Annotated in this window: 50 protein-coding genes, 1 pseudogene and 1 other annotated feature (2 of these 52 running past the window's edge); of the genes and pseudogenes, 31 read left to right on the forward strand and 20 right to left on the reverse strand. The window is 55.2% G+C overall.

All coding sequences use genetic code 11. From position 1 onward, the window contains the following. The 7 genes from yjjY to L462_RS01150 form a co-directional block, all read left to right on the forward strand. Nucleotides 1–130 carry the 3' portion of a YjjY family protein gene (yjjY, locus tag L462_RS25265; protein WP_001541509.1) on the forward strand. 11 nt of this gene lie to the left of the window's left edge, so 130 of the gene's 141 nt are visible here — the last part of the coding sequence; the start codon falls outside the window, past its left edge; its stop codon occupies nt 128–130. A gap of 399 nt (nt 131–529) precedes the next feature. Beyond that, a complete protein-coding gene (locus L462_RS01170) occupies nt 530–1,216 on the forward strand; it encodes a tRNA/rRNA methyltransferase (protein WP_032679596.1) in 687 nt (228 codons plus the stop codon). A gap of 211 nt (nt 1,217–1,427) precedes the next feature. Continuing rightward, nucleotides 1,428–1,496: a thr operon leader peptide gene (thrL, locus tag L462_RS24790; protein ID WP_015572623.1), complete on the forward strand. Its 69-nt coding sequence runs from the start codon at nt 1,428–1,430 to the stop codon at nt 1,494–1,496. Continuing rightward, nucleotides 1,435–1,552, forward strand: a sequence feature (Thr leader region). (Overlaps the previous gene by 62 nt.) A gap of 24 nt (nt 1,553–1,576) precedes the next feature. Continuing rightward, nucleotides 1,577–4,039, forward strand: coding sequence for a bifunctional aspartate kinase/homoserine dehydrogenase I (gene thrA, locus L462_RS01165; protein ID WP_032679597.1), 2,463 nt, complete (start codon nt 1,577–1,579; stop codon nt 4,037–4,039). Nucleotide 4,040: 1 nt separating this feature from the next. Continuing rightward, the gene (gene thrB / locus L462_RS01160; protein ID WP_014168558.1) at nt 4,041–4,970 is read left to right on the forward strand and encodes a homoserine kinase; all 930 of its coding nucleotides are present in this window, start codon (nt 4,041–4,043) and stop codon (nt 4,968–4,970) included. Between the two features lie 3 nt (nt 4,971–4,973). Beyond that, complete coding sequence (thrC, locus tag L462_RS01155; RefSeq protein WP_032679598.1) at nt 4,974–6,260, forward strand: threonine synthase; 1,287 nt, start codon at nt 4,974–4,976, stop codon at nt 6,258–6,260. 211 nt (nt 6,261–6,471) lie between these two features. Then, a complete protein-coding gene (locus L462_RS01150; RefSeq protein ID WP_020882537.1) occupies nt 6,472–6,771 on the forward strand; it encodes a DUF2502 domain-containing protein in 300 nt (99 codons plus the stop codon). 31 nt (nt 6,772–6,802) lie between these two features. Here L462_RS01150 and yaaA read toward each other — a convergent pair whose 3' ends face one another. After that, nucleotides 6,803–7,576, reverse strand: coding sequence for a peroxide stress protein YaaA (gene yaaA, locus L462_RS01145; protein ID WP_032679599.1), 774 nt, complete (start codon nt 7,574–7,576; stop codon nt 6,803–6,805). 66 nt (nt 7,577–7,642) lie between these two features. Then, complete coding sequence (locus L462_RS01140) at nt 7,643–9,073, reverse strand: alanine/glycine:cation symporter family protein (protein ID WP_032679600.1); 1,431 nt, start codon at nt 9,071–9,073, stop codon at nt 7,643–7,645. Nucleotides 9,074–9,335: 262 nt separating this feature from the next. Here L462_RS01140 and tal point away from each other — a divergent pair, with 262 nt between their 5' ends. The 3 genes from tal (at nt 9,336) to L462_RS01125 (ending at nt 12,433) form a co-directional block, all read left to right on the forward strand. After that, nucleotides 9,336–10,289, forward strand: coding sequence for a transaldolase (tal, locus tag L462_RS01135; RefSeq protein WP_014168563.1), 954 nt, complete (start codon nt 9,336–9,338; stop codon nt 10,287–10,289). Nucleotides 10,290–10,400: 111 nt separating this feature from the next. Next, nucleotides 10,401–10,988, forward strand: coding sequence for a molybdopterin adenylyltransferase (mog, locus tag L462_RS01130; RefSeq protein ID WP_020882540.1), 588 nt, complete (start codon nt 10,401–10,403; stop codon nt 10,986–10,988). 122 nt (nt 10,989–11,110) lie between these two features. Continuing rightward, nucleotides 11,111–12,433, forward strand: a complete 1,323-nt coding sequence (locus L462_RS01125; protein WP_032679601.1) for an MFS transporter — start codon at nt 11,111–11,113, stop codon at nt 12,431–12,433. On the opposite strand, the gene satP is transcribed toward L462_RS01125, so the two are convergent. Further along, nucleotides 12,410–12,976 carry an acetate uptake transporter gene (satP, locus tag L462_RS01120; RefSeq protein WP_020882542.1) on the reverse strand — a complete coding sequence of 189 codons (567 nt, stop codon included), beginning with the start codon at nt 12,974–12,976 and terminating at the stop codon, nt 12,410–12,412. The two genes, L462_RS01125 and satP, sit on opposite strands and share 24 nt — an antisense overlap. Nucleotides 12,977–13,273: 297 nt before the next feature. Between satP and dnaK the strand changes: the two genes are divergently transcribed. The 4 genes from dnaK (at nt 13,274) to nhaR (ending at nt 18,735) form a co-directional block, all read left to right on the forward strand. Next, entirely contained in the window at nt 13,274–15,187 is a 1,914-nt protein-coding gene (gene dnaK, locus L462_RS01115) for a molecular chaperone DnaK (protein WP_014168568.1), read from the forward strand. An 87-nt stretch (nt 15,188–15,274) separates the two neighbouring features. Further along, a complete protein-coding gene (gene dnaJ, locus L462_RS01110; RefSeq protein ID WP_020882543.1) occupies nt 15,275–16,420 on the forward strand; it encodes a molecular chaperone DnaJ in 1,146 nt (381 codons plus the stop codon). A gap of 182 nt (nt 16,421–16,602) precedes the next feature. Then, nucleotides 16,603–17,778 carry a Na+/H+ antiporter NhaA gene (gene nhaA / locus L462_RS01105; protein WP_014168571.1) on the forward strand — a complete coding sequence of 392 codons (1,176 nt, stop codon included), beginning with the start codon at nt 16,603–16,605 and terminating at the stop codon, nt 17,776–17,778. Between the two features lie 57 nt (nt 17,779–17,835). Next, a complete protein-coding gene (gene nhaR / locus L462_RS01100) occupies nt 17,836–18,735 on the forward strand; it encodes a transcriptional activator NhaR (RefSeq protein WP_014168572.1) in 900 nt (299 codons plus the stop codon). Between the two features lie 59 nt (nt 18,736–18,794). Here the strand turns inward: nhaR and rpsT are convergent, their stop codons facing one another. After that, nucleotides 18,795–19,058, reverse strand: coding sequence for a 30S ribosomal protein S20 (gene rpsT / locus L462_RS01095; RefSeq protein ID WP_008502037.1), 264 nt, complete (start codon nt 19,056–19,058; stop codon nt 18,795–18,797). A gap of 102 nt (nt 19,059–19,160) precedes the next feature. Between rpsT and L462_RS25680 the strand changes: the two are divergent. The 8 genes and pseudogenes from L462_RS25680 to L462_RS01060 all read left to right on the forward strand — a co-directional run bounded on the left by L462_RS25680 (nt 19,161) and on the right by L462_RS01060 (nt 26,646). Continuing rightward, a pseudogene (locus tag L462_RS25680) lies at nt 19,161–19,379 on the forward strand (DUF2575 domain-containing protein). 7 nt (nt 19,380–19,386) lie between these two features. Beyond that, complete coding sequence (ribF, locus tag L462_RS01090) at nt 19,387–20,325, forward strand: bifunctional riboflavin kinase/FAD synthetase (protein ID WP_014168574.1); 939 nt, start codon at nt 19,387–19,389, stop codon at nt 20,323–20,325. Between the two features lie 34 nt (nt 20,326–20,359). Beyond that, nucleotides 20,360–23,176: an isoleucine--tRNA ligase gene (gene ileS / locus L462_RS01085; protein WP_032679602.1), complete on the forward strand. Its 2,817-nt coding sequence runs from the start codon at nt 20,360–20,362 to the stop codon at nt 23,174–23,176. Beyond that, nucleotides 23,176–23,676: a signal peptidase II gene (gene lspA / locus L462_RS01080; protein WP_032679603.1), complete on the forward strand. Its 501-nt coding sequence runs from the start codon at nt 23,176–23,178 to the stop codon at nt 23,674–23,676. The genes ileS and lspA overlap by 1 nt, the downstream gene beginning before the upstream one ends. Nucleotides 23,677–23,768: 92 nt before the next feature. Beyond that, entirely contained in the window at nt 23,769–24,218 is a 450-nt protein-coding gene (gene fkpB, locus L462_RS01075; RefSeq protein WP_020882546.1) for an FKBP-type peptidyl-prolyl cis-trans isomerase, read from the forward strand. Between the two features lies 1 nt (nt 24,219). Continuing rightward, entirely contained in the window at nt 24,220–25,170 is a 951-nt protein-coding gene (gene ispH / locus L462_RS01070) for a 4-hydroxy-3-methylbut-2-enyl diphosphate reductase (protein ID WP_020882547.1), read from the forward strand. A 158-nt stretch (nt 25,171–25,328) separates the two neighbouring features. Next, nucleotides 25,329–25,883, forward strand: a complete 555-nt coding sequence (locus L462_RS01065) for a glucose-6-phosphate isomerase family protein (protein WP_020882548.1) — start codon at nt 25,329–25,331, stop codon at nt 25,881–25,883. After that, entirely contained in the window at nt 25,876–26,646 is a 771-nt protein-coding gene (locus L462_RS01060; protein WP_032679604.1) for a glucose-6-phosphate isomerase family protein, read from the forward strand. The genes L462_RS01065 and L462_RS01060 overlap by 8 nt, the downstream gene beginning before the upstream one ends. Before the next feature lie 27 nt (nt 26,647–26,673). On the opposite strand, the gene L462_RS01055 is transcribed toward L462_RS01060, so the two are convergent. Genes L462_RS01055 through L462_RS01035 form a run of 5 tightly spaced genes read right to left on the reverse strand, consistent with a single transcriptional unit; the run spans nt 26,674 to nt 30,977 of the window. Further along, nucleotides 26,674–27,492 (reverse strand): PTS system mannose/fructose/sorbose family transporter subunit IID, encoded by an 819-nt coding sequence (locus tag L462_RS01055; protein ID WP_032679605.1) that lies wholly within the window; start codon nt 27,490–27,492, stop codon nt 26,674–26,676. After that, a complete protein-coding gene (locus L462_RS01050) occupies nt 27,492–28,289 on the reverse strand; it encodes a PTS mannose/fructose/sorbose/N-acetylgalactosamine transporter subunit IIC (RefSeq protein WP_155964489.1) in 798 nt (265 codons plus the stop codon). The genes L462_RS01055 and L462_RS01050 overlap by 1 nt, the downstream gene beginning before the upstream one ends. A 10-nt stretch (nt 28,290–28,299) precedes the next feature. Beyond that, nucleotides 28,300–28,794 (reverse strand): PTS sugar transporter subunit IIB, encoded by a 495-nt coding sequence (locus tag L462_RS01045; RefSeq protein WP_032679607.1) that lies wholly within the window; start codon nt 28,792–28,794, stop codon nt 28,300–28,302. Between the two features lie 9 nt (nt 28,795–28,803). Continuing rightward, the gene (locus tag L462_RS01040) at nt 28,804–29,232 is read right to left on the reverse strand and encodes a PTS sugar transporter subunit IIA (RefSeq protein ID WP_025205457.1); all 429 of its coding nucleotides are present in this window, start codon (nt 29,230–29,232) and stop codon (nt 28,804–28,806) included. A gap of 2 nt (nt 29,233–29,234) precedes the next feature. Next, on the reverse strand, nt 29,235–30,977 hold the full coding sequence (locus tag L462_RS01035; RefSeq protein WP_032679608.1) for a class I mannose-6-phosphate isomerase: 1,743 nt from the start codon (nt 30,975–30,977) through the stop codon (nt 29,235–29,237). 188 nt (nt 30,978–31,165) lie between these two features. Between L462_RS01035 and L462_RS01030 the strand changes: the two genes are divergently transcribed. The 8 genes from L462_RS01030 to folA all read left to right on the forward strand — a co-directional run bounded on the left by L462_RS01030 (nt 31,166) and on the right by folA (nt 41,434). Continuing rightward, entirely contained in the window at nt 31,166–32,173 is a 1,008-nt protein-coding gene (locus tag L462_RS01030; RefSeq protein WP_020882554.1) for a LacI family DNA-binding transcriptional regulator, read from the forward strand. A gap of 133 nt (nt 32,174–32,306) precedes the next feature. After that, entirely contained in the window at nt 32,307–33,128 is an 822-nt protein-coding gene (dapB, locus tag L462_RS01025) for a 4-hydroxy-tetrahydrodipicolinate reductase (protein WP_032679609.1), read from the forward strand. Nucleotides 33,129–33,582: 454 nt separating this feature from the next. After that, nucleotides 33,583–34,731: a glutamine-hydrolyzing carbamoyl-phosphate synthase small subunit gene (gene carA, locus L462_RS01020; protein WP_020882556.1), complete on the forward strand. Its 1,149-nt coding sequence runs from the start codon at nt 33,583–33,585 to the stop codon at nt 34,729–34,731. 18 nt (nt 34,732–34,749) lie between these two features. After that, nucleotides 34,750–37,974, forward strand: a complete 3,225-nt coding sequence (carB, locus tag L462_RS01015) for a carbamoyl-phosphate synthase large subunit (protein ID WP_014168589.1) — start codon at nt 34,750–34,752, stop codon at nt 37,972–37,974. Nucleotides 37,975–38,112: 138 nt separating this feature from the next. Then, entirely contained in the window at nt 38,113–38,346 is a 234-nt protein-coding gene (locus tag L462_RS01010; RefSeq protein ID WP_010427047.1) for a YgdI/YgdR family lipoprotein, read from the forward strand. A gap of 105 nt (nt 38,347–38,451) precedes the next feature. After that, entirely contained in the window at nt 38,452–38,982 is a 531-nt protein-coding gene (gene kefF / locus L462_RS01005; RefSeq protein ID WP_020882557.1) for a glutathione-regulated potassium-efflux system oxidoreductase KefF, read from the forward strand. Then, nucleotides 38,975–40,840 carry a glutathione-regulated potassium-efflux system protein KefC gene (gene kefC / locus L462_RS01000; protein ID WP_032679610.1) on the forward strand — a complete coding sequence of 622 codons (1,866 nt, stop codon included), beginning with the start codon at nt 38,975–38,977 and terminating at the stop codon, nt 40,838–40,840. The genes kefF and kefC overlap by 8 nt, the downstream gene beginning before the upstream one ends. Before the next feature lie 114 nt (nt 40,841–40,954). After that, nucleotides 40,955–41,434 (forward strand): type 3 dihydrofolate reductase, encoded by a 480-nt coding sequence (folA, locus tag L462_RS00995; RefSeq protein WP_008502023.1) that lies wholly within the window; start codon nt 40,955–40,957, stop codon nt 41,432–41,434. A 39-nt stretch (nt 41,435–41,473) separates the two neighbouring features. Here the strand turns inward: folA and apaH are convergent, their stop codons facing one another. From apaH to lptD, 6 genes are read right to left on the reverse strand one after another with little or no spacing between them, the layout of a single operon-like run. Beyond that, nucleotides 41,474–42,322: a bis(5'-nucleosyl)-tetraphosphatase (symmetrical) ApaH gene (apaH, locus tag L462_RS00990; RefSeq protein WP_014168593.1), complete on the reverse strand. Its 849-nt coding sequence runs from the start codon at nt 42,320–42,322 to the stop codon at nt 41,474–41,476. Between the two features lie 4 nt (nt 42,323–42,326). Then, the gene (gene apaG / locus L462_RS00985; RefSeq protein WP_014168594.1) at nt 42,327–42,704 is read right to left on the reverse strand and encodes a Co2+/Mg2+ efflux protein ApaG; all 378 of its coding nucleotides are present in this window, start codon (nt 42,702–42,704) and stop codon (nt 42,327–42,329) included. Nucleotides 42,705–42,707: 3 nt separating this feature from the next. Next, a complete protein-coding gene (gene rsmA / locus L462_RS00980; RefSeq protein WP_014168595.1) occupies nt 42,708–43,529 on the reverse strand; it encodes a 16S rRNA (adenine(1518)-N(6)/adenine(1519)-N(6))-dimethyltransferase RsmA in 822 nt (273 codons plus the stop codon). Further along, nucleotides 43,526–44,512, reverse strand: a complete 987-nt coding sequence (gene pdxA / locus L462_RS00975) for a 4-hydroxythreonine-4-phosphate dehydrogenase PdxA (RefSeq protein WP_032679611.1) — start codon at nt 44,510–44,512, stop codon at nt 43,526–43,528. Before pdxA ends, rsmA begins: the two co-directional genes overlap by 4 nt. Next, a complete protein-coding gene (gene surA, locus L462_RS00970; RefSeq protein ID WP_014168597.1) occupies nt 44,512–45,798 on the reverse strand; it encodes a peptidylprolyl isomerase SurA in 1,287 nt (428 codons plus the stop codon). The genes pdxA and surA overlap by 1 nt, the downstream gene beginning before the upstream one ends. A 53-nt stretch (nt 45,799–45,851) precedes the next feature. Then, nucleotides 45,852–48,203, reverse strand: coding sequence for an LPS assembly protein LptD (lptD, locus tag L462_RS00965; protein WP_032679612.1), 2,352 nt, complete (start codon nt 48,201–48,203; stop codon nt 45,852–45,854). A gap of 239 nt (nt 48,204–48,442) precedes the next feature. On the opposite strand from lptD, the gene djlA reads away from it, so the two are divergent. Beyond that, nucleotides 48,443–49,258, forward strand: coding sequence for a co-chaperone DjlA (gene djlA / locus L462_RS00960; RefSeq protein WP_014168599.1), 816 nt, complete (start codon nt 48,443–48,445; stop codon nt 49,256–49,258). A gap of 30 nt (nt 49,259–49,288) precedes the next feature. On the opposite strand, the gene rluA is transcribed toward djlA, so the two are convergent. The 5 genes from rluA to araA all read right to left on the reverse strand — a co-directional run. Beyond that, the gene (gene rluA, locus L462_RS00955) at nt 49,289–49,948 is read right to left on the reverse strand and encodes a bifunctional tRNA pseudouridine(32) synthase/23S rRNA pseudouridine(746) synthase RluA (protein ID WP_014168600.1); all 660 of its coding nucleotides are present in this window, start codon (nt 49,946–49,948) and stop codon (nt 49,289–49,291) included. A 12-nt stretch (nt 49,949–49,960) separates the two neighbouring features. Further along, entirely contained in the window at nt 49,961–52,867 is a 2,907-nt protein-coding gene (rapA, locus tag L462_RS00950) for an RNA polymerase-associated protein RapA (protein WP_032679613.1), read from the reverse strand. Between the two features lie 128 nt (nt 52,868–52,995). Beyond that, the gene (gene polB / locus L462_RS00945; protein WP_032679614.1) at nt 52,996–55,353 is read right to left on the reverse strand and encodes a DNA polymerase II; all 2,358 of its coding nucleotides are present in this window, start codon (nt 55,351–55,353) and stop codon (nt 52,996–52,998) included. 74 nt (nt 55,354–55,427) lie between these two features. Continuing rightward, the gene (gene araD, locus L462_RS00940; protein WP_032679615.1) at nt 55,428–56,123 is read right to left on the reverse strand and encodes an L-ribulose-5-phosphate 4-epimerase; all 696 of its coding nucleotides are present in this window, start codon (nt 56,121–56,123) and stop codon (nt 55,428–55,430) included. A 52-nt stretch (nt 56,124–56,175) separates the two neighbouring features. Then, nucleotides 56,176–57,671 carry the 3' portion of an L-arabinose isomerase gene (gene araA, locus L462_RS00935; protein ID WP_014168604.1) on the reverse strand. 7 nt of this gene lie beyond the right edge of the window, so the window shows 1,496 of its 1,503 coding nt (coding positions 8–1,503); its start codon lies off the right edge, out of view; its stop codon occupies nt 56,176–56,178.

Here is a 57,671-nt window from a genome sequence, read left to right on the forward strand (position 1 = left end):
ACGTAATTGCGTTCTTGATGCACTTTCCATCAACGTCAACAACATCATTAGCTTGGTCGTGGGTACTTTCCCTTTGGACCCGACAGTGTCAAAAACGGCTGTCATCCTAACCATTTTAACAGCAACATAACAGGCTAAGTGACACCAGACACCCAATAAAACTACGCTTCGTTGACATATATCAAGTTCAATTGTAGCACGTTAACAGTTTGATGAAATCATCGTAGCCGAATGCTAGCCTTTGTCACAATTTTTCAATAAACCAACTAGTTGCGTACCTTGATTTATAAACGATACGAATCCAATCAGAAAAGAGTATTCATGAGGTCATTACCATTATAAAACATAAGGATAATAGCCTTCTGTTAACATTCTAACTGATTGTTCAGCCACAAAATAGTTTAGCGTTTTTAATTTGTTCTGAAACGCTATTTCGGTGATTTGTGTTGCATTTTTGTAAATTCGCGCCGCGTAATATGTTGAAGTGCATCACATTCTTACCCGCTAACTGATTAAAAAGAGAGCATAAATGCATCTGTCGATTGTACTGGTCGCCCCAGCCAGAGCCGAAAATATAGGCGCTGCGGCGCGTGCCATGAAGACCATGGGGTTTACCGATCTTCGCATCGTGGACAGCCAGGCGCACCTCGAGCCCGCGGCCCGTTGGGTGGCGCACGGTTCAGGGGATATTCTCGATAATATAACCACTTACGACACGCTCGCCGCTGCGCTGCACGACATTTCTTTTACCGTGGCGACCACGGCACGCAGCCGGGCAAAGTTCCACTATTACGCCACGCCGGCGGAACTGGTGCCGATGTTAACGGAGAAAAGCCAGTGGCTGACGAAGGCCGCGCTGGTCTTTGGGCGGGAAGATTCCGGTCTGACGAACGAGGAGCTGGCGTTGGCGGACGTCCTGACCGGTGCGCCGATGGTGGCGGATTATCCGTCGCTGAATTTAGGCCAGGCGGTAATGGTGTATTGCTATCAATTAGCCTCCCTAATACAAATTCCTCAACCCCAGGCTGAAGGGGCAGATGAAAACCAGCTGGCCGCACTGCGCGCTCGCGTTGACCATCTGTTATTACAACTCGGTGTCGCGGAAGATCAAAAAATGGCGGACTGGTTGCATCAGCGACTTGGGCGTCTTGAGCAGCGAGACACGGCAATGTTGCACCGTTTGCTGCATGATATTGAAAAAAAATTGGCCGAGTAAAATGCTGTCATAAGTTTTTACTATGGCGTATCCGTCTGTGCGGATGGGTTGCGTCTGGGAGAATCGGATGAAAATAAATCTGCAAGCAGCGGGACGTGAGAGCGTCCCGAATTGTGATCAAATTAAAAATTCATTGACTTAAGGTGCCCAATCCTTTAACCCTAAAAGAATACAGCACAGACAGATAATAATGACAGAGTACACAACATCCATGAAACGCATCAGCATCACCACCATTACAACAACCATCATCATTACCACAGGAAATGATGCGGGCTGACGCGTACAGGAAAAACAGAAAAAAGCCCGCACCCAAACAGTGCGGGCTTTTTTTTCGGCTAAAGGAAACGAGGTAGAACCATGCGAGTGTTGAAGTTCGGCGGTACATCAGTGGCAAATGCAGAACGTTTTCTGCGTGTTGCCGATATCCTGGAGAGCAACGCCAGGCAGGGGCAGGTCGCGACCGTGCTCTCTGCCCCGGCAAAAATCACCAACCACCTGGTGGCGATGATTGAAAAGACCATCGGTGGCCAGGATGCACTCCCGAACTTAAGCGACGCCGAGCGTATCTTCGCTGAGCTGCTGCAGGGACTGGCGGAGGCGCAGCCGGGTTTCCCGCTCGCACAGCTGAAATCGTTTGTTGAGCAAGAGTTCGCCCAAATCAAACACGTGCTGCACGGTATCAGCCTTTTAGGTCAGTGCCCGGACAGCATCAACGCGGCGTTAATCTGCCGTGGTGAAAAATTGTCGATTGCCATCATGGCGGGCCTGCTGGAAGCGCGTGGCCACAATGTGTCGGTTATCGATCCCGTTGAAAAACTGCTGGCAGTGGGTCACTACCTCGAGTCTACCGTTGATATAGCCGAATCAACCCGCCGCATTGCCGCGAGCAAAATTCCGTCTGACCATATGATCCTGATGGCGGGCTTCACCGCCGGAAACGAGAAGGGTGAACTCGTCGTACTGGGCCGTAACGGCTCCGACTACTCTGCTGCCGTGCTGGCAGCCTGTTTGCGCGCCGACTGTTGTGAGATCTGGACGGACGTCGACGGTGTATACACCTGCGATCCGCGCCAGGTACCGGACGCCAGGCTGCTGAAATCGATGTCATACCAGGAAGCGATGGAGCTTTCCTACTTCGGCGCTAAAGTTCTTCACCCTCGCACCATCTCTCCCATTGCCCAGTTCCAGATCCCTTGCCTGATTAAAAACACCGGTAACCCGCAAGCGCCGGGCACGCTGATTGGCGCCAGTACTGATGAAGACGGCCTGCCGGTGAAAGGCATTTCTAACCTGAACAATATGGCCATGTTCAGCGTTTCCGGCCCGGGAATGAAAGGCATGGTCGGTATGGCGGCCCGCGTTTTCGCGGCCATGTCCCGCAACGGTATCTCGGTTGTGCTGATCACTCAGTCCTCTTCTGAATACAGCATCAGCTTCTGCGTACCGCAGGGGGATTGTCTGCGCGCCCGTCGTGCGCTGGAAGAAGAGTTTTACCTTGAGCTGAAAGAAGAGCTGCTGGAGCCGCTTTCTATCCAGGAACGCCTGGCGGTTATCTCGGTTGTGGGCGACGGTATGCGTACGCTGCGCGGTATCTCGGCCAAATTCTTTGCGGCGCTGGCCAGGGCCAACATCAACATTGTGGCCATCGCCCAGGGGTCATCTGAGCGTTCAATCTCGGTGGTTGTTGATAACGACGATGCAACAACCGGCGTTCGCGTGGTTCATCAGATGCTGTTCAACACCGATCAGGTGATCGAGCTGTTCCTGATTGGCGTGGGCGGTGTGGGTGGCGCGCTGCTGGAGCAGGTGAAGCGTCAGCAGGAGTGGTTGAAGAAAAAGCACATTGATCTGCGCGTGTGCGGTATCGCGAACTCAAAAGCGCTGCTGACCAACGTTCATGGTCTGAACCTGGAAAACTGGCAGACTGAGCTGAATGATGCCAAAGAGCCCTTTAATCTGGGCCGGTTGATCCGCCTGGTGAAAGAGTATCACCTGCTTAACCCGGTCATTGTCGACTGTACCTCGAACCAGGCGGTGGCCGATCAGTACGCCGATTTCCTGCGCGAAGGTTTCCACGTGGTGACGCCAAACAAAAAGGCCAACACCTCGTCGATGGATTACTATCACCAGCTCCGTCTGGCGGCGAGCAAGTCACGGCGTAAGTTCCTCTACGACACCAACGTGGGCGCGGGCCTGCCGGTGATCGAGAACCTGCAAAACCTGCTGAACGCGGGGGATGAACTGCAGCGTTTCTCCGGCATTCTTTCCGGCTCGCTGTCGTTTATCTTCGGCAAGCTGGATGAGGGCATGAGCCTGTCGGAAGCGACCCGTGCCGCGCGTGAACTGGGGTACACCGAGCCGGATCCGCGAGACGATCTCTCCGGTATGGATGTGGCGCGTAAGTTGCTCATACTGGTGCGTGAAACGGGCCGTGAGCTGGAGCTTTCCGATATCGTGATTGAGCCTGTTCTGCCTGCCGGGTTTGACGACAGCGGTGACGTGAACACCTTTATGGCCAATTTAGCGCAGCTAGACGACGCCTTTGCCGCACGCGTTGCGAAAGCCCGTGATGAAGGTAAGGTATTGCGCTATGTTGGCAATATTGAAGACGATGGTATGTGCCGCGTGAAGATTGCTGAAGTGGATGGCAACGACCCGCTGTTCAAAGTAAAAAACGGCGAAAACGCCCTCGCGTTTTACAGCCACTATTATCAGCCACTGCCGCTGGTGCTTCGCGGCTATGGCGCAGGGAATGATGTTACCGCGGCGGGTGTATTTGCCGATTTGCTGCGTACCCTGTCATGGAAGTTAGGAGTTTAACATGGTGAAAGTTTATGCCCCGGCTTCCAGCGCCAATATGAGCGTCGGATTTGATGTGCTGGGTGCGGCGGTGACGCCGGTGGATGGTTCGCTGCTGGGCGATACGGTAACGGTTGAAGCGGCAGAGAGCTTTAGCCTGAATAACGTGGGCCGCTTCGCCAGCAAACTGCCGACAGACCCGCGCGAGAATATCGTTTATCAGTGCTGGGAGCGGTTCTGTCAGGAGATTGGCAAAAATGTGCCGGTCGCCATGACGCTGGAAAAAAGTATGCCGATTGGCTCTGGCCTGGGTTCCAGCGCTTGCTCCGTGGTCGCCGGACTGGTGGCCATGAATGAGCACTGCGGCAAGCCACTGAATAATAACCGTCTGCTCGGGTTAATGGGCGAGCTGGAAGGGCGCATCTCCGGCAGCATTCATTATGACAACGTCGCCCCCTGCTTCCTCGGCGGTATGCAGCTGATGATTGAAGAAAATGGCATCATCAGCCAGCAGGTGCCAGGGTTTGATGAGTGGCTGTGGGTGCTGGCCTATCCCGGCATTAAGGTATCCACCGCTGAAGCGCGTGCGATCCTGCCTGCGCAGTATCGTCGTCAGGACTGTATCGCTCACGGACGTCATCTGGCCGGCTTTATTCACGCCTGCTACACCCGTCAGCCGCAGCTGGCAGCAAAATTAATGAAAGACGTTATCGCCGAGCCGTACCGCACTAAGCTGCTGCCTGGCTTTAACGAGGCGCGACAGGCGTCAATGGATACCGGCGCCCTGGCGTGCGGTATCTCCGGCTCCGGCCCGACGCTGTTCGCCCTGTGCGATAAGCCAGACACGGCGCAGCGCGTGGCGGACTGGCTCTCTAAACACTACCTGCAAAATCAGGAAGGCTTTGTTCATATTTGCCGTCTGGACACGGCTGGCGCACGAGTACTGGGATAACGAATGAAACTCTACAACCTTAAAGATCATAACGAGCAGGTCAGCTTCGCGCAGGCGGTGACTCAGGGACTGGGCAAAAATCAGGGGCTGTTCTTCCCCCATGACCTGCCGGAATTTCAGCTGACCGACATTGATGAACTGCTGAAGCAGGACTTTGTCACCCGCAGCACTAAAATTCTCTCTGCCTTTATCGGCGATGAAATCCCGCAGGAGCTGCTGGAAGAGCGCGTGCGTGCAGCGTTCGCTTTCCCGGCACCGGTTAAGCAGGTTGAGCCGGATGTCGGCTGCCTTGAGCTGTTCCATGGTCCAACCCTGGCGTTTAAAGACTTCGGTGGCCGCTTTATGGCGCAGATGCTGACCCACATCAGCGGCGACAAACCGGTAACGATTCTGACGGCGACCTCCGGCGATACCGGTGCGGCCGTTGCCCATGCGTTCTATGGTCTGAAGAACGTTCGCGTGGTGATCCTCTACCCGAAAGGCAAAATCAGTCCGCTGCAGGAAAAACTGTTCTGTACGCTCGGGGGCAACATTGAAACCGTGGCGATTGACGGCGATTTCGATGCCTGTCAGGCGCTGGTCAAGCAGGCCTTCGATGATGAAGAGCTGAAAGTGGCGCTGGGTCTGAACTCGGCGAACTCCATTAACATCAGCCGCCTGCTGGCGCAGATCTGCTACTACTTCGAAGCGGTTGCACAGCTGCCACAGGAGGCGCGCAATCAGCTGGTCGTCTCCGTACCAAGCGGCAACTTTGGTGACCTGACGGCGGGCCTGCTGGCGAAATCGCTCGGCCTGCCGGTAAAACGCTTTATCGCCGCCACCAACGCCAACGACACCGTGCCGCGCTTCCTGAAAGACGGTAAATGGGCACCGAACGCCACGCAGGCGACGCTTTCGAATGCGATGGACGTAAGCCAGCCGAACAACTGGCCGCGTGTGGAAGAGCTGTTCCGCCGTAAGGTCTGGCGTCTGGGCGATCTGGGTTACGCCGCGGTGACGGATGAGACCACCAAAGCCACTATGCGTGAGCTGAAAGCGGCGGGGTACACCTCTGAACCGCATGCGGCGATCGCTTACCGTGCGCTGCGCGATCAGCTGAATCCGGGGGAGTATGGCCTGTTCCTGGGAACGGCTCATCCGGCGAAGTTCAAAGAGAGCGTGGAAGTGATTCTGGGTGAAACGCTGCCGCTGCCAAAAGAGCTGGCCGAGCGTGCGGATCTGCCGCTGCTTTCGCATGAACTGCCCGCGGATTTCGCCGCGCTGCGTAAGTTGATGATGACGCGCGGATAACGGTTCTGTCCTCCTGTGCAGGCCGGGTAAGGTGAAACTTACCCGGCTTTTTTTATGGAGAAATTAAGGAGAAAAATAGCAGTAAAAAAGCAGAAATTCCCAATAAATGCGGTCACTTAGCGATTAGGATTGCAGAGAATAACATCCCCCGTCCTCCTCACGTATTCTCCTTACATCGGCCCACATCGGGTAAATGAATAAGGAGTCACCTATGTCTAAACTGAAACCTGCTCTGCTGGTGCTTTCAATGATGCTGGTCGCTCCGATGGCGGTTCAGGCCTCTGAAATCACCCTCGTCCCTGCGGTAAAACTGCAGATTGGCGATCAGGATAATCGTGGTCACTACTGGGATGGTGGTCGCTGGCGCGACCATGACTGGTGGAAGGCTCACTATGACTGGCGCGATAATCACTGGCGCCCACATGACGAGCATCACGATCGTCATCATGATGACCACCATCACGATCGTCACGACGACCCGCGTCCTGGCCCGGACTGGAAACACCATTAATGCAAAACCCCGCCATCTGGCGGGGTTTGTTTTACTGCTCGTGGCGCTTAAACACCAGTTCGCCTTTTCCCGACGCTTCTTCATCGAAGAAGTAGCCTTCGCTGTTGAAGCCGGTCAATTGCTCCGGCTTCGTCAGGCGGTTCTGAATGATGTAGCGGCTCATCAACCCACGCGCTTTTTTGGCGTAGAAGCTGATGACCTTGAACTTGCCGTTTTTCTCATCGAGGAAAACGGGCTTGATAATTTCCGCATCCAGCTTTTTCGGCTTCACCGATTTGTAGTATTCATCGGAGGCCAGATTGATCACCACATTATCGCCCTGAGCACGCAGCGCAGCGTTCAGTTTGTCGGTGATGATATCGCCCCAGAAATGGTACAGATCTTTGCCTTTAGGGTTTTCCAGGCGGATACCCATCTCCAGACGATACGGCTGCATCAGGTCCAACGGGCGCAGCACGCCGTACAGACCTGACAACATACGCAGATGCTGCTGGGCGAAGTCGAAATCGGCTTCGCTAAAATCTTCCGCCTGCAGGCCGGTATACACATCACCTTTAAACGCCAGAAGCGCCTGGCGGGCGTTGTTCGGCGTGAAGTCCGGGTGCCACTCGTGGAAACGGGTCGCGTTAAGATCCGCCAGTTTGTCGCTGATGCTCATCAGCGAGGCAATTTGTGGCGCAGAGAGCTTACGCGCGATGTGAATCAGCTGTTGCGAATAGTCCAGCAGTTCAGGCTGGGTATAGCGCTCGGTGGCGAGCGGGCTCTGGTAATCGAGCGTTTTAGCAGGTGAAATCAGAATCAGCATATCCAGTCCTTGCAGGAAATTTAGAGCGACTTTAGCAAAAAATCGCCCTCAATTGATCGATAGCTGTTATTGCCGTGACAAATCATCCCAGGTGCCGGGCGCAATTTGCGCCTGGATGTCGGGATAACGCGAGGCATCAAAGACCGGCGGTACGCCCAGTTTGCGCTGACGAAGATAGTCCCGTGCAATAAGCGTAACCACGGGTGAGAGCAGCAGAATCGCCGTCAGGTTAGTGATGGCCATGAGCGCCATAAAGACATCCGCCAGTTGCCAGACTAGCGGCATGCTGAGCAGCGAACCTGCTAACACCATCAGTATCACCCCGAGGCGCAGTAGCGTGATCATACGGCGGGAGTCCACTTTCAGGAAAATAAGGTTATTTTCGGCGTAGAGGTAATTCACAACAATCGAGCTGAAGGCGAATAACAGCAGGATGAGCGAGACAAACCCGGCTCCCCAGCCGCCCGTCAGATTCACCAGTGCCTGCTGAAGCAGTTGTATGCCGGCTGTTTCCGATGAGTGAGGTACCGGGCCGGCCAGCAGCAGGATCATGGCGCTGGCGGAACAGATAATAATGGTGTCCGTAAAAACGCCAATCATCTGAACAATGCCTTGTGCCGCCGGGTGGGGCGGCCAGGACGCGGCGGCGGCGGCGGCATTGGGCGTTGATCCCATACCGGCTTCATTGGAGAACATTCCGCGCTGAAAGCCCGACATCAGCGCCTGGCTGAAGGTATAGCCCAGTGCGCCCGATGCCGCCTCGCGCCAGCCAAATGCGCTTTTGAAGATGGTTGCAATCACTTCCGGCACCTGCTCGATATGCCGTGCGGCGACGAACAGGCTGGCGGCAACCCATAGCAGCGCCATGACAGGCACCAGCCACTGCATCAGGCGGGCGACACCTTTTAGGCCGGTCGAAATGGTCAGCAGGATACAGAGGGCTAAAACAAGCCCGGTGATCCACTCCGGACACGCAAAGGCATAGCGCAAGGCATGGGCGACAGAATTCGCCTGAACGGTATTAAAAATCAGACCGTACGCGAGCAGTAAAAACAGCGAAAACAGCACGCCCATCCAGCGCATTCCTAAGCCACGCGCCATGTACCAGGCCGGGCCGCCGCGAAACTGTCCGTTTTTATCTTTTTCTTTGTAGAGTTGGGCGAGGGCGCTTTCGGCAAAGGAGGTGGCCATCCCGATAAGCGCCGTGACCCACATCCAGAAAACGGCGCCCGGGCCACCGGCGCTGATGGCCAATGCCACCCCTGCCATATTACCGCTGCCGAGGCGTGCGGCAATGCTGGTGCAGAGGGCCTGGAAAGAGGTTAATCCGCCCGGCTGGGGCGTGACGCTGTTTTTCAGACTTCTGCCAAATTTGCGAATATAACGAAACTGGATAAACCCGCTGCGTAGCGTAAACCAAATACCTGCACCCAGCAGCAGGTATATCATTATCGAACCCCAAAGGACTTCATTAATAAAGAAAAGAAAATCAGGCATTAACGTCCCTCTTGTTGATGCCAAAATGAATATGTAAGCGCTACCACTGATTGGACATGCTGTTACTTAGCAGCCTGTTAATATTCTGAGTTTATCATACTCTGTCTAAGCGCACTGTCTGCGGTTGCGCTACCCCTCCGTCGTGTTATCATCAGGGCAGACCGGTTACATCCCCCTAACAAGTAAACCTGTCATTTTTCCGCTGCAGGCATGCTGTCGGTAGCGTGAATTATCCAGGGCACGTTAAAAGAGAAACACTATCATGACGGATAAATTGACCTCCCTTCGTCAGTTCACCACTGTCGTAGCTGACACCGGAGATATCGCGGCAATGAAGCTGTACCAGCCGCAGGATGCCACCACCAACCCTTCTCTGATCCTTAACGCCGCACAGATCCCTGAGTATCGCAAACTGATTGACGACGCAGTGACCTGGGCGAAAGCACAGAGCAACGACCGCGCGCAGCAGGTTGTTGATGCCACTGATAAACTGGCCGTGAACATTGGTCTGGAAATTCTGAAACTGGTTCCTGGCCGCATCTCTACCGAAGTTGACGCACGTCTCTCCTACGACACCGAAGCGTCTATCGCCAAAGCAAAACGTCTGATCAAAATGTACAACGATGCCGGCATCAGCAATGACCGCATCCTGATCAAACTGGCGTCAACCTGGCAGGGTATTCGTGCAGCTGAACAGCTGGAAAAAGACGGTATCAACTGTAACCTGACGCTGCTGTTCTCCTTCGCACAGGCGCGTGCATGTGCGGAAGCCGGCGTATACCTGATTTCTCCATTCGTTGGCCGTATTCTGGACTGGTACAAAGCCAACACGGATAAGAAAGAGTACGCGGCATCTGAAGATCCAGGCGTCGTTTCCGTGACCGAAATCTACGAATACTACAAACAGCACGGTTATGAGACTGTGGTGATGGGCGCAAGCTTCCGTAACGTAGGTGAAATCATCGAACTGGCTGGCTGTGACCGCCTGACCATCGCCCCGGCACTGCTGAAAGAGCTGGCTGAAAGCGAAGGTGCTATCGAGCGTAAACTGTCCTACACCGGTGAAGTGAAAGCGCGTCCGGAGCGCATCACTGAATCTGAGTTCCTGTGGCAGCATAACCAGGATCCAATGGCTGTAGATAAACTGGCGGACGGTATCCGTAAGTTTGCTATCGACCAGGAAAAACTGGAAAAAATGATCGGCGACCTGCTGTAATCATTCTGCGTGACCGGGTCCCCGGTCACGCTACTTCTTTCGTACTCTGTCTGAATTTCCCCTCTGCGTGTATCATTCCCTTTAATCAGTACTTTTTTGAATGGAATGGATATGAATACCTTACGCATCGGCTTAGTGTCGATTTCTGACCGCGCCTCCAGCGGTGTTTATCAGGATAAAGGCATCCCCGCGCTGGAAGAATGGCTGGGCAGTGCGTTGACAACCCCCTTTGAGATCCAGACCCGCCTGATCCCTGACGAACAGCCAATTATCGAACAGACACTCTGTGAGCTGGTGGATGAGATGAGCTGCCACCTGGTATTGACTACGGGAGGCACCGGGCCTGCGCGCCGGGACGTCACTCCGGATGCCACGCTGGCGGTTGCCGATCGAGAGATGCCTGGCTTCGGTGAGCAGATGCGCCAGATCAGTCTACACTTTGTCCCGACGGCGATCCTCTCCCGTCAGGTCGGGGTGATCCGCAAGCAGGCATTGATTCTGAATTTGCCGGGCCAGCCGAAGTCCATCAAAGAGACGCTTGAAGGACTGAAAGCGGAAGATGGCAGCGTGATCGTGCACGGGATTTTTGCAAGTGTACCGTATTGTATACAGTTACTTGACGGCCCGTATGTAGAAACCGATGAGAAAGTGGTAGCAGCTTTTCGTCCGAAAAACGCTCGTCGCGAGACAATCTCCTGAAATTAATCAATATGTGACATTAGCTGAAGCGACGGTAGCGTGGTAAAGGTTTTACGGTATAGTAATTTTTTCTTTACGTTTGCTGTAAAAATAAATCCACAACACAAGCCAAATGGTTCGCTATGTCACATAACACCCGACCTCTGAATCGACAGGACTATAAAACTCTCACGCTCGCGGCCTTAGGCGGTGCGCTGGAGTTTTACGACTTTATCATCTTCGTCTTCTTCGCCGCCGTGGTGGGGGAGCTTTTCTTCCCGGCAGATATCCCGGAGTGGTTGCGCCAGGTGCAAACCTTCGGCATTTTTGCCGCCGGGTATCTGGCACGACCGCTGGGTGGCATTGTGATGGCCCACTTTGGTGACCTGGTCGGGCGTAAGAAGATGTTCACGCTCAGCATTTTACTGATGGCCGTGCCGACGCTGGCCATTGGTCTGCTGCCCACTTACGCCTCAATGGGCATTGTTGCTCCGCTGCTGCTGTTGCTGATGCGCATTCTTCAGGGGGCGGCAATTGGCGGCGAAGTGCCGGGGGCCTGGGTGTTTGTGGCGGAGCATGTGCCGGCGCGCCGCATCGGCATCGCCTGTGGAACCTTAACGGCGGGGCTGACTGTCGGTATCCTCCTCGGTTCAGTGTTGGCCACTATCGTGAATACCAGCATGACGCAACAGGCGGTTCACGACTGGGGATGGCGCGTACCGTTCCTGCTCGGCGGGGCGTTTGGCCTGGTGGCGATGTATCTTCGCCGCTGGCTGCAGGAGACACCTGTTTTCCTTGAGATGCAGCAGCGCAAGGCGCTGGCACAGGAGTTGCCGGTAAAAGCCGTGGTGGTGCGCCACCGGAGCGCGGTTGTGGTGTCGATGCTGCTCACCTGGCTACTGTCGGCGGGCATCGTGGTTGTTATCTTAATGTCTCCGGTATGGCTGCAAAAGCAGTACGGTTTTGCGCCGGCGGTAACGTTGCAGGCAAACAGTATCGCCACCATTATGCTCTGCTTTGGCTGTCTGGCCGCGGGGCTGGCCGTTGATCGTATCGGTGCCGGCCTGACTTTCATCATCGGCAGTCTGCTGCTGGCTGCGTCGAGCTGGGCGTTTTACCACCTGGCAGGCAGCCATCCTGAACAGCTGTTTCTGCTCTACGGTACGGTCGGGCTGTGCGTGGGGGTTGTCGGTGCAGTGCCGTATGTGATGGTGCGAGCTTTTCCGCCAGAGGTCCGCTTCACCGGGATCTCTTTCTCCTATAACGTCTCTTACGCCATCTTTGGCGGGCTGACGCCGATTGCGGTCACGGTGTTGATGGGAGTATCCCCGATGGCACCTGCCTGGTATGTGCTCGCGCTGTCGGTGATGGGGCTGGTGTTAGGCATTTGGCTTCGGCAGAAACAGGGATGTCGTGCCCGCGATGCGGACACGACAGAAGGATCAGTGTTTTTCACCAATCGGTAGAATGGTGCGGTCAAACTGCTCGTTCAGCACTTCACCCATTGCCAGGTAGATAGCGCTTGCGCCGCACACCAGACCAATCCAGCCGGCAATATGCACGATGCTTTCGTTATCCACGAGGTGGCCGATCGCCAGCAGGGCGAACAGCACGGTCAGGCTCAGGAAAACAAACTGCAATGCGCGGTTGCCTTTCAGGGTGCCGAAGAACATAAACAGCGTGAAGACGCCCCACAGACCGAGGTAAACGCCCAGGAAATGTGCGTTTGCCGCGTCTGCCAGGCCCATTTTAGGCATCAGCAGGATCGCGACCAGGGTCAGCCAGAAAGAACCATAAGAGGTGAATGCGGTTAAGCCGAAGGTGTTGCCTTTCTTATATTCCAGCAGGCCCGCGAAGATTTGCGCGATACCGCCGTAAAAAATGCCCATCGCCAGGATAATGCCATCCATCGGGAACATCCCGATGTTGTGCAGGTTCAGCAGGATAGTGGTCATGCCAAAACCCATCAGGCCCAGCGGAGCCGGATTAGCCAACTTAGTGTTGCCCATAAGTCCTCAAAAAAATCATCATTAATATGGTGAAATGGTTAAACCCGCGTCAGTTCTCCCTGACGGGGCGCGGCATCATAATGGGCGCAATCAATGCCGTCTATGATCTCATCAGGGTGAAATTAAAAATTTTTTTTACCGTTCCCCCTTGATGGACGCTGGCGCGACCCCATCTTGTAGTCAACCGCAGTGTGTGGACCTGAAAAAAATCAATTGTGGGCAGTTGAAAAAGCACGTTCTGCCCTTATTACAGGTACACAACCACATGTTGACTGAATTTTAAGTGGAGACGTTTAGATGGGTAAAATTATTGGTATCGACCTGGGTACTACCAACTCTTGTGTAGCGATTATGGATGGCACTACCGCACGCGTGCTGGAGAACGCCGAGGGCGATCGCACCACGCCTTCTATCATTGCTTATACCCAGGATGGTGAAACTCTGGTTGGTCAGCCGGCTAAACGTCAGGCAGTGACAAACCCGCAAAATACCCTGTTTGCGATTAAACGCCTGATTGGCCGCCGCTTCCAGGACGAAGAAGTTCAGCGTGACGTTTCTATCATGCCTTACAAAATCATCGCAGCAGATAACGGCGATGCATGGCTTGATGTGAAAGGCACCAAAACGGCACCACCGCAGATCTCTGCTGAAGTGCTGAAAAAAATGAAGAAAACCGCAGAAGATTACCTGGGTGAACCGGTAACTGAAGCTGTTATCACCGTTCCTGCTTACTTCAACGATGCTCAGCGTCAGGCAACGAAAGATGCTGGCCGTATCGCAGGTCTGGAAGTAAAACGTATCATCAACGAACCAACCGCAGCGGCACTGGCTTACGGTCTGGATAAAGAAGTTGGCAACCGTACTATCGCGGTTTACGACCTGGGTGGTGGTACTTTCGATATCTCTATTATCGAAATCGACGAAGTTGATGGCGAAAAAACCTTCGAAGTTTTGGCAACCAACGGTGATACCCACCTGGGTGGTGAAGACTTCGATACCCGTCTGATCAACTACCTCGTTGACGAGTTTAAGAAAGATCAGGGCATTGACCTGCGTAACGACCCGCTGGCAATGCAGCGCCTGAAAGAAGCCGCTGAGAAAGCGAAGATCGAACTGTCTTCCGCTCAGCAGACCGACGTGAACCTGCCGTATATCACTGCAGACGCGACCGGTCCTAAACACATGAACATTAAAGTGACCCGTGCGAAACTGGAAAGCCTGGTAGAAGACCTGGTGAACCGTTCCATCGAGCCACTGAAAGTCGCTCTGCAGGATGCTGGCCTGTCCGTGTCTGATATCAACGACGTTATCCTCGTCGGTGGCCAGACCCGTATGCCAATGGTTCAGAAGAAAGTGGCTGAATTCTTTGGTAAAGAGCCACGTAAAGACGTTAACCCGGACGAAGCAGTGGCTATCGGTGCTGCTGTTCAGGGTGGTGTGTTGACGGGTGATGTGAAAGACGTTCTGCTGCTGGACGTTACCCCGCTGTCTCTGGGTATCGAAACCATGGGCGGTGTGATGACGGCGCTTATCACCAAAAATACCACTATCCCTACTAAGCACAGCCAGGTGTTCTCTACTGCTGAAGACAACCAGTCTGCAGTAACCATCCATGTGCTGCAGGGTGAGCGTAAGCGTGCGGCGGATAACAAGTCACTGGGTCAGTTCAACCTGGATGGCATCAACCCGGCGCCACGCGGTATGCCGCAGATCGAAGTAACCTTCGATATCGATGCTGATGGTATCCTGCACGTTTCCGCGAAAGACAAAAACAGCGGTAAAGAGCAGAAGATCACCATTAAGGCCTCTTCCGGTCTGAACGAAGAAGAGATCCAGAAAATGGTTCGTGAAGCAGAAGCGAACGCGGAATCTGACCGTAAGTTCGAAGAGCTGGTTCAGACCCGCAACCAGGGCGACCATCTGCTGCACAGCACCCGTAAGCAGGTTGAAGAAGCCGGCGATAAACTGCCAGCTGAAGACAAAACGGCTATCGAAGCTGCACTGAGCGCGCTGGAAACGTCTCTGAAAGGCGAAGATAAAGCGGATATCGAAGCGAAGATGCAGGAGCTGGCACAGGCTTCTCAGAAGCTGATGGAAATCGCTCAGCAGCAGCACGCCCAACAGCAGGCTGGCGCTGACGCTTCTCAGAACAACGCGAAAGACGACGACGTTGTCGACGCTGAGTTCGAAGAAGTGAAAGACAAAAAATAATCGCCCTGATGCAGGGTAATTAATTGGCACGGGCGTAGGAGAACTCTCCACGCCCGTGCTCGCATGTTAAGGGGCTTAAAAAAACCAATGGCAAAGCAAGACTATTACGAGATTTTAGGCGTTCCGAAAACTGCGGAAGAGCGTGAAATCAAAAAGGCGTATAAGCGCCTGGCCATGAAATTCCACCCGGACCGCAACCAGGGTGACAAAGAGGCTGAAGCCAAATTTAAAGAGATCAAAGAAGCCTACGAAGTCCTGACCGATGCACAGAAACGTGCGGCCTATGACCAGTACGGCCACGCAGCCTTCGAACAAGGCGGCATGGGCGGCGGTGGATTCGGTGGCGGCGGCTTTGGCGGCGGCGCTGACTTCAGCGATATCTTTGGCGATGTTTTCGGCGACATTTTTGGCGGCGGTCGTGGCCGTCAGCGCGCGGCGCGCGGCGCCGACCTGCGCTACAACATGGATCTGACGCTGGAAGAGGCCGTACGTGGCGTCACCAAAGAGATCCGTATTCCGACGCTGGAAGAGTGTGACGTTTGCCACGGCAGCGGCGCGAAAGCAGGCACCCAGCCGCAAACCTGTCCAACCTGTCACGGTTCCGGTCAGGTGCAGATGCGTCAGGGCTTCTTCGCCGTGCAGCAGGCGTGTCCGCACTGTCATGGTCGCGGTACGCTGATTAAAGACCCCTGCACAAAATGCCACGGTCATGGTCGCGTTGAGAAAACCAAGACGCTGTCCGTTAAAATCCCGGCAGGCGTGGACACGGGCGACCGTATCCGTCTGGCAGGTGAAGGTGAGGCCGGCGAGCACGGTGCACCGGCAGGCGATCTGTACGTTCAGGTTCAGGTCAAGCAGCACGCCATCTTTGAGCGTGAAGGCAACAACCTGTACTGTGAAGTGCCCATCAACTTCGCCATGGCGGCACTCGGTGGCGAAATTGAAGTGCCAACGCTTGATGGTCGCGTCAATCTGAAGGTTCCAGGCGAAACCCAGACCGGCAAGCTGTTCCGCATGCGTGGTAAAGGTGTTAAATCCGTTCGCGGTGGTGCGCAGGGCGACCTGCTGTGCCGCGTGGTGGTTGAAACCCCGGTTGGCCTGAACGACAAGCAGAAACAGCTGCTGAAAGAGCTGCAGGAAAGTTTTGGCGGCCCGACGGGTGAGAAAAACAGCCCGCGCTCCAAAAGCTTCTTCGATGGCGTCAAAAAATTCTTCGACGATTTGACCCGCTGATCCGTTAGCTGGTGTTCATCTCAAAAAGCCCGGAAGCGATTTCGGGCTTTTTCTTTTTGTAGCTGTCCTCATGGCTATCACTCGGTAAAACTGAATATATACTCAACATTAATCTGCTTTTGCCGAGCTGTTTGGCCTGGTATTATGGTTTTACCGAAGTATTGCTGTAAGAGAGAGCCTACGTGAAATTAATACACCGTTTTTTTAGCAGTGAAGCATCAGGCGGCATCATCCTGATTATTGCCGCTGCGGCCGCGATGGCGCTGGCCAATATGGGTTTCACACGCGACTTTTACCACGCGTTTCTGGAAACTCCCGTCGAGCTGAAAGTCGGGGCGCTGGAAATTAACAAGAACATGCTGCTGTGGATCAACGATGCACTGATGGCCGTGTTTTTCCTGCTGGTAGGACTGGAGGTTAAGCGTGAGCTGGTCCTGGGTTCGCTTGCCAGCCGTCAGCGTGCCGCGTTCCCGGTAATTGCCGCATTCGGGGGGATGGTCATTCCGGCGTTGCTCTTCCTGGCGTTCACCTGGCAGGATCCGGTATCGCGTCATGGCTGGGCCATTCCGGCAGCAACGGATATCGCGTTTGCCCTGGGTGTGCTGGCCTTGCTGGGAAGCCGCGTGCCGGTGGCATTGAAAATCTTCCTGATGGCGCTGGCAATCATTGATGACCTGGGCGCGATTGTCATTATTGCGCTGTTCTACACCAGCGACCTGTCGATCCTGTCGTTGAGCGTTGCCGCAGGAGCGATTGCGGTACTGGCGCTGTTGAACATTTGCAACGTGCGCCGCATCGGGATCTACGTGCTGGTGGGGATGGTGCTGTGGACCGCGGTACTGAAATCAGGCGTGCACGCTACGCTCGCCGGGGTCATCGTCGGCTTCTTCGTTCCGCTTAAGCCGCAGGAGGGGAAATCGCCTGCTAAACAGCTGGAGCATGTACTGCACCCGTGGGTCGCCTTTATGATCCTGCCGCTGTTTGCTTTCGCTAATGCAGGCGTTTCGCTGGAAGGGGTAACCCTTGAGGGACTGACCTCAATGTTGCCGCTGGGCATTATTGCCGGACTGTTTATTGGTAAGCCGCTGGGTATTAGCCTGTTCTGCTGGCTCGCGCTGAAGCTGAAGCTGGCGTCACTGCCGCACGGTACCACGTTTAAACAGATCATGGCGGTGGGCGTGCTGTGTGGCATTGGGTTTACCATGTCGATCTTTATCTCAACGCTGGCTTTTGGTGCCCATGCGCCTGAGCTTATCGTCTGGGCGAAGCTGGGTATCCTTATCGGATCGTTACTGGCCGCAGTCACTGGCTATACCTTATTGAAGGTCAAACTGTCCGGACCGGTCGTTCAGGCATAACAGGAAACCGGGAGAAGAACACCTTCTCCCGCTACACGATCAGGGAGCGAAGACACGATGTCTCATTTGAATTACAACCACCTTTACTACTTCTGGCACGTCTATAAGCAGGGCTCGGTCGTGGGGGCGGCAGAGGCGCTCTACCTGACGCCGCAGACCATCACCGGGCAAATCAAAGCGCTGGAAGAGCGGCTGCAGGGCAAGCTCTTTAAGCGCAAGGGCCGTGGGATTGAGCCAAGTGAGCTGGGCGAACTGGTTTTCCGCTACGCGGATAAGATGTTCACCTTAAGCCAGGAGATGCTGGATATCGTTAACTACCGCAAAGAGTCAAACCTGCTCTTTGACGTCGGCGTGGCGGATGCGTTGTCAAAACGGCTGGTCAGCGGCGTGCTGGATGCGGCGGTGGTCGAAGATGAGCAAATCCACCTGCGCTGTTTTGAGTCCACGCACGAGATGCTGCTGGAGCAGCTGAGCCAGCATAAGCTGGATATGATTATCTCGGACTGCCCGATCGACTCTACGCAGCAGGAAGGGCTGTTCTCGGTGAAGATTGGCGAATGCGGGGTCAGCTTCTGGTGCATTAACCCGCCGCCGGAAAAACCGTTTCCTGCCTGTCTGGAGGAGCGTCGTTTGCTGGTGCCAGGCCGGCGCTCCATGCTTGGGCGCAAACTGCTGAACTGGTTTAACTCTCAGGGACTGAAGGTGGAGATCCTTGGCGAGTTTGATGATGCTGCGCTAATGAAAGCCTTTGGTGAGGCGCATAACGCCATCTTCGTTGCACCGACGCTGTACGTGCACGATCTCTATTCAGATAACAAGATTACGGAGATTGGCCGGGTCGATAACGTGATGGAGGAGTATCACGCGATATTTGCAGAAAGGATGATTCAACATCCGGCGGTACAGCGCATCTGTAACCGCGACTACTCGGCGCTGTTTACGCCACCGGCAATCTGAAGATATAAAAAAACCCGCGTTAAGCGGGTTCTTTTAAAACAAGCAACAACAAGTGGCGATTAAGCCAGTTTGTTGATCTGCGCGGTCAGGTTTGCTTTATGACGCGCTGCTTTGTTTTTGTGGATCAGACCTTTAGCAGCCTGACGATCCACGATTGGTTGCATTTCATTAAATGCGTTCTGCGCAGCAGCTTTGTCGCCAGCTTCGATAGCTGCGTATACTTTCTTGATGAAAGTACGCATCATAGAGCGACGGCTTGCATTGTGCTTACGAGCCTTTTCAGACTGGATAGCACGTTTCTTAGCTGATTTGATATTAGCCAAGGTCCAACTCCCAAATATGATCTATGTGGACAATTCAAAGGCCGAGGAATATGCCCTCTATACCTTCTTTTGTCAATGGATTTGTGCAAATAAGCGCCGTTGATTGGCGACGCTACGTTACGTAGTGATGGCGCAGGATTCTACCAGCTTGTCGCTCGTGAATACAGCTTTTCGGCACAAAAAACGCAGTTCCCGGGCAGATTTTTTTGCTGTGAAAGGACAGCCTGATGAAATCATTACGGCTTTCTGTTTTGCGCGAACAATCGCCGGTTAACCTTAACCGCTGTACAAGGTATACTTTGGCGATTTTCACTGTTTTGAGCCAGACATGAAGCTGATACGCGGCATACATAATCTCAGCAGAGCACCGCACGGGTGCGTGCTGACCATTGGTAATTTCGACGGCGTGCATCGTGGTCATCAGGCGCTGCTGCAGGGATTGCGTAAAGAAGGGGAGGCGCGTGGCCTGCCCGTTGTAGTGATGATTTTTGAGCCGCAGCCGCTGGAGCTGTTTGCCGGCGATAAATCACCGGCTCGCCTCACTCGCCTGCGCGAGAAGTTGCGCTACCTGGCAGAGTCCGGGGTGGACTACGTATTGTGCGTGCGTTTCGATCGCCGCTTTGCCGCGCTGACAGCACAAAATTTCGTCAGTGACCTGCTGGTCAGGCGCCTTGGCGTGCAGTTTCTGGCCGTGGGGGATGATTTCCGCTTTGGCGCTGGTCGTCAGGGCGATTTCTTGCTATTACAGAAGGCTGGCCTCGAGTACGGCTTTGATGTCACCAGCGCAATGACCTTTTGCGAAGGCGGCGTCCGGGTTAGCAGCACTGCGGTACGTCAGGCGCTGGCCAACGATGAACTGGATACGGCGGAAACGCTGCTGGGGCATCCGTTTAGCATTTCAGGCCGTGTGGTCCATGGCGATGCGCTGGGCCGCACCATAGGTTTCCCGACGGCGAATATACCGCTACGTCGTCAGGTCTCCCCGGTTAAAGGGGTATATGCGGTGGAAGTGGCTGGTCTGGGCGATAAACCGTATTTCGGTGTCGCCAATATTGGCACACGTCCTACAGTCGCCGGTGTCCGTCAACAATTAGAAGTGCACCTGCTGGACGTTGTAATGGACCTTTATGGTCGCCATATAGATGTGATACTGCGTAAAAAAATACGCAATGAGCAGCGATTTGCTTCGCTGGATGAACTAAAGGCGCAAATCGCGCGAGATGAATTAACGGCCCGCGAGTTTTTTGGGCGAGTAAACCCGGCTTAAATGCCTACGTGAAAAATACGGAACCGAGAATCTGATGAGTGACTATAAATCAACCCTGAATTTGCCGGAAACAGGGTTCCCGATGCGCGGCGATCTCGCCAAGCGCGAACCGGGAATGCTGGCGCGTTGGACCGATGATGACCTGTACGGCATCATCCGTGCAGCCAAAAAAGGCAAAAAAACCTTCATTCTGCATGATGGCCCTCCATATGCGAATGGCAGCATTCATATTGGTCACTCTGTAAACAAGATTCTGAAAGACATTATCGTGAAGTCCAAAGGCCTCGCGGGATATGACTCGCCTTACGTTCCGGGCTGGGACTGCCATGGTCTGCCAATCGAACTGAAAGTTGAGCAAGAGTTTGGTAAGCCGGGTGAGAAGTTCACCGCGGCAGAATTCCGCGCAAAATGTCGCGAATACGCGGCTACGCAGGTTGACGGTCAGCGTCAGGACTTTATCCGCCTGGGCGTGCTGGGTGACTGGTCACGTCCGTACCTGACCATGGACTTCAAAACCGAAGCCAACATCATCCGTGCGCTGGGTAAAATCATCGGTAACGGCCATCTGCACAAAGGCGCGAAGCCGGTGCACTGGTGCGTGGACTGCCGTTCTGCGCTTGCAGAAGCGGAAGTGGAGTATTACGACAAAACCTCTCCGTCAATCGATGTGGCCTTCCACGCGGTCGATCAGGAGGCGGTGAAAGCCAAATTTGGCGTGACCTCTGTCAACGGCCCCATCTCGCTGGTTATCTGGACCACCACCCCGTGGACGCTGCCAGCAAACCGCGCGATCTCCCTGTCCGGTGAGTTCGAGTACGCGCTGGTGCAGGTTGACGGTCAGGCGCTGATCCTGGCGAAAGATCTGGTCGAAAGCGTGCTGAAACGCGCGAACATCGCCGACTATACCGTGCTGGGCACCGTGAAAGGTGACGCGCTGGAGCTGATGCGCTTCAAACACCCATTCCTGAACTTCGATGTGCCGGCGATCCTGGGCGATCACGTGACGCTGGATGCGGGTACCGGTGCGGTACATACCGCCGGTGGCCACGGTCCTGACGACTACAGCATCAGCCTGAAATACGGTCTTGAAATCGCTAACCCGGTTGGCCCTGACGGTTCTTACCTGCCAGGCACCTACCCGGCGCTGGACGGTATCAACGTCTTCAAAGCAAACGACATCATCGTTGACATGCTGCGCACCAGCGGCGCGCTGCTGCACGTTGAGAAAATGCAACACAGCTATCCGTGCTGCTGGCGTCACAAATCTCCGATCATCTTCCGTGCGACCCCACAGTGGTTCATTAGCATGGATCAGAAAGGCCTGCGCGAGCAGTCCCTGAAAGAGATCAAAGGCGTGCAGTGGATCCCGGACTGGGGTCAGGCGCGTATTGAGTCCATGGTCGCTAACCGTCCTGACTGGTGTATCTCCCGTCAGCGTACGTGGGGCGTGCCAATGTCTCTGTTCGTGCACAAAGAGACGCAGGAACTGCACCCGAACACCCTGGCGCTGATGGAAGAAGTCGCGAAGCGTGTTGAAGTTGACGGCATTCAGGCATGGTGGGATCTCGATTCCCGCGACATCCTGGGCGCTGATGCAGACAACTACGAGAAAGTGCCTGATACCCTGGACGTGTGGTTTGACTCCGGTTCAACGCACGCGTCTGTTGTTGACGTGCGTCCGGAATTTGCCGGCCACGCGGCAGATATGTATCTGGAAGGTTCTGACCAACACCGCGGCTGGTTCATGTCATCGCTGATGATTTCCACCGCCATGAAAGGTAAAGCACCGTATCGCCAGGTGCTGACCCACGGTTTCACCGTGGATGGTCAGGGCCGTAAGATGTCTAAATCGATCGGTAACACCGTCTCTCCGCAGGACGTGATGAACAAACTGGGCGCGGACATTCTGCGTCTGTGGGTTGCTTCTACCGACTATACCGGCGAAATGGCGGTGTCGGACGAGATCCTGAAACGTGCTGCCGACAGCTATCGTCGTATCCGTAACACCGCGCGCTTCCTGCTGGCGAACCTGAACGGGTTCGATCCGGTAAAAGATATGGTGAAACCGGAAGAGATGGTGGTGCTGGATCGCTGGGCGGTAGGCTGCGCGAAAGCGGCACAGGAAGATATCCTGAAGGCTTACGAATCTTACGATTTCCACGAAGTGGTGCAGCGCCTGATGCGCTTCTGCTCCATCGAGATGGGCTCGTTCTACCTCGACATTATCAAAGACCGCCAGTACACCGCGAAAGCGGACAGCGTGGCGCGTCGTAGCTGCCAGACTGCGCTGTTCCACATCGCAGAAGCGCTGGTTCGCTGGATGGCACCGATCATGTCCTTCACCGCAGATGAAATCTGGGGTTACCTGCCAGGCGACCGTGAGAAGTATGTCTTCACCGGCGAGTGGTATGAAGGTCTGTTCGATCTCTCCAGCACCGAAGCGATGAACGATGCCTTCTGGGACGAGCTACTGAAAGTGCGTGGCGAAGTGAACAAGGTTATCGAGCAGGCGCGTGCTGACAAGAAAGTCGGCGGCTCGCTGGAAGCGGCAGTTACCCTGTACGCCGAGCCAGAGCTGGCGGCGAAACTGACGGCGCTGGGCGATGAATTACGATTTGTCCTGTTGACCTCCGGTGCGAAAGTTGCGGATTATGCCCAGGCGTCTGCTGATGCACAGCAGAGCGAACTGCTCAAAGGACTGAAAGTCGCACTGAGCAAAGCCGAAGGTGATAAATGCCCGCGTTGCTGGCATTACACCACTGATGTCGGCCAGGTGGCGGAACACGCAGATATCTGCGGACGCTGTGTCAGCAACGTCGCCGGTGACGGCGAGAAACGTAAGTTTGCCTGATGAGTAAAACTCTCTGTTCAACAGGACTGCGCTGGCTGTGGCTGGTGGTGGTAGTGCTGATTATCGATCTGGGCAGCAAGTTCCTGATCCTCCAGCATTTTGCTCTGGGGGAGACGGTGTCGCTGTTCCCGTCGCTTAACCTGCATTACGCACGTAACTACGGTGCGGCGTTTAGTTTCCTTGCTGACAGCGGTGGCTGGCAGCGCTGGTTCTTTGCAGGTATCGCTATCGGTATCTGTGTGGTGCTATCGCTGCTGATGTACCGTTCGAAGGCAACACAAAAGCTAAATAACATCGCCTATGCGCTGATTATCGGTGGCGCGCTGGGCAACCTGTTTGATCGCCTGTGGCACGGCTTTGTGGTCGATATGATCGACTTCTATGTCGGCGACTGGCACTTCGCGACCTTTAACCTCGCCGACAGCGCAATTTGCATCGGCGCGGCGTTAATCGTGCTGGAAGGCTTCTTGCCGAACGCGGCCGCGAAGAAACAGGCTTAAATGTAAATGCCGGGTGGCGCATGCGCCCCCGGCCTACAGAATGTCTGGCCTCCCGTCTCTTACCGGTGGGTCAAAACAAGCGAGCAATTTGCATGTCTAAATCCGTACAGAGCAACAGCGCGGTTCTCGTTCATTTCACGCTGAAACTGGATGATGGCTCCACGGCTGAATCCACCCGCAATAACGGCAAACCCGCCCTGTTTCGTCTCGGCGACACCTCCCTGTCTGAAGGTCTTGAGCAACAGCTGCTTGGCCTGAAAGAAGGCGAGAAAAAGGCATTTTCGCTGGAGCCAGATGCCGCGTTTGGCGTGCCAAGCCCGGACCTTGTTCAGTACTTCTCGCGCCGCGAGTTTATGGATGCAGGTGAGCCGGAAATCGGGGCGATCATGCTCTTTACCGCTATGGATGGCAGCGAAATGCCTGGCGTGATCCGCGAAATCAATGGTGACTCCATCACCGTTGACTTCAACCATCCGCTTGCCGGGCGCACCGTCCATTTTGATATTGAAGTGCTGGAGATCGATCCGGTACTGGAGGCCTGAAATGCAGATCCTGTTGGCTAACCCGCGCGGCTTTTGCGCCGGTGTAGACCGCGCTATCAGCATTGTTGAAAACGCGCTCGAGATTTACGGCGCGCCGATTTATGTGCGTCACGAAGTGGTGCATAACCGTTATGTCGTCGACAGCCTGCGCGAGCGTGGCGCGATCTTCATTGAGCAGATCAGCGAAGTGCCTGACGGCGCGATCCTGATTTTCTCCGCGCACGGGGTTTCTCAGGCGGTGCGTAACGAAGCGAAAAGCCGCGATCTGACCGTGTTCGACGCCACCTGCCCATTAGTGACCAAAGTGCATATGGAAGTGGCGCGCGCCAGCCGTCGTGGTGAAGAGTCGATCCTGATTGGCCATGCCGGCCACCCGGAAGTCGAAGGTACCATGGGCCAGTACAGCAACCCGGAAGGGGGGATGTACCTGGTGGAGTCGCCGGAAGATGTGTTTACGCTGAACGTCAAAAATGAAACGCGTCTCTCGTTTATGACCCAGACGACGCTCTCCGTTGACGATACGTCGGACGTGATTGACGCCCTGCGCCAGCGCTTCCCGAAAATCGTCGGCCCGCGCAAGGACGACATTTGCTACGCCACCACCAATCGCCAGGAAGCGGTGCGTGCTCTGGCTGAACAGGCGGACGTGGTGCTGGTTGTCGGTTCGAAAAACTCTTCTAACTCCAACCGTCTGGCTGAACTTGCGCAGCGAATGGGGAAAGCGGCCTATCTGATTGATGATTCCAGCGATATCCAGGAAGCATGGGTGAAAAACGTGGCCTGTGTCGGGGTAACCGCCGGCGCCTCGGCTCCGGATATCCTGGTGCAGAACGTGATTTCCCGTCTGCAGGAACTGGGCGGCGGCGAAGCGGTCCCGCTGGAAGGACGCGAAGAGAATATTGTTTTCGAGGTCCCGAAAGAGCTGCGTATCGACGCACGCGAAGTCGAGTAAGTTTCCTCGCGCATGACCCGAATGCCGGCCACGTCAGTGGCCGGCATTTTTATTGCTGATTAACTGTGATTCACCTGACACATTGCGCCTTTGATGCGCAGGTTAATCGTTTAAATTGTTATGCTGGGCGGGTTGTTCTCCTCGGGCCGGAGAAGACGATGACTTCAGATATTATCCTGCCGCCTCTGGTGGCCTGGGCCAGTGGTACACTTGCCCGCGGCGCACTTATTCTTAAATCCACACGCCTTGCCGATCTCAATGGTTTGTTTGCCGATCGAGACGCCTGGGCACAATGCGATCCGCATCAGACGGTGTATGACGTCGAAATGCTGGAATCGCCTGCACAGGAAGGGGCCTTGTTTGTCGGCGTAACCCATTTACATGCAGGTAAAATTGGCCGGGAATTCTTTATGACCCGTGGCCATTTTCATCAACGTCGTGAACAGGGCGAAGTCTATTTTGGACTGCGGGGAAGTGGCCTGCTTTTACTCCAGACGACATCCGGCGAAACCCGTCTGGAGTGCGTGATGCCGGGATCCGTCCATATTATTGCGCCTTTTACCGCCCACCGTTTAATCAATACCGGTGAGACCACGCTCTCTTCACTCGCGGTCTGGCCCGCCGTAGCCGGACACGACTATGCCGCGTTACCCGATGGTTTTGCCGTGCGGGTATTGACCACTGACGGTGGCTGGGAGGTTCAGAATGGATAACTTTGGGCTGGACATGACCATCACCCGGCACCCGCTGGGGTTCAGCTACGGTGAGGACGTCACTGGCCCGATGCCAGAGATCCGTAAGCTTGATGAGATCCGCGCGTCGTTACGGGACCCTGACTGCTCAGGCCCGGAAGACGTTTATGCTATTGCGATGGATGTCGCCCGTCTGGCAGACCGGCAGGAGCTGAAAAAACGCATGCTGCTGTTTGGGGTCGTGACCTACGCGACGGGAACGCTGGGTGAAGAGCCGATCCGCAGCCAGGGGCATGTTCACCGTAAAAGCCGTCACAGCGGCTGGTCTCCGCCCGAGCTGTATGAAATCTGGCAGGGGCGCGCCATTATCTATATGCAGGAGTATGTTGCGGACGATCCCGGGCGCTGTTTCGCCGTACTGGCCGGGCCGGGTGAAAAGGTGCTGGTTCCGCCTGGCTGGGGGCATGCCACTATCTCTGCCTCGCCGGATGAACCGCTGACCTTCGGTGCGTGGTGCGACAGGGAATATGGTTTTGAATATGATGCCGTGCGGGCGCGTAAAGGACTGGCCTGGTATCCGCTGCTGCAGGGGAGCCATATCATCTGGCAGCACAACACGCATTATCTGGCGGGGCGGCTACAGATGATCACACCGCGTCGCTACAGCGAATTCGGCCTGACGGATGAGCCTGTCTATACGCAATTTATTGCCGATCCTGCTCGCTTTCAGTTTATCTCTCGCCCGGATAAAGTGGCCGAGCTGTGGCATAACTTCCACCCATAAAAAAACCGGGGCATTGCCCCGGCTGTCTTATCCGGCAAACAGACCTGATGCGACGCCCAGCGCCGCCAGCGCAAGCAACACAATCATGGCCCTGACCGGGGAGACGCCACGTTTTGCCATCAGATACCAGGTGCCCAGAACCACCAGAAGCGGTAATAGCTGCAGGAAGATACCGTCAAGCATCTGCTGAACATGGATGTTAACCCCGTCACGGGTGATAAATTCCAGTCCGGTGCCCAGCTTAACGTAGCTTGCCGCCACGCCGCCCATCACAAATACACCCAGCAGAGACAAAGCTTCGCGCAGTCGCGTTGACTTGCTGCTCACCAGCATCTCGACCGATCCTGAGCCCATCTGGTAGCCTTTCAGAAACAGAAACCAGGATCCCGGGATAATGATGGCAAGCCAGGCGACGGTGTAGAACAACGGGCCAAGAACATTTCCTCCGGCGGCAAGCGCCATACCGATGCTCAGCAAAATGGGGATCAGCATGCCGGGGATCATTGAGTCACCAATCCCCGCGATTGGTCCCATCAGCCCCACCTTCAGGGTATTGATCGTTTCGCCATCAATGGGCTCGCCGTTGGCTTTTTTCTCTTCCAGCCCAAGCGCCATACCGTTTACGATGGCACCGATCTGCGGCTCCGTGTTGTAAAACGAGGCGTGGCGGCGCAGCATCTCGGTGCGCTGGGCGGCATCCGGGTAGAGTTTTTTGGCGACCGGTAACATGCTCAGACAGAAGCCGAACGATTCCAGACGCTCGAAGCTCATCGAAGAGAGGTTATGCATCATCCACGCTCGCCAGCAGCGGCGCAGATCTTTTCGGGTCAGTTTACGGTCTTCCATCAGAATTCATCCTCATCGTCGGCGGGCCTACCCGGCGTGACAGCCTGCGGCGCTTCCGGCTTATAGTTGTAATGAATTAATGCCAGCAGGGCGCCCACAATCACCAGTGCCACCATGTTGAGCTTCAGGAACACAATGCATATGAAGCCCACCAGGAAGTAGATCAGCATGCTGTAGCTTTTGATGATCTGCTTAAGCAGGATGGCGATCCCAACGGCCGGTAAGATACCCCCCAGCACGTTCATGGTCGAAAGCACGATGCCGGGCAGACTGTCCATAAACCCGCTGATGTACTGCGCGCCAAAATAGACGGCGATGAACGTCGGCACAAAGCGCAGAACAAAGTTCATCGCCTGCGGCCAGACCGCGCTGTTAAGATAAATTCCGCGCTCATCCCCGAGCTCAAGCGCCACGTCGGCGCGGTGGTTCCAGAACGAGTTCAATACCATCATGGCGTTAAACAGTATCGTTCCGGCAATGCCAATGGTCGCCGCCAGCGCCACGGCCACCTCTGGCCCTTTGCCCGACAGAATCCCCAGCGCGATAGCAGGATAAGCGACAAAATTGAGATCGGCAGGCATTGAACCGCCGGGGGTGACCATCGCGATATAAACGGCCTGCACCGCCACACCAATCATGATCCCGGTTTTAACGTCGCCCAGAATCAGGCCCACCAGCATCCCCGAAACCAGCGGGCGGGAGATGAGATACCAGCCACCCGTCAGGCCAAACAGCCAGGGACTACTGAGTGCACCGAGATAGCAAAGCAGACCGATGAGAGAAGCTTCGAAAATCATCATGCGCTCCTTATTTCAGTTTTTGCCGGGCGTCCTGCCAGTTGTAAAAACTGGCATCGGGCACCAGACGAAACTCGATGGCATGCCCCTGTTCAGTCAGCCAGTCAAAGGCTGCTGCCTCCTCTGGCGTTACGGACTGATTAGGGCCAATGGTGGTGGTATTGGCGCGGGCACTCATTGGCCCGACGTTAATTTTGCCATTGCCGTTCTTCAGGCTTATGCCTGCCTGTTCAAGGCGTTGCAGGGTGACAGGCGATTTGCCAATCACGAAGTAGCGCTTATCGCTGGCAATCACTTTCGGCAGCTTTTCGATGGCGGTCAGGGTATCGAACAGCCACACTCTGGTATCTGACACCGCGCCTTTCATTACCGACGAGAGCAGCGGATCGGCCGCGACGGCATCGTCAATTGCCACGATGCCATCACAGGGCAGCTCTTTGGCCCAGCGTGTGACGAGCTGCCCGTGGATCACCCGGTCGTCAATACGTACAAACGAAATGCTCATATAAGCTCCTTAGAAATCGTCGTTCTGGGCGGATTCCACCCGTTTTGCCTGAACCAGGGTGGGCTGCGTTAATTCGATGAGCTGCGCGGCGGCGGCATGGACATCCCGGGCCATCAGAATGTCGTCGGTGAGCAAGAGCATGGGGAAGTTGACTCCTGCCACCACGGCGACCGGCGGATGCGTCTGGGGATTAAACGCGTATTCGCAGGCCACATTCCACGGTGTTCCACTCTGCATATCGCACAGGACGACGATGCCGTCTGCGCCCGCACCTGCGCGGTGGTATGCCGCAGCGAAATCACGGCGAAACCCCGCTATGCCAGCCTGTGCGTTCAGACATACCGCCTGTCGATGAGGAAGATCGCCATACACCATTTTTCCGCTTTCCAGCAGGGCGGTGGCCAGCGGGCCGTGTGTCGCCACAATAATGTGAATCATGGTTAACCTCTTACCCAGGCTTTAATGGTGGCAATGGATTTACCGCAGCTCGGCCCTGACGGAGAAATACGGTATTCGCCTGCGTCAGCAGGGACGATAAACGTTTCTGCGTAGTGCACAACGAAGGGGGCGAATGCGCCGCCGGGGCTGTCTACCGTCGCCTCTTCACCTTCAACAAGATTAAGGACATTCATGCCTCCGTGGGGGGAGTGCGTCACCGGTTCACTGAACCAGTGGCGACGCGTTTCGATGAATTCACGCTCGTGAAGCCCGGTCCGCTCTTCGCGCCAGCCGGTGCCTTCGCCGAGGGGTTCACACTGATTTACAAGATGCTGTTCGACCCACTGCGTATCGCGTTGCCAGTCGATCACCTTTTCGCCATGCGCCAGATGAACCGGGCGGGGTTGCCCATCCATTCCCAGCCGTCCCCAGTCCCAGAGCTTGAAGGTGAAAATGTAAGGCGTGGCGCTGATCTCAAGTACCACGGTTCCTGCTCCAGAACAGTGAACCGTACCGGCGGGGATCAAAAAATGATCGTGCTTGTTCGCCGCAAGATGATTGACGAAGCGGGCGTCGTCGAACGGCTTTTCACCGCGGCTGGCCCGTCTGAGGTCGTCCATCATCGCTTCGGGCCGGGTACCCGTTCGGGTCCCCAGATACACCTGAGCCCCTGGCTCTGCCTCAAGGATGTAATAGCTCTCATCCTGGGTGTAATGCATACCAAAATGCTGCTGTATGTACTCCGTGGTCGGATGCACCTGAAAACTCAGGTTCTGCCCGCCGAGGGTGTCAAGCAGGTCAAAGCGGATGGGAAATTCCGCGCCAAAACGGGCATGCACTTTTTCACCCAGCAGCGCCCGGGGGTGCAGCAGCACCAAATCCAGAGAGGGGATCTCGATCCGCACCGCGCCGTAACGAAGCAACAGGCTGTTTTCCTCGGGCACGCAGTCAAAACACCATGCGTAGTTAGGCGCAGAGGGATCGAGATCGAATTTCTGTTTCATCCATTGTCCGCCCCAGACGCCGGGGTCGAAAAAGGGCACTACACGAAAAGGACGTTGGGTGGTGTGTTGCAACCCGGCGCGCAGTGCATCGCCGCCGACCATCGCCGGATCATCCGCCTGGGTGGTATCCAGGAGATAATCAGTACGCCGTAGCAGCGGGGTTTTGTGACGATCGAATACGCGCCACTCAATGAAAAAGGCGCGTTTGTAGCGACGCAGAATATCCTCGTTTTGGTTCGCTGCGCCCCAGTTAGCCAGTTCACCGCTGCGCATGCGCTGCTGGATCTCCCAGCGCGGTAAATCGGCGTAGACCAGAATATCGCCTGCATTAACCAGCGCGGCACCCGGCCCGTAAATAACGATTATCCCTTCGCGGCACAGTTCGACCTGCGCCTGCAACGCCTCGCGTTTCACCGGGTCGATGAATTCCTCGAGCTGGTGGCAGGAGAGCACGCCGAAGACGCGGTCGTCAGTGAGATGTCGGGCCAGCAACCGGCTTAAAGCATGTTCGTCGAGACGCATCTGTTCGGCATTGAGCGTCAGCGTGGCCCCCAATGCTGGCAGCAGTTTTGTCTCCAGTTCCTCCAGCCTGACGCCGGGGTAGCAGTCAATGACCAGCACGGTTCGTGTATATTGACCCGCTCTGTGGTTAAGCTCGCGCACAATCGCGTCCCAGCCCTGCCAGGCACAATCGTCATACCCCTCTACTGCGACTTCCGGGAATTTATCGTAAGTTGCCATCTTTTCTCTCCGTCTTCGTTGCTTAAGGTTATTCGATTAACCTTGTTTGGGAAGGGTGATTAACGCGATTAACCCGCCAGTTCTGGCGATAAGTGGCGAAAAGGCGGCCATTATGTGAAGAGGCTCACGCGCAAAAGTGCAAAATTAAGGTTATTCGATTAATCTGATGTGAACGACAAGGAGCGATCATGACGGGTATCACGCTGGCTGATGTGGCAAAACGCGCCGGGGTTTCAACCGCCACCGTATCAATGGTGCTGTGTAATAAAGGGCGGATCTCGCAACGGACCCGGGAGCGCGTACTTCAGGCGCTGGATGAATCGGGCTATGTTTACAATCAGACGGCAGCCAACCTGCGAAACCGCAGCAGTAATCAGGTGGGACTCCTGTTGCATGACATCACGAACCCTTTTTATGGCGAAATGACGGCAGGTCTAAGCCATGAGATGGAACGCCACGACCTTCTGCTGTTTCTGGCAAACAGCGAAGAGTCGTCCGAGCGACAGCAAAAGTTTGTGGATTCGCTGATGCGTAACAACGTCTGTGGCATGGTGCTGTGTGCCGCGCGAGAAACCCCGCAGGCCTTTTTCGATGGTCTTAAGCGACGCAATATTCCGGCAATTATGGTCGTGCGACCGCTAAACGATCCGGACTTTGATTTTGTGGGAACCGATAACTTCCTTGGCACCCAAATGGCGACAGAGCATCTTCTTAGGATGGGGCATCGTCAGATTGCCTTTATCGGCGGTAGCCTGAATTCGGGGTCTCGCGCTCAGCGTATCGGCGGATTTACCAGTAAATTACTGGAGTATGGTGTGACGCCGAATCCCGAATGGATCGTCACCTCACAGGCAAGCCAGAGTGATGGCGCGCGCGTGGCGGAAGCGTTGTTGATGAACCATCCGCAGATTACCGCGGCAGTGTGTTACCAGGACATTGTTGCCCTTGGCGTTATGCAGTGTTTACGCAAAATGGGACGCGAGCCGGGACGCCATTTTGCCCTGGTGGGCTTTGACGATATTACCGAGGCCGGGCTGGTACAGCCTGCACTGACTACCGTCTCCGTTGCCGCGAAGGAGATAGGGCGTAAGGCCGGCGAGCTTCTTTTCAGCCGGATACAGGGGAACCGGGAGCCGGCGAAACGCATTATTTTACCGCCCGCGCTGGTGGTCCGCGAATCGTGCGGTTTTCGCTGAAGATTATGCCTTTTGCTGATATTTCTTCCTGTTTATCATTAAATTCTAATTATCGTCGTTTTCAGTTGGCAGCATCTGCAAAGGCTGGTTAATCTGAAAACGGTTTACATCATTTTAACGTAAGAGAATAACTATGCATGATGCACAGATCCGTGTCGCCATTGCGGGCGCGGGTGGACGTATGGGTCGCCAGCTGATTCAGGCGGCACTACAGATGGATGGCGTGGCACTGGGCGCGGCGCTGGAGCGTGACGGCTCATCGTTGCTTGGCGCTGACGCGGGTGAGCTGGCGGGCGCGGGTAAGACAGGCGTTATCGTGCAGAGCAGCCTGGAGGCGGTAAAAGATGACTTTGATGTGTTCATCGATTTTACCCGTCCGGAAGGCACGCTCACGCATCTGGCATTTTGCCGTCAGCACGGTAAAGGAATGGTGATCGGCACCACCGGTTTTGATGATGCCGGGAAGCAGGCCATTCAGGATGCCTCACACGAGATTGCGATTGTCTTCGCCGCAAACTTTAGCGTGGGGGTGAACGTCATGCTGAAGCTGCTGGAGAAGGCAGCGAAGGTCATGGGCAGTTATACCGACATTGAGATTGTTGAAGCGCACCATCGTTATAAAGTCGACGCGCCATCCGGTACGGCGCTGGCGATGGGGGAAGCGATTGCTCATGCACTGGATAAAGATTTGAAAGACTGCGCGGTCTACACCCGTGAAGGGCACACCGGTGAACGTGTTCCCGGCACGATTGGTTTTGCTACCGTCCGCGCGGGCGATATCGTCGGCGAACATACGGCGATGTTCGCCGATATTGGGGAACGCGTCGAGATTACGCATAAGGCATCCAGCCGGATGACGTTTGCAAATGGCGCTGTACGCTCCGCCTTGTGGTTAAAAGGCAAGGGAAATGGTCTTTTTGATATGCGAGATGTGCTCGATCTCAACAATTTGTAACCGTTATTACCCATCGTGATGTGGTTATTGCAGTCGTAATGCTTTGATTGCATAGGGCAATATTTTATTGCCCTTTTATTTTATGTGTTTCATAGTAATTTTATTAATTTGCACACTAAAGTTCATCTCTTCCACGTGTTTTGTGTTATCTGAATGTAAATTTTGACCGTCTGGTCCACTTTTTGATGCCACGAAGCAGTCTTTCCCATTAAACTTGCCGCGCAAGCGTTTCCCGCAGTGATTTACCTGATCTTTTTGCCGCTTAAGCTCTCCTGGCTCTCTCAGGCTCGCAAAAGAATATGACAAATCTCCGTTTTAAGTTGACTTTTAGCCACCAAATCCCCAGAATGCCGCCGTTTGCCAAAAATCCGCTGGCAACACATTTGCATTGATTCATGACGCGGTTATGAATTAATATGCAAATAAAGTGAGTGAATATTCTCTGGAGGGTGTTTTGATTAAGTCAGCGCTATTGGTTCTGGAAGACGGAACCCAGTTTATCGGTCGGGCCATAGGGGCAACGGGTTCGGCGGTTGGGGAAGTCGTTTTCAATACTTCAATGACCGGTTATCAAGAAATCCTCACTGATCCTTCCTATTCTCGCCAAATCGTTACTCTTACTTATCCTCATATCGGCAATGTCGGCACCAATGCTGCTGACGAAGAATCCTCTCAGGTACATGCGCAAGGCCTGGTCATTCGCGACCTGCCGCTGATTGCCAGCAACTACCGCAATACCGAGGACCTCTCTTCCTACCTGAAGCGCCATAACATCGTGGCGATTGCTGATATCGATACCCGTAAGCTGACGCGTCTGCTGCGCGAGAAGGGTGCACAAAACGGTTGTATCATCGCAGGGGATAACCTCGATGCAGCCCTGGCGCTGGAAAAAGCGAAAGCTTTCCCGGGTCTGAACGGCATGGACCTGGCGAAAGAAGTGACCACAGCAGAAGCCTATAGCTGGACGCAGGGAAGCTGGACGCTGGCGGGAGACCTGCCGGAAGCGAAAAAAGAGAGCGACCTGCCATTCCACGTGGTGGCGTACGATTTTGGTGCCAAGCGCAACATCCTGCGTATGCTGGTCGACCGCGGCTGCCGCCTGACGGTTGTCCCGGCGAAAACCTCTGCTGAAGAGGTACTGAAGATGAATCCGGACGGTATTTTCCTGTCCAACGGTCCTGGCGACCCGGCACCGTGCGATTACGCTATCGACGCCATCAAATCCTTCCTGGAAACCGATATCCCGGTATTCGGCATCTGTCTGGGTCATCAGCTGCTGGCGCTGGCGAGCGGTGCCAACACCGTGAAGATGAAGTTCGGTCACCACGGTGGGAACCACCCGGTGAAAGATATCGATAACAACACGGTAATGATTACGGCACAGAACCACGGCTTCGCAGTGGATGAGGCGTCAATGCCGGCTAACCTGCGCGTGACCCACAAGTCTCTGTTCGATGGCACCCTGCAGGGGATTCATCGTACCGATAAGCCAGCGTTCAGCTTCCAGGGTCACCCTGAAGCCAGCCCGGGCCCGCACGATGCCGCGCCGCTGTTCGATCATTTCATCGAACTTATTGAGCAATACCGTAAGACCGCTAAATAATCAGGAGCCGAGAAGACCATGCCAAAACGTACAGACATAAAAAGCATCCTGATCCTTGGCGCTGGCCCGATTGTGATCGGCCAGGCCTGCGAATTCGACTACTCCGGTGCCCAGGCGTGTAAAGCCCTGCGCGAAGAGGGTTACCGCGTTATTCTGGTGAACTCTAACCCGGCCACCATTATGACCGACCCGGAAATGGCTGATGCAACCTACATCGAGCCGATTCACTGGGAAGTGGTACGCAAAATCATCGAAAAAGAGCGTCCGGACGCGGTTCTGCCTACCATGGGCGGCCAGACGGCGCTGAACTGTGCGCTGGAGCTGGAACGTCAGGGCGTGCTGGAAGAGTTCGGCGTGACCATGATTGGTGCGACAGCCGATGCCATTGATAAAGCTGAAGACCGCCGTCGCTTCGACGTGGCGATGAAGAAAATCGGCCTCGACACCGCGCGTTCCGGTATTGCACATACCATGGAAGAAGCGCTGGCCGTGGCGGCTGACGTTGGTTATCCGTGCATTATCCGTCCATCCTTCACCATGGGTGGCACCGGCGGCGGTATTGCCTACAACCGCGAAGAGTTCGAAGAGATTTGTGAACGCGGTCTGGATCTCTCCCCCACCAAAGAGCTGCTGATTGATGAATCGCTGATTGGCTGGAAAGAGTACGAGATGGAAGTGGTGCGTGATAAAAACGACAACTGCATCATCGTCTGCTCCATCGAAAACTTCGATGCGATGGGTATCCACACCGGCGACTCCATCACCGTAGCGCCAGCCCAAACGCTGACCGACAAAGAGTATCAAATCATGCGTAACGCCTCGATGGCGGTACTGCGTGAAATCGGCGTAGAAACGGGTGGCTCTAACGTTCAGTTTGCCGTGAACCCGAAAAACGGTCGCCTGATTGTTATCGAAATGAACCCGCGTGTTTCTCGCTCCTCCGCGCTGGCCTCGAAAGCCACCGGCTTCCCGATTGCGAAAGTGGCCGCGAAACTGGCGGTGGGATATACCCTCGATGAGCTGATGAACGACATCACCGGTGGCCGCACTCCAGCGTCCTTCGAGCCGTCCATCGACTACGTTGTGACCAAGATCCCTCGCTTTAACTTCGAGAAGTTCGCCGGCGCAAACGACCGTCTGACCACGCAGATGAAATCTGTTGGCGAAGTGATGGCGATTGGGCGTACTCAGCAGGAATCCCTGCAGAAAGCGCTGCGTGGCCTGGAAGTGGGTGCCACGGGTTTTGACCCGAAAGTGAGCCTGGAAGACCCTGAAGCGCTGACCAAAATTCGCCGCGAGCTGAAAGACGCAGGCGCAGAGCGTATCTGGTACATCGCCGATGCGTTCCGTGCGGGCCTCTCTGTTGATGGCGTGTTCAACCTGACCAACATCGACCGCTGGTTCCTGGTGCAGATTGAAGAGCTGGTACGTCTGGAAGAAAGAGTCGCGGACCTGGGTATCAATGGCCTGGACGCTGACTTCCTGCGCGTACTGAAGCGTAAAGGCTTCGCCGATGCGCGTCTGGCCAAACTGGCGGGCGTACGTGAAGCGGAAATCCGCAAGCTGCGTGACCAGTATGACCTGCACCCGGTCTACAAACGCGTGGATACCTGTGCAGCGGAGTTCGCGACCGACACCGCTTACATGTACTCCACGTATGAAGATGAGTGTGAAGCGAATCCGTCCGTCGACCGCGACAAGATTATGGTGCTGGGCGGCGGTCCTAACCGTATCGGCCAGGGCATCGAGTTTGACTACTGCTGCGTTCATGCCTCCCTGGCACTGCGCGAAGACGGTTACGAGACCATCATGGTCAACTGTAACCCGGAAACCGTGTCGACCGACTACGATACCTCCGACCGCCTCTACTTTGAGCCGGTAACGCTGGAAGATGTGCTGGAAATCGTGCGTATCGAGAAGCCTAAAGGCGTAATCGTGCAATACGGTGGCCAGACCCCACTGAAACTGGCGCGCGCACTGGAAGCCGCTGGTGTGCCGGTAATCGGTACCAGCCCGGATGCAATCGACCGTGCAGAAGACCGTGAACGTTTCCAGCAGGCGGTTGACCGTCTGAAGCTGAAACAGCCGGCCAATGCCACCGTCACCGCTATCGAGATGGCTGTTGAGAAGGCGAAAGAGATTGGCTACCCGCTGGTGGTACGTCCTTCGTACGTGCTGGGCGGCCGCGCGATGGAAATCGTCTACGACGAAGCTGACCTGCGTCGCTACTTCCAGACGGCAGTGAGCGTGTCCAACGATGCACCGGTTCTGCTCGACCGCTTCCTCGACGATGCCGTCGAAGTGGATGTGGATGCCATCTGTGACGGCGAAATGGTGCTGATTGGCGGTATCATGGAGCACATCGAACAGGCAGGCGTTCACTCCGGTGACTCAGCATGTTCCCTGCCAGCGTACACCCTGAGCCAGGAAATTCAGGACGTGATGCGCCAGCAGGTGCAGAAGCTGGCCTTCGAACTGCAGGTTCGCGGTCTGATGAACGTCCAGTTCGCTGTTAAAGACAACGAAGTCTACCTGATTGAAGTGAACCCGCGCGCAGCACGTACCGTACCGTTCGTCTCCAAAGCTACCGGTGTTCCGCTGGCGAAAGTGGCGGCGCGCGTGATGGCGGGCCAGACGCTGGCACAGCAGGGCGTGACGAAAGAAATTATCCCACCGTACTACTCGGTGAAAGAAGTGGTACTGCCGTTCAACAAATTCCCGGGCGTCGACCCGCTGTTAGGGCCAGAAATGCGTTCTACCGGGGAAGTGATGGGCGTGGGCCGCACCTTCGCAGAAGCGTTCGCGAAGGCGCAGTTAGGCAGTAACTCCACCATGAAAAAATCTGGCCGTGCGCTGCTCTCTGTTCGCGAAGGCGATAAAGAGCGCGTGGTTGACCTGGCGGCTAAGCTGCTGAAACAGGGCTTCGAGCTGGATGCAACCCACGGCACGGCCATTGTGCTGGGTGAAGCGGGCATTAATCCGCGTCTGGTGAACAAGGTGCATGAAGGTCGTCCGCACATTCAGGATCGCATCAAGAATGGCGAATACACCTACATCATTAACACCACCGCAGGTCGTCAGGCGATTGAAGACTCCAAGCTGATTCGCCGCAGCGCGCTGCAGTACAAAGTGCATTACGACACTACCCTGAACGGTGGTTTCGCCACCGCGATGGCACTGAACGCTGATGCCACCGAGAAGGTGATTTCCGTTCAGGAAATGCACGCCCAGATTAACAAGTAAGCCAACATACCCGGCAGTATTCGCTGCCGGGTATTATTCCTACCTTCAGAACCTTCTGGTTTTCCAACCGCATTCAGTCAGTTAGCCTAAAATGGTTAGGTCGATAACGAAATTCAACTGAGAGCAGGGGAAAACACCATGCAAAATAAACTTCTGATCGCGTCCGTTCTGGCTGCCACCGCCATGTTTACCGTTGCGGGCTGTTCATCTAATCAGGCAGTAAAAACCACGGATGGCCGTACGATAGTGACTGACGGTAAGCCGCAGGTCGATGATGACACCGGTCTGGTTTCCTATAAAAACGCCGAAACGGGTCAAACTGAACAGATCAACCGTGACCAGGTGAAATCCATGGGCGAACTGGATAACTAGTTCAGATTTCTGACGTTAGCCCGTCAATAATATTCACTATTAGCCTGTTGAATTACTGACTACACTCTTTTGGTAAAAGAAGGCAGTAAAACAACAGGCTAATTAATGATTCTGATAATTTACGCACATCCGTATCCGCATCACTCGCATGCAAATAAACGGATGCTTGAGCAGGTAAGGACGCTTGATAACGTAGAGATACGTTCCCTCTATCAACTTTATCCCGATTTTAATATCGATATCGCCGCCGAACAGGAGGCGCTCTCTCGTGCCGATTTAATTATCTGGCAGCATCCGATGCAATGGTACAGCACCCCTCCGCTCCTCAAACTGTGGATCGATAAAGTCTTTTCCCACGGCTGGGCGTATGGCCACAACGGTCACGCGCTTAAAGGCAAAAGCCTGATGTGGGCCGTGACCACCGGCGGGGGAGAAAGCCACTTCGATATTGGTGCTTTCCCGGGCTTTGAGGTGCTGTCACAGCCGCTGCAGGCGACGGCGCTCTATTGTGGGCTGAACTGGCTCCCCCCTTTTGCGATGCACTGTACGTTCGTTTGCGATGATGAGACGTTGCAGGCGCAGGCACGCCATTATAAACAACGGTTACTTGAGTGGCAGGAGGCGAACAATGGATAGCCATACGCTGATACAGGCGCTGATTTACCTCGGCGCGGCTGCGCTGATTGTACCCGTGGCGGTACGTCTGGGGCTGGGTTCGGTGCTGGGTTACCTCATTGCCGGCTGTGTCATTGGACCGTGGGGCTTCCGTCTGGTGACCGATGCCGAGGCGATTCTCCATTTCGCTGAGATCGGCGTCGTGCTGATGCTGTTTGTAATTGGCCTGGAGCTGGATCCCCGGCGGTTATGGAAACTGCGCGCTTCGGTATTTGGTGGGGGAGCGTTGCAGATGGTGGCCTGTGGTTTGCTGCTGGGCGGGTTCTGTATCCTGCTGGGCATGGACTGGAAAGTCGCGACTCTCATCGGCCTGACGCTGGCACTCTCCTCAACGGCCATTGCCATGCAGGCAATGAACGAGCGTAACCTGACGGTCTCTCAGATGGGGCGCAGCGCGTTTTCGGTGCTGCTGTTCCAGGATATTGCCGCCATCCCGCTGGTGGCGATGATCCCGCTGCTGGCCGCAAGCGGTGCCTCAACGACCATGGGAGCTTTTGCGCTTTCCGCGCTGAAAGTGGTTGGTGCCCTGGCGCTGGTTATTCTGCTTGGCCGCTACGTGACCCGACCGTTGCTGCGCTTTGTCGCTCGCTCCGGCCTGCGTGAAGTTTTCAGTGCCGTTGCGCTGTTCCTGGTGTTTGGCTTTGGTTTGCTGCTCGAGGAAGCCGGCCTATCGATGGCTATGGGGGCGTTCCTGGCCGGGGTGCTGCTGGCCAGCTCTGAATATCGCCATGCGCTGGAAAGTGATATCGAGCCGTTTAAGGGATTATTGCTGGGGCTGTTTTTCATCGGCGTGGGGATGTCTATCGACTTTGGCACGCTGGTAACGCATCCGCTGCGGATCCTCATCCTGCTGGTCGGTTTCCTGGTCATTAAGATGGGCATGTTGTGGCTGATAGCGCGTCCATTAACGGTGCCCAACAAGCAGCGTCGTTGGTTTGCCGTACTGCTGGGGCAGGGGAGTGAGTTTGCATTCGTGGTCTTTGGCGCGGCGCAGATGGCCAACGTACTGGATGCTGAGTGGGCGAAAGCGCTGACGCTTGCGGTCGCACTGTCGATGGCCGCAACGCCTGTTCTGCTGGTGGTGCTGGCGCGTCTGGAAAAAACGGGGAGCGAGCAAGAACGCGAAGCCGACGAGATCGACGAGGAGCAGCCACGGGTGATCATCGCCGGGTTTGGTCGCTTCGGGCAGATCGTGGGCCGTTTGCTGTTGTCGAGCGGGGTCAAAATGGTGATCCTCGACCACGATCCCGACCATGTTGAGACCCTGCGGAAATTCGACATGAAAGTGTTTTACGGGGATGCGACCCGTGTCGATCTGCTGGAATCCGCCGGGGCGGCGAAAGCGGAAGTGTTGATTAACGCGATCGACGATCCGGAGACCAGCATGCAGATGGTGGAGCTGGTCAAGGAACACTTCCCCGAGCTGACCATTATCTCTCGCGCCCGCGATGTGGATCACTACATCCGGCTGCGTCAGGCAGGTGTGGAGGCGCCAGAGCGTGAAACGTTCGAAGGTGCGCTCAAGTCTGGCCGGATGGCGCTGGAAAATCTGGGGCTAGGTGCCTATGAAGCACGTGAACGTGCGGACCTGTTCCGCCGCTTTAACACCGAGATGGTGGAAGAGATGGTGGCGATGGCGGGCAGCACAGCCACCGAGCGTGCAGCGGTGTTTAAACGCACCAGCGCGATGCTGACGGAAATCATTAACGAGGACCGCAATCACCTGTCGCTTATCCAGCGTCTCGGCTGGCAGGGCACGGAAGAGGGCAAGCATACCGGCGATCCGGCGGACGAACCGGAGAGTAAACCTTCCGCGTGAAGTGGAGTTGCCAGCAATATTAAAAAATTTCTCTATCTTTACTCAGCCGCCAGTCGACGAAAGATTAAGCTTTCCGTATAGTGGCGGCAATTTTTTGCATCCGGGAAATTTTCAATGATCAGTCTGATTGCAGCGCTGGCGGTGGACCGTGTTATCGGTATGGAAAATGCCATGCCGTGGAACCTGCCTGCCGATCTCGCATGGTTTAAACGTACTACGTTAAACAAGCCGGTAGTGATGGGCCGCCTGACCTGGGAGTCGATTGGTCGTCCATTACCGGGCCGTAAAAATATCGTTATCAGTAGCCAGCCTGGCACTGACGATCGCGTCGAATGGGTGAAGTCCGTAGACGAGGCCATTGCCGCATGCGGTAATGCCGAAGAGATCATGGTGATTGGCGGTGGGCGTGTGTACGAACAGTTCCTGCCGAAAGCACAGAAGCTGTATCTGACCCACATTGATGCGGAAGTGGAAGGGGATACGCATTTCCCGGACTACGATCCTGATGAGTGGGAATCTGTCTTCAGTGAATTCCACGACGCGGATGCGCAGAACTCCCACAGCTACTGCTTCGAAATTCTGGAACGTCGCTAAGTGAATTTCCCTCTCCCGTCCGGGGGAGGGAAATCCTCATCAGGAGGCAACGGCCTCGTCTTCCCCTAAGTCCAGCTGTCGGTTGGATGGCTGAACAAAGTACGTTTTATCTTCCCAGCGCAAGCAGGTTAACTCTCCACCCCAGCAGCAGCCGGTATCGAGACCGTAGATCCCCTCCGGTGTGCCTTTTCCTTCAAGCGACGCCCAGTGGCCAAACACCACGTTATAGGCGTTGGTCACCGGACCGGGAATGGCAAACCACGGTTTAAGAGGCGCAGGGGCGCTTTCCGGTGTCTCTTTGCAATACATATCCAGTTGCCCGTTCGGGAAGCAAAAACGCATGCGGGTGAAAGCGTTCGTAATAAAGCGCAGGCGGGCCAGACCGCTAAGATCTTCGCTCCAGTGATTCGGCATATCGCCGTACATCGCGTCGAGGAAGAAAGGATACGAATCGCTTGCCAGCACCGCTTCAACGTCACGCGCACAGGTTTTCGCCGTCTCAAGATCCCACTGAGGGGTGATCCCGGCATGCGCCATGACCAGTTTTTTCTCTTCATCGATCTGCAGCAGCGGCTGGCGGCGTAGCCAGTTGATGAGAACATCCGCGTCCGGGGCATCCAGCAATGGCGAGAGACGATCTTTGGGTTTGTTGCGACTGATCCCGGCAAAGACGGCCAGCAAATGCAGATCATGATTGCCCAGTACCATGCGCACGCTGTCGCCCAGTGATTTGACGAAGCGTAGAACGTCCAGCGAGCCAGGGCCACGCGCCACTAAATCGCCCGTCAGCCAGAGCGTATCTTGTCCAGGCGTAAAGTCGACCTGTTTTAACAATGCGATCAGTTCATCGTAGCAACCGTGAACGTCGCCAATCAGATATGTAGACATTAGATTAATGAATGAGTGTTGTAACGGCGAGACGGAACACAGGAATAGCAACGCGGAACACATTGCCATCGACGTCGACCATTTCGTAATGGCCCTGCATGGTGCCCAGCGGCGTTTCGATCACGGCACCGCTGGTATATTGATACTCTTCGCCAGGGTCGATGTGGGGCTGTTCACCAACCACACCTTCACCCTGAACTTCGATTTCGCGGCCGTTGCCGTTGGTGATAAGCCAGTAGCGCCCAAGCAGTTGCACAGGCATCCGCCCCAGATTGCGAATGGTCACGGTGTAAGCGAAGACAAAACGTTCTTCATCCGGTGAGGACTGGGATTCAACATAAACGCTTTGTACATGGACACATACGCGGGGCGAATCAATCATGGCTTAACTCTCCTTCGGCGGCGCATTTTCGCTGATGTAATTAGCCAGCTTGCAGTACTGTTCTACGGAAATATTTTCTGCACGCATTGCCGGGTCAATACCCAACTCAGTCAGCACTTCAACGGTAAACAGATTGCCCAGGCTGTTACGGATCGTTTTACGGCGCTGGTTAAAGGCTTCCGTAGTAATGCGGCTCAGCACGCGCAGGTCTTTCACCGGGTACGGCATTATTTTATGCGGTACAAGACGCACTACCGCAGAGTCCACTTTTGGTGGCGGCGTAAAGGCGGTTGGCGGTACTTCGAGCACCGGGATCACGTTGCAGAAATATTGCGCCATCACGCTCAAACGACCATACGCTTTACTGTTCGGCCCTGCAACCAGACGGTTAACCACCTCTTTTTGCAACATGAAGTGCATGTCGGCAATGGCATCAGTATAGCTAAACAGGTGGAACATTAGCGGTGTGGAAATGTTGTACGGCAGGTTACCGAACACGCGCAGCGGTTGGCCCATTTTTTCCGACAGCTCACCAAAGTTCATGGTCATGGCATCCTGCTGATAAATCGTCAGCTTTGGCCCCAGGAACGGATGAGTTTGCAGGCGTGCGGCGAGATCGCGATCGAGTTCGATAACGGTCAGTTCGTCCAGGCGTTCGCCTACGGGTTCAGTCAGAGCGGCAAGACCCGGGCCGATTTCGACCATAGCCTGACCTTTCTGCGGATTAATGGCAGACACGATACTGTCGATCACGAACTGATCGTTGAGGAAGTTTTGCCCGAAGCGTTTTCGGGCTAAGTGGCCCTGATGGACTCGATTAGTCATTGAGTATTAACAATCATTTTGATGGCGAGATTAAGCGCCGTAATAAAACTGCCGACATCCGCTTTCCCCTGGCCTGCCAGATCCAGCGCAGTACCGTGGTCAACGGACGTTCGAATAAAAGGTAAACCGAGGGTGATATTCACCCCGCGGCCAAAGCCCTGGTATTTTAGCACGGGCAAGCCTTGATCGTGGTACATCGCGAGCACGGCGTCCGCATTATCCAGGTATTTTGGCTGGAAAAGGGTATCGGCAGGCAACGGCCCGCTTAAGTTCATCCCTTTTGCCCGCATTTCTTCAAGCACCGGAATAATGGTGTCGATCTCTTCGGTACCCATATGCCCGCCTTCACCGGCGTGCGGGTTCAGGCCGCAGACCAGCACATGCGGCTGTTTGATGCCGAATTTGGTTTGCAGGTCGTGATGCAGGATCCCGATGATCTCCCGTAAAAGAGACGGAGTAATGGCATCCGGAATGGCCCTGATGGGCAAATGGGTCGTCACGAGGGCAACGCGCATTGCTTCTGTCGCCAGCATCATGACCACTTTCGGGCTGTGTGAGCGCTCTTCAAAGAACTCCGTGTGCCCGGTAAACGGTATCCCCGCCTCGTTGATAACGCCTTTGTGCACGGGACCGGTGATCAGGGCGGCAAATTCACCCTTCAGGCAACCGTCGCAGGCACGCGCCAGCGTCTCTACAACATAGTGGCCGTTTTCGGTACTGAGCTGACCCGGGATGACGGGAGTACGAAGTGGAACAGGAAGAAGCGTAAGCGTGCCGGCTTGCTGTGGTGCAGGCTGCTGGCCTTCAAGGTAGGGGATGAGCGTTAAAGGCAGACCGAGCAGCGTTGCCCGGTCTTGTAACAGTGTTGCATCAGCGCAGACAACCAGTTCCACCGGCCAGCTGCGCTGGGCGAGCTGGACAACGAGGTCAGGCCCAATCCCGGCAGGTTCGCCGGGAGTGATCACAACACGATGCTGTTTCATTAGTTACTCAGTACTTTCACATAAGCGCTGGCGCGTTGTTCCTGCATCCAGGTTGCTGCTTCTTCAGAGAACTTACGGTTAAACAGCATGCGGTAGGCTCTGTCTTTCTGCGCCGCGTCCGTTTTATCAACATTGCGGGTATCCAACAGTTCGATCAGATGCCAGCCGAAGGAGGAGTGCACCGGGGCGCTCATCTGGCCTTTGTTCAGCTTCATCAGTGCGTCACGGAACGCAGGATCGTAGATATCTGCGGCCGCCCAGCCCAGATCGCCGCCCTGATTAGCAGAGCCGGGATCCTGAGAGAACTCTTTCGCGGCATTCGCAAACGAGGTTTTTCCGCTCTTGATGTCTGCAGCAATCTGTTGCAGTTTCACGCGCGCCTGATCGTCAGTCATGATAGGTGACGGCTTGAGGAGAATATGGCGAGCGTGAACTTCGGTAACCGAAATGTTCTGACTCTGACCGCGCAGATCGTTCACTTTCAGGATGTGGAAGCCCACGCCTGAACGGATGGGACCCACGATGTCACCTTTCTTCGCCGTGCTCAGCGCCTGGGCAAAGATGGAAGGTAGCTCCTGGATACGTCCCCAGCCCATCTGGCCGCCTTTCAGCGCCTGTTGGTCAGCGGAGTAGGTGATGGCCAGTTTGCCAAAGTCACCGCCGTTACGTGCCTGCTCGACAATCGAACGCGCCTGGCTTTCAGCTTCCGCAGCCTGGTCGGAGGTTGGGTTCTCTGGCAGCGGGATCAGAATGTGGCTCAGGTTTAGTTCGGTGCTGGCGTCGTTCTGGTTACCCACCTGTTTTGCCAGCGCGTCCACTTCCTGAGGCAGGATCGTGACGCGGCGACGGACTTCATTGTTACGCACTTCCGAAATCAGCATCTCTTTACGGATCTGATTACGGTACGTTGCATAGCTGATGCCATCATAGGCCAGACGGCTGCGCATCTGGTCCAGGCTCATGTTGTTTTGCTTCGCGATGTTAGCAATGGCCTGATCGAGCTGCTCGTCAGTGACCTTCACACCCATTTTCTGACCCATTTGCAGGACAATCTGATCCATGATCAGACGTTCCAGGATCTGATGGCGCAGGGTTGCGTCATCCGGAAGTTGCTGACCTGCTTCACCCGAATTGAGCTTCACAGATTTCATCAAACCGTCAACGTCGCTTTCGAGCACGACGCCGTTGTTAACCACAGCGGCGACCTTATCAACAACCTGGGGGGCCGCGAAGCTGGTATTCGCAACCATAGCGACACCGAGCAGCAGCGTTTTCCAGTTCTTCATACTTTTTCCATTTCAATTAACCGCAAAGCGGATTACGTTGCAAATTAAGCACATTACAAGGAACTGCGGTACGGCAGAATGTTCGAGCGCAGCATCTGCTGCGTGCCCAGGCCGTAGTTGGAGCTCAGGCCGCGCAGTTCGACATTAAAGCCAATCACGTTATCGTATTTGCTCTGATTATTCTCAGTATTCCAGCCGTTAAGCTTACGTTCGTAACCGACACGCAGCGCGTAGCAGCAGGAGTTATATTGCAGACCAACCATCTGGTCAGCAGGTTTACTGGTGTTGGTGTCAAAGTAGTAAGCACCGACGATTGACCAGCGATCGGCGATTGGCCAGCTCGCTGCGCCACCCACCTGCGAGATGCCGTCTTTGTACTGTTCCGCGGTTGCATAGTCTGGCAACGTGGCCTGAATATATTCAGGGCTGGCGTAACGATAGGTCAACTGCAGCATACGGTCTTCATCACGACGGTATTCAATCGCCGCACTGCTTGTTGCAACATTGTTGAGACGCGTATCGTACTGCACACCCCCGCGTAAACCCCAGCGATCGGTCATACGCCAGTAGGTATCACCCGCCCACACCAGAGAACCCGTTTTGTTGTCTTTCTCCCAGTTAATGTTGTCATCACCGGTCCGGGACTCGGTGAAATAGTAGATTTGACCAACAGAAACGTTAAAACGTTCAACGGCGGCATCATCATAAACGCGTGTTGTGACGCCGGTCGTTAACTGGTTTGCTGACGCAATACGGTCGAGGCCACCGTAGGTACGGTCGCGGAACAGGCCGCTGTAGTCAGACTGCAGGAATGAGGAGTCATAGTTCTGAATGTTGCTTTGATCGCGATACGGCACGTACAGATACTGCATACGTGGCTCAAGCGTCTGGGTATAACCCTCCGCCAGAAGACCCATATCGCGTTCGAAGATCAGTTTGCCGTCCATTTTGAACTGTGGAAGCGTACGATTTACTGATTCCTCAAGATGCTTATTGTTACTGGAATTATAATCATCAATATTTTTTTGCTGATAGTGTGTCGCCATCAGCTTGGCTTCAGTATTCAAACTTGCCCAGTCGTTAGACCATGGCAAATTGATGGTTGGCTCCAGATGGACACGTGTCGCTTCTGGCATATTCGAATTAGTGTTAACGAAGTGGACCGCCTGACCATAAATTCGGGTGTCGAATGGACCTACATCATTCTGATACCAGTTAACGTCCAGCTGCGGTTCTGCACCGTACGTACTTGCCGTTTGGTTAGAGAAAACCTGGAACTGCTTGGTCGAGACCGTTGCATCAAAGTTTTGTAGCGCATAGCCCACACTGAAGATCTGCGTGGCATAGCCATCGGTACTCGAACCGTATTTTGACGAGAAATCGTTAAAATAGTATGGGTCACTAACCTTGGTGTAGTTAACGTTAAACCGCCAGACCTGGTCCATTACCCCGGCATGTTGCCAGTAGAACAACCAGCGGTGTTTATCACCTTCTGTTGGATGTTCATCCTGGAAGACTTTATCCGACGGCAGATAATCCAGTTCCATCAGGCCAGCGCCCGCCTGCGTCAGGTAGCGGAACTCGTTTTCCCACATAACGTTGCCGCGCTTATGGATATAGTGCGGCGTGATCGTGGCGTCCATGTTGGGCGCGATGTTCCAGTAATACGGCAGATAGAACTCAAAGTAGTTCGTGGTGCTGTATTTGGCATTCGGGATCAGGAAACCTGAGCGGCGTTTGTCACCCACAGGAAGCTGCAGATAAGGGCTGTAGAAAACAGGCACCGGACCGAGCTTGAAGCGGGCGTTCCAGATCTCGGCAACCTGCTCTTCACGGTCATGGATGACTTCACTTCCGACCACGCTCCAGGTATTAGACCCGGGCAGACAGGACGTGAAAGAGCCGTTTTCGAGAATCGTATAGCGGTTTTCACCGCGCTGTTTCATCAGGTCTGCATCACCGCGCCCCTGGCGACCTACCATCTGGTAATCACCTTCCCAGACGTTAGTGTCTTTGGTATTCAGGTTTGACCAGGCTTTCGGACCTTTCAGGATGACCTGATTGTCGTCATAGTGCACATTACCCAACGCATCCACCGTTCGTACCGGCTCGGCCGCACCTTCCGGCTGCTTCTGGTGTAATTGCACTTCATCTGCCTGCAGACGGCTGTTGCCCTGGTTAATATCCACATTGCCAGTAAATGTCGCATTGTCAGGATATGTGCCTTTAGAGCTATCGGCAGTAATGGTTACCGGCAAGCTATTCGTATCGCCCTTTACCAGTGGACGATTATAACTTGGGACGCCAAGCATACACTGCGAGGCGAGATCGGCCGCCAGTCCCTGTTGGCTGTACAGGGCGGTGCCAATCATTGTGGCCAGGAGGGTGGGGATACGTTTTTTCATACGTTGTATTTTATTGTTCCGTCATCAGTGGCTACGGCTTACAAACGCTCAGAGACTATCTTACTCATCAGCGCAGTACCAGCGTTAATCCTGCCCGTTTGCGCGCCAGAGTGTTAGGCTCGCTATCGAATGACGAGTATGATAAAGCAAATTATAGGCGATGTCCTTCAATTGACCGTGGCTTGAACACTGTGATGATGACGTTGCGTCGGCCAGGAACATGACTAACCGGGGAGTATATGCAGTATTGGGGTAAAATAATCGGCGTTGCGTTCGCCATCATCATGGGTGCCGGGTTCTGGGGGATCGTACTGGGGCTTATTATCGGCCATATGTTTGATAAGGCTCGCAGCCGCAAAATGGCCTGGTTTGCCAATCAGCGTGAGCGCCAGTCCCTCTTTTTCTCCACCACGTTTGAGGTGATGGGGCACTTAACCAAATCAAAAGGGCGTGTGACGGAAGCCGATATTCAGATAGCCAGCGTCTTTATGGACCGCATGAATCTGCATGGTGACTCCCGTCTCGCGGCACAAAATGCGTTTCGCATCGGCAAAGCGGATAACTATCCGCTACGCGATAAAATGCGTCAGTTCCGCAGCATCTGCTTCGGCCGTTTTGATTTAATTCGGATGTTTCTGGAGATCCAAATCCAGGCGGCGTTTGCCGATGGTTCACTTCATCCGAATGAACGCGATGTTTTATATGTTATTGCGGAAGAACTGGGCATCTCCCGTATGCAGTTCGACCAGTTCCTGCGCATGATGCAGGGCGGTGCGCAGTTTGGCGGCGGCTATCACCAGCAGTCCTCTGGCGGTGCCTGGCAGCAGGCGCAGCGGGGTCCGACGCTGGAGGATGCCTGTAACGTGCTGGGGGTGAAGCCATCGGACGATGTAACCACCATCAAGCGTGCCTATCGTAAGCTGATGAGTGAGCACCACCCGGACAAACTGGTCGCGAAAGGCTTACCGCCGGAGATGATGGAGATGGCGAAGCAAAAAGCGCAGGAAATTCAGAAAGCGTACGAGTTGATTAAAGAGAAGAAAAGTTTCAAATAAAAAAAGGCCCGACACTGTCGGGCCTTTTTTTCAGAAGTCGACTGGGGCTTTAAACGTCATTGCATTGCCAAAAACCGGATGGGTGATGGTGAGCGTCTGCGCATGCAGCTGCAGGCGTGGCGCCAGCGCCAGTGCATCGGGCGGCGCGTAAAATCTGTCCCCCAGAATCGGGTGCCCCAGCGCAAGCATATGGACACGCAGCTGGTGCGAGCGCCCGGTAATCGGCTTAAGCAGCACACGCGCAGTGTTATCTGGCGCGTACTCCAGCACTTCATACTCGGTTTGTGCTGCTTTGCCGGTTTCGTAACAGACCTTTTGTTTTGGTCGGTTCGGCCAGTCGCAGATCAGCGGTAAATCCACCAGCCCTTCCGCCGGCTGAGGATGCCCCCAGACACGTGCGACATACTGCTTTTTCGGCTCGCGATCGCGGAACTGGCGTTTCAGCTCGCGTTCCGCCGCTTTATTCAGCGCCACTACAATCACACCGCTGGTGGCCATGTCCAGACGATGGACAGACTCCGCCTGAGGATAATCACGCTGAATACGCGTCATCACACTGTCTTTGTGCTCATCCAGACGCCCTGGCACGGACAACAAGCCGCTGGGCTTGTTGACCACCATAATGTGCTCATCCTGATAAAGCACCACCAGCCAGGGATCCTGAGGTGGATTGTAAGGCTCCATCACCATCTTGCGCTCCGTTTACTGATGCGTCACAACGATAAGACGCAGGGCATCCAGACGCCAGCCTGCCTGATTAAGGCTTTCCAGCACCTGCTGACGGTTGCTCTCGATCGCCGCCAGTTCGTCATCGCGGATGTTTGGGTTTACCGCTTTCAACGCTTCCAGACGGGAGAGTTCCGCGGACAGTTTGTCGTCGGCTTCTTGACGTGCGGCATCAATCAGCGCCCGGGCCGCTTTTTCGATCTGCGTTTCACCCAGCTGTAGAATAGTGTGCACATCCTGCTGTACCGCGTTGACCAGCTTACTGCCGGTATGGCGGTTCACCGCACTCAGCTGGCGGTTAAAGCTCTCGAATTCAACCTGAGCGGCGAGGTTCGTGCCGTTTTTGTCCAGCAGCAGACGCACAGGCGTTGACGGCAGGAAGCGGTTGAGCTGCAGCTGTTTCGGCGCCTGCGCTTCGACAACGTAAATCAGTTCCAGCAACAGGGTACCCACTGGCAGCGCTTTGTTTTTCAACAACGAGATGGTGCTGCTGCCGGTATCGCCTGAGAGGATCAAATCCAGACCGTTGCGGATCAGCGGGTGCTCCCAGGTGATGAACTGCGCATCTTCGCGCGACAGTGCCACATCACGTTCAAAGGTGATGGTGCATCCATCTTCCGGCAGGCCAGGGAAATCCGGGACCAGCATATGGTCGGACGGGGTCAGGACAATCAAATTCTCGCCACGATCGTCCTGGTTTATGCCAACGATGTCGAACAGGTTCATGGAGAAGCTGATCAGGCTGGTGTCATCATCCTGCTCTTCAATGCTTTCAGCGAGCGCCTGGGCTTTTTCACCGCCGTTGGAGTGGATCTCCAGCAGGCGGTCACGGCCCTGTTCCAGCTGTGATTTCAGCGCTTCATGCTTATCACGGCAGGCTTTGATCAGTTCATCAAACCCGTCGGTGTTCTCTGGTGCGGCCAGATAGCCGATCAGATCGGCGTGCACCTGATCGTAAATCGGGCGGCCGGTCGGACAGGTATGCTCAAACGCATCCAGACCTTCGTGGAACCAACGCACCAGAACGGACTGGGCGGTTTTTTCCAGGTAAGGAACGTGGATCTGAATATCATGCGCCTGTCCAATACGATCCAGACGGCCGATACGCTGTTCCAGCAGATCCGGGTTGAACGGCAAATCGAACATCACCAGGTTGCTGGCAAACTGGAAGTTACGGCCTTCAGACCCGATTTCAGAGCACAGCAGAACCTGGGCACCGCTGTCCTCTTCTGCAAACCATGCCGCGGCACGGTCACGCTCGACGATGGACATCCCTTCGTGGAACACGGCGGCGCGAATACCTTCGCGTTCGCGCAGGACCTGCTCCAGCTGCAGCGCGGTGGCTGCTTTGGCGCAGATCACCAGCACTTTCTGAGAACGGTGCGCGGTCAAATAGCCCATCAGCCACTCAACACGCGGGTCGAAGTTCCACCAGGTGCCGGTATCGCCTTCAAATTCCTGGTAAATCTGTTCCGGGTAGAGCATGTCGCGTGCACGCTCTTCAGCAGTTTTGCGCGCGCCCATAATGCCGGAAACTTTAATGGCCGTCTGGTACTGCGTCGGCAGTGGCAATTTGATGGTATGCAATTCGCGTTTCGGGAAACCTTTCACCCCGTTACGGGTGTTACGGAACAGGACGCGGCTGGTGCCGTGGCGATCCATCAGCATATCGATCAGTTCTTTACGCGCGGAATCCGCGTTGTCACTGTCGCTGTTGGCCGCCTGCAGCAGAGGCTCAATATCCTGCTCGCCAATCAGATCGCTCAGGGTGTTGAGCTCGTCATTCGAGAGATGTTTACCCGCCAGCAGCAGGGCAACGGCATCGGCGACCGGACGGTAGTTATTCTGCTCTTCAACGAACTGCTCAAAGTCATGGAAGCGGTTTGGATCGAGCAGGCGCAAACGGGCGAAGTGGCTCTCCAGACCTAACTGCTCCGGCGTTGCGGTCAGCAGCAGGACGCCTGGTACGCGCTCGGCAAGCTGTTCGATAGCCATGTATTCCCGGCTTGGTGCATCTTCGCTCCAGACCAGATGGTGCGCTTCATCGACCACCATCAGGTCCCATTCGGCGTCGCACAGATGCTCAAGACGTTGCTTGCTGCGGCGTACGAAATCCAGAGAGCAGATCACCAGCTGTTCCGTTTCAAACGGGTTGTCCGCATCGTGCTGGGCTTCTGCATAGCGCTCGTCATCAAACAGAGCGAAACGCAGGTTAAAGCGGCGCAGCATCTCGACCAGCCATTGGTGCTGCAGGGTTTCGGGTACCACAATCAGCACGCGCTCGGCTGCGCCGGAAAGCAGCTGTTGATGCAGGATCATGCCCGCTTCAATGGTTTTCCCCAGGCCCACTTCATCTGCCAGCAGTACGCGAGGTGCGTGACGGCGGCCCACGTCATGGGCGATGTTCAGCTGGTGGGGGATAAGGCTGGTACGCTGACCGCGCAGGCCGCTCCACGGCATACGGTACTGTTCACTCTGGAACTTGCGCGCACGATAGCGCAGGGAGAAGCGATCCATACGGTCGATTTGCCCGGCAAACAGGCGATCCTGCGGCTTACTGAATACCAGTTTGCTGTCGAGCAGCACCTCACGCAGGATGACATTGGCCTCGTCGGTGTCCAGGCGAGTCCCGATGTAGGCGAGCAGTCCATTCTCTTCTTTTACGTCTTCGACCTTTAGCTGCCAGCCGTCGTGGCTGGTCACGGTGTCACCCGGGTTGAACATCACGCGGGTCACAGGGGAATCATTGCGGGCGTACAGGCGGTTTTCACCGGTAGCAGGGAAAAGGAGGGTAACCATTCGTGCATCCACGGCAACCACGGTTCCTAATCCAAGTTCGCTTTCTGTATCGCTGATCCAGCGTTGACCAAGTGTAAAAGGCATATTTGTTCGGCTCTAATCGTAAATTGCAGGCAATAGTTCAACCACCGTCAAAAAAGACAGTCATTGAAAAATGGGTCCGGGAATGGAAAGGGCGCTATGGTACTGGATGGCAGCCATTTCGTCACGTGTCAAAATAGGCCAAGTTGCCCTGTCACTAGTGTAGCAAAGTCGTCGTCGATGAAGGGCAAAATTCCGTCCGCGACCGGCTGAAGCTGACGTGTAAGATAGTGCTCGTAATCCAGAGGCGAGTGCTGGTAATCCACGGGTTCCGGGCCGCTGGTGGTCCAGAGGTATTTGATGGTTCCCCGGTTCTGATACTGCGGGGCACGTCCCCGGCGCACGTTCTCCTCATCCGCCAGGCGCGCGGCGCGGACGTGCGGCGGAACGTTGCGCTGGTATTCCGCCAGTGGGCGGCGCAGGCGCTTGCGGTACACCAGCTGGGCGTCGAGTTCACCGGCCATTAGGCTGGCAATTGTTTCACGCACGTAGTCCTGATAAGGCTCGTTGCGAAAGATACGCAGATAAAGCGTTTGCTGAAACTGCTGTGCCAGCGGCGTCCAGTCGGTGCGCACGGTTTCCAGCCCTTTAAAGACCATTCGCTGCTTGTCACCTTCCTGAATAAGACCGGCGTAGCGCTTCTTACTGCCCTGGTCGGTACCGCGAATGGTGGGCATTAAAAAGCGGCTGAAATGGGTTTCAAACTCCAGTTCTAACGCGCTGCTTAACCGCTCTTTTTGCAAACTTTCCTGCCACCAGGCGTTCACAAAAGTCACCAGTGATTTGCCGATTCGCGCGGCATCCTCTTCTGAATGCGCGCCCTTAAGCCAGACAAAGGTGGAATCCGTATCGCCATAAATAACGTCATAACCCTGGGATTCAATCAACGCTTTGGTCTGGCGCATGATGTCGTGCCCGCGCATGGTGATAGATGACGCCAGTCGTGGGTCGAAGAAGCGGCAGGCGCTGGTCCCCAGAACCCCGTAAAACGCGTTCATGATAATTTTCAGCGCCTGAGAAAGGGGCTTGTTGCCATGACGCTTAGCCTCGTCGCGACCGTGCCAGATGTTTCCCACAATTTCCGGCAGACAGTGCTTTTCCCGTGAGAAGCGGGCCCCAAGAAAACCTTCTGTGCTGTGCAAATCGTCAGGCTGCGCCATCCCTTCCACCAGCCCGACGGGATCGATCAGGAAGGTGCGAATAATGGACGGATAGAGGCTTTTGTAGTCCAGCACCAGCACGGAGTCATACAACCCGGGCCGGGAATCCATCACGTAACCCCCCGGGCTTGCCTGCGGCGGCACATCACCGAGGTTGGGGGCGACATAGCCCGCCCGGTGCATACGCGGGAAATAGAGGTGGCTAAAGGCGGCCACGGAGCCACCGTGCCGGTCAGCGGCGAGGCCGTTCACCGTCGCGCGCTCGAGCAGGAAGGGCATGATCTCCGTTTTATGGAAAATCTGCGTCACCAGTTCACAATCTTTCAGGTTGTAGGTGGCGAGCGCCGGTTTGTCTTCGTTAAAACGCCGGTCGATTTCATCCATCCTGTCCCACGGATTGTCGATGGATTTCCCTTCGCCGAGCAGCTCCTGCGCCACTGCTTCCAGAGAGAAAGAGGAAAAATTCCAGAAGGCAGATTTGAGCGCCTCAATGCCATCGATAATCAGGCGGCCATTGGCCTGCGCGAAAAACACACCGTTTTTAAAACCGTGCTCGCGCCATTCCAGCTCGCTGTTTCCGCGCCCCAGCATCAGGGGGATGCGGTAACGTTCAGCATGTTTTTGCAGCACGCGCAGATCGAACTGCACCACGTTCCAGCCGATCAACACATCGGGATCGCGATCGGCAAACCACTGGTTTAGCTTTTCCAGAAGCTGTGGCCGGCTGTTGACATACTCCAGCCGGAAATCCAGCGCGGACGCGTTGCCATTCGGGGGGCCAAGCATATAAACAACCCGATCCCCGCAGCCTTCAAGGCCGATACAGTACAGCTCACCGTGGCGAGTGGTTTCGATATCCAGCGAGACCCATTTCAACGGCGGCCGGTAGGTAGGGTTGGGTTTGAGACGGGCGTTAATAAGGCTGCCGTTTTGCGCGGTGCCGTCGACCCAGACGGGGGCGGTAATAAACCGCTCCATCAGAAAACGTTCTGGCGGGCGGATATCGGCTTCGTACAGCGTCACGCCAGCGTCGCGCAGCAGTTTTTCATAACGCATCAGCTGGCGATGGGCGCGGCAGTAGAGGCCATGTACGGGCTGACGGTGGAAATCTTTCAGTTCAAGCGGCGTCAGGCGCCAGCCATTTTCACCGCGCAGCAGTTGCTTTACTTTCTCAACATGATCGTTCGGGATAAAAGCCACGGACTCCTGCGGCGGCAGGGTCACGTGCAGCGGGCCGTTGTCCGTCGCCAGCCAGAATGCCACCTCGGTGCCCTGAGGAGTATCCCGCCAGTGTCGGGTAAGTAAAAAACCTTCTTGCGCCTGCGCCACGCCGCTATCCCATAAAACAAAACCAGGCTTGATTATAGCCTGGTTGAATATTTTATGCTGGGTATATATACAGTTTACTGCCCGTAATAGGCTTTTGCGCCATGTTTACGCAGGTAGTGTTTATCCAGCAGGGTTGGCTGCATATCCGGAAGCTGCGGTGCCAGCTGGCGGCAGAAGATGCCCATATACGCGACCTCTTCCAGCACAATCGCGTTATGTACCGCATCTTCGGCGTTTTTGCCCCAGGCAAAAGGTCCATGGGAGTGCACCAGCACGCCGGGCATTTGCGCAGCGTCGATACCCTGTTTTTCAAACGTTTCGACGATAACGTTGCCGGTTTCCCACTCATACTCGCCGTTGATCTCTTCATCAGTCATCAAACGGGTGCAGGGAATGGTGCCGTAAAAGTAGTCTGCGTGCGTGGTTCCGGTAGCCGGAATGGACTGGCCGGCCTGCGCCCAGATGGTCGCATGACGCGAATGGGTATGCACAATACCGCCAATGGTCGGGAAGGCCTGGTAGAGCAGGCGATGCGTTGGCGTGTCGGAGGAGGGTTTTTTCTTTCCTTCCACCACTTCGCCCGTGGCGATGCTGACGACAACCATATCTTCTGCGGTCATTACCGTGTAATCCACCCCTGACGGCTTTATCACGAAGACGCCGTGCTCGCGGTCAACGGCGCTGACGTTGCCCCAGGTCAGTGTCACCAGATTGTGTTTGGGCAGCGCCAGGTTGGCTTCAAGTACCTGACGTTTGAGATCTTCTAACATGCAATCCTCCAGGAAAAGAGGCCCGCCCTGCGGCAGGCCAAAGGTTCCCCTGTTAACGTTTTGAACCGTAATAGACTTCATTCCAGCGCAGCGCGTCTTTGAACGCGGGCAGGCGGGTATCGTTATCAATGACGGTCAGTTCGATGTCGTGCAGTTCGGCGAACTGACGCATGTCGTTCAGATCCAGCGCATGGCTGAAGACGGTGTGGTGCGCGCCACCGGCCAGGATCCAGGCTTCCGAGGCGGTTGGCAGGTCAGGCTGCGCTTTCCACAGGGCGTTGGCGACCGGCAGTTTTGGCAGAGAATGCGGGGTTTCAACCGCATCCACACAGTTCACCAGCAGGCGGAAACGGTCGCCCAGGTCAATCAGGCTGGCGTTGATGGCAGGGCCGGTACGGGTGTTGAAGATCAGACGTGCCGGGTCGGCTTTTCCGCCAATGCCAAGGTACTGCACGTCGAGGATCGGTTTCTCTTCAACGGCAATGGAAGGACACACTTCCAGCATATGCGAGCCCAGTACCAGGTCGTTGCCGTTTTCGAAGTGGTAGGTGTAGTCCTCCATAAAGGAGGTGCCGCCCTGCAGACCGGTTGACATCACTTTCATAATGCGAAGCAGAGCGGCAGTTTTCCAGTCGCCTTCGCCGGCAAAGCCGTAGCCCTGCTGCATCAGACGTTGTACCGCCAGGCCGGGCAGTTGTTTCAGGCCGTGGAGGTCTTCAAAAGTGGTGGTAAAGGCATGGAAGCCACCCTGTTCCAGGAAGCGTTTCATGCCCAGTTCGATACGTGCTGCATCCAGCACGTTCTGGCGTTTGTCACCGTGAATTTGTGCCGCAGGGGTCAGACGGTAGCTGCTTTCGTATTCGTCGACCAGCGCGCTTACATCGCCATCGCTGATTTCATTCACCACCTGCACCAGGTCGCCCACGGCCCAGGTATTCACCGAGAAACCAAATTTAATCTGTGCGGCAACTTTATCGCCGTCGGTGACCGCCACTTCACGCATGTTGTCGCCGAAACGCACCACTTTCAGGTGACGAGTATCTTGTCGGGACACCGCCTGGCGCATCCAGGAGCCGATACGTTTTTGCGCATGCTGATCCTGCCAGTGGCCGGTAACGACCGCATGCTGCTGGCGCATACGTGCGCCGATAAAGCCGAACTCGCGGCCGCCGTGCGCGGTCTGGTTCAGGTTCATAAAGTCCATATCAATGCTGTCCCACGGCAGGGACGCGTTGAACTGGGTATGGAACTGCATCAGTGGTTTATTGAGGATGGCCAGACCGTTGATCCACATTTTGGCCGGTGAGAAGGTGTGCAGCCACACTACCATGCCGGCGCATTTATCGTCGTAGTTCGCGTCGCGGCAGATGTTCGTGATCTCATCCGGGGTCGTGCCGAGCGGTTTGAGCACCAGTTTGCACGGCAGTTTAGCCTCTGCATTGAGCGCGTTGACCACGTGCTCAGCATGTTTCGTCACCTGTTGCAGCGCTTCCGGCCCGTACAGATGTTGGCTGCCAATGACAAACCACACTTCATAATTATTAAAAA

This window comes from Enterobacter sp. BIDMC 26 (assembly GCF_000534435.1).
In the GTDB taxonomy this organism is placed as follows: domain Bacteria; phylum Pseudomonadota; class Gammaproteobacteria; order Enterobacterales; family Enterobacteriaceae; genus Enterobacter; species Enterobacter ludwigii.

Excerpts from the sequence above, each read along its gene's own strand:
- L462_RS01170 (WP_032679596.1), top strand. The coding sequence starts at position 530 with ATGCATCTGTCGATTGTACTGGTCGCCCCAGCCAGAGCCGAAAATATA.
- thrA (WP_032679597.1), top strand. The coding sequence starts at position 1,577 with ATGCGAGTGTTGAAGTTCGGCGGTACATCAGTGGCAAATGCAGAACGT.
- thrB (WP_014168558.1), top strand. The coding sequence starts at position 4,041 with ATGGTGAAAGTTTATGCCCCGGCTTCCAGCGCCAATATGAGCGTCGGA.
- thrC (WP_032679598.1), top strand. The coding sequence starts at position 4,974 with ATGAAACTCTACAACCTTAAAGATCATAACGAGCAGGTCAGCTTCGCG.
- L462_RS01150 (WP_020882537.1), top strand. The coding sequence starts at position 6,472 with ATGTCTAAACTGAAACCTGCTCTGCTGGTGCTTTCAATGATGCTGGTC.
- yaaA (WP_032679599.1), bottom strand. The coding sequence starts at position 7,576 with ATGCTGATTCTGATTTCACCTGCTAAAACGCTCGATTACCAGAGCCCG.
- L462_RS01140 (WP_032679600.1), bottom strand. The coding sequence starts at position 9,073 with ATGCCTGATTTTCTTTTCTTTATTAATGAAGTCCTTTGGGGTTCGATA.
- tal (WP_014168563.1), top strand. The coding sequence starts at position 9,336 with ATGACGGATAAATTGACCTCCCTTCGTCAGTTCACCACTGTCGTAGCT.
- mog (WP_020882540.1), top strand. The coding sequence starts at position 10,401 with ATGAATACCTTACGCATCGGCTTAGTGTCGATTTCTGACCGCGCCTCC.
- L462_RS01125 (WP_032679601.1), top strand. The coding sequence starts at position 11,111 with ATGTCACATAACACCCGACCTCTGAATCGACAGGACTATAAAACTCTC.
- satP (WP_020882542.1), bottom strand. The coding sequence starts at position 12,976 with ATGGGCAACACTAAGTTGGCTAATCCGGCTCCGCTGGGCCTGATGGGT.
- dnaK (WP_014168568.1), top strand. The coding sequence starts at position 13,274 with ATGGGTAAAATTATTGGTATCGACCTGGGTACTACCAACTCTTGTGTA.
- dnaJ (WP_020882543.1), top strand. The coding sequence starts at position 15,275 with ATGGCAAAGCAAGACTATTACGAGATTTTAGGCGTTCCGAAAACTGCG.
- nhaR (WP_014168572.1), top strand. The coding sequence starts at position 17,836 with ATGTCTCATTTGAATTACAACCACCTTTACTACTTCTGGCACGTCTAT.
- ribF (WP_014168574.1), top strand. The coding sequence starts at position 19,387 with ATGAAGCTGATACGCGGCATACATAATCTCAGCAGAGCACCGCACGGG.
- ileS (WP_032679602.1), top strand. The coding sequence starts at position 20,360 with ATGAGTGACTATAAATCAACCCTGAATTTGCCGGAAACAGGGTTCCCG.
- lspA (WP_032679603.1), top strand. The coding sequence starts at position 23,176 with ATGAGTAAAACTCTCTGTTCAACAGGACTGCGCTGGCTGTGGCTGGTG.
- fkpB (WP_020882546.1), top strand. The coding sequence starts at position 23,769 with ATGTCTAAATCCGTACAGAGCAACAGCGCGGTTCTCGTTCATTTCACG.
- ispH (WP_020882547.1), top strand. The coding sequence starts at position 24,220 with ATGCAGATCCTGTTGGCTAACCCGCGCGGCTTTTGCGCCGGTGTAGAC.
- L462_RS01065 (WP_020882548.1), top strand. The coding sequence starts at position 25,329 with ATGACTTCAGATATTATCCTGCCGCCTCTGGTGGCCTGGGCCAGTGGT.
- L462_RS01060 (WP_032679604.1), top strand. The coding sequence starts at position 25,876 with ATGGATAACTTTGGGCTGGACATGACCATCACCCGGCACCCGCTGGGG.
- L462_RS01055 (WP_032679605.1), bottom strand. The coding sequence starts at position 27,492 with ATGGAAGACCGTAAACTGACCCGAAAAGATCTGCGCCGCTGCTGGCGA.
- L462_RS01050 (WP_155964489.1), bottom strand. The coding sequence starts at position 28,289 with ATGATTTTCGAAGCTTCTCTCATCGGTCTGCTTTGCTATCTCGGTGCA.
- L462_RS01045 (WP_032679607.1), bottom strand. The coding sequence starts at position 28,794 with ATGAGCATTTCGTTTGTACGTATTGACGACCGGGTGATCCACGGGCAG.
- L462_RS01040 (WP_025205457.1), bottom strand. The coding sequence starts at position 29,232 with ATGATTCACATTATTGTGGCGACACACGGCCCGCTGGCCACCGCCCTG.
- L462_RS01035 (WP_032679608.1), bottom strand. The coding sequence starts at position 30,977 with ATGGCAACTTACGATAAATTCCCGGAAGTCGCAGTAGAGGGGTATGAC.
- L462_RS01030 (WP_020882554.1), top strand. The coding sequence starts at position 31,166 with ATGACGGGTATCACGCTGGCTGATGTGGCAAAACGCGCCGGGGTTTCA.
- dapB (WP_032679609.1), top strand. The coding sequence starts at position 32,307 with ATGCATGATGCACAGATCCGTGTCGCCATTGCGGGCGCGGGTGGACGT.
- carB (WP_014168589.1), top strand. The coding sequence starts at position 34,750 with ATGCCAAAACGTACAGACATAAAAAGCATCCTGATCCTTGGCGCTGGC.
- L462_RS01010 (WP_010427047.1), top strand. The coding sequence starts at position 38,113 with ATGCAAAATAAACTTCTGATCGCGTCCGTTCTGGCTGCCACCGCCATG.
- kefF (WP_020882557.1), top strand. The coding sequence starts at position 38,452 with ATGATTCTGATAATTTACGCACATCCGTATCCGCATCACTCGCATGCA.
- kefC (WP_032679610.1), top strand. The coding sequence starts at position 38,975 with ATGGATAGCCATACGCTGATACAGGCGCTGATTTACCTCGGCGCGGCT.
- folA (WP_008502023.1), top strand. The coding sequence starts at position 40,955 with ATGATCAGTCTGATTGCAGCGCTGGCGGTGGACCGTGTTATCGGTATG.
- apaH (WP_014168593.1), bottom strand. The coding sequence starts at position 42,322 with ATGTCTACATATCTGATTGGCGACGTTCACGGTTGCTACGATGAACTG.
- apaG (WP_014168594.1), bottom strand. The coding sequence starts at position 42,704 with ATGATTGATTCGCCCCGCGTATGTGTCCATGTACAAAGCGTTTATGTT.
- rsmA (WP_014168595.1), bottom strand. The coding sequence starts at position 43,529 with ATGACTAATCGAGTCCATCAGGGCCACTTAGCCCGAAAACGCTTCGGG.
- pdxA (WP_032679611.1), bottom strand. The coding sequence starts at position 44,512 with ATGAAACAGCATCGTGTTGTGATCACTCCCGGCGAACCTGCCGGGATT.
- surA (WP_014168597.1), bottom strand. The coding sequence starts at position 45,798 with ATGAAGAACTGGAAAACGCTGCTGCTCGGTGTCGCTATGGTTGCGAAT.
- lptD (WP_032679612.1), bottom strand. The coding sequence starts at position 48,203 with ATGAAAAAACGTATCCCCACCCTCCTGGCCACAATGATTGGCACCGCC.
- djlA (WP_014168599.1), top strand. The coding sequence starts at position 48,443 with ATGCAGTATTGGGGTAAAATAATCGGCGTTGCGTTCGCCATCATCATG.
- rluA (WP_014168600.1), bottom strand. The coding sequence starts at position 49,948 with ATGGTGATGGAGCCTTACAATCCACCTCAGGATCCCTGGCTGGTGGTG.
- rapA (WP_032679613.1), bottom strand. The coding sequence starts at position 52,867 with ATGCCTTTTACACTTGGTCAACGCTGGATCAGCGATACAGAAAGCGAA.
- araD (WP_032679615.1), bottom strand. The coding sequence starts at position 56,123 with ATGTTAGAAGATCTCAAACGTCAGGTACTTGAAGCCAACCTGGCGCTG.